At 64.3% G+C, this 52,978-nt stretch carries 60 protein-coding genes and 1 tRNA gene (2 of these 61 only partly in view); 34 read left to right on the top strand and 27 right to left on the bottom strand.

Going from position 1 to position 52,978, the window contains the following annotated elements:
• Positions 1-1,135, top strand: partial view of a chloride channel protein gene (locus FJ490_RS09080; RefSeq protein WP_140728692.1) — the 3' portion only. Its footprint begins 221 nt before the window's first position; the window shows 1,135 of its 1,356 coding nt (coding positions 222-1,356); its start codon lies beyond the left edge, outside the window; it ends in the stop codon at positions 1,133-1,135.
• A gap of 54 nt (positions 1,136-1,189) precedes the next feature.
• On the opposite strand, the gene FJ490_RS09075 is transcribed toward FJ490_RS09080, so the two are convergent.
• The 3 genes from FJ490_RS09075 to FJ490_RS09065 form a co-directional block, all read right to left on the bottom strand.
• On the bottom strand, positions 1,190-1,693 hold the full coding sequence (locus tag FJ490_RS09075; protein WP_140492199.1) for an invasion associated locus B family protein: 504 nt from the start codon (positions 1,691-1,693) through the stop codon (positions 1,190-1,192).
• Between the two features lie 275 nt (positions 1,694-1,968).
• Positions 1,969-2,331 carry a YkvA family protein gene (locus FJ490_RS09070; RefSeq protein WP_140554788.1) on the bottom strand — a complete coding sequence of 121 codons (363 nt, stop codon included), beginning with the start codon at positions 2,329-2,331 and terminating at the stop codon, positions 1,969-1,971.
• A 426-nt stretch (positions 2,332-2,757) separates the two neighbouring features.
• Positions 2,758-3,051: a 4a-hydroxytetrahydrobiopterin dehydratase gene (locus tag FJ490_RS09065; protein WP_140554789.1), complete on the bottom strand. Its 294-nt coding sequence runs from the start codon at positions 3,049-3,051 to the stop codon at positions 2,758-2,760.
• A 51-nt stretch (positions 3,052-3,102) separates the two neighbouring features.
• Here FJ490_RS09065 and FJ490_RS09060 point away from each other — a divergent pair, with 51 nt between their 5' ends.
• The gene (locus FJ490_RS09060) at positions 3,103-3,621 is read left to right on the top strand and encodes a low molecular weight protein-tyrosine-phosphatase (RefSeq protein WP_140492208.1); all 519 of its coding nucleotides are present in this window, start codon (positions 3,103-3,105) and stop codon (positions 3,619-3,621) included.
• Here the strand turns inward: FJ490_RS09060 and thpR are convergent.
• Together thpR and FJ490_RS09050 are read right to left on the bottom strand one after the other, a co-directional pair.
• Positions 3,525-4,121 (bottom strand): RNA 2',3'-cyclic phosphodiesterase, encoded by a 597-nt coding sequence (thpR, locus tag FJ490_RS09055; RefSeq protein WP_140559221.1) that lies wholly within the window; start codon positions 4,119-4,121, stop codon positions 3,525-3,527. The two genes, FJ490_RS09060 and thpR, sit on opposite strands and share 97 nt — an antisense overlap.
• Before the next feature lie 127 nt (positions 4,122-4,248).
• Positions 4,249-4,893, bottom strand: coding sequence for an arylesterase (locus tag FJ490_RS09050; RefSeq protein ID WP_140728691.1), 645 nt, complete (start codon positions 4,891-4,893; stop codon positions 4,249-4,251).
• 83 nt (positions 4,894-4,976) lie between these two features.
• Between FJ490_RS09050 and FJ490_RS09045 the strand changes: the two genes are divergently transcribed.
• The 4 genes from FJ490_RS09045 (at position 4,977) to FJ490_RS09030 (ending at position 9,928) form a co-directional block, all read left to right on the top strand.
• Positions 4,977-5,672, top strand: coding sequence for an ABC transporter ATP-binding protein (locus tag FJ490_RS09045; RefSeq protein WP_140655007.1), 696 nt, complete (start codon positions 4,977-4,979; stop codon positions 5,670-5,672).
• Positions 5,672-8,221 carry an ABC transporter permease gene (locus FJ490_RS09040; protein ID WP_140728690.1) on the top strand — a complete coding sequence of 850 codons (2,550 nt, stop codon included), beginning with the start codon at positions 5,672-5,674 and terminating at the stop codon, positions 8,219-8,221. Before FJ490_RS09045 ends, FJ490_RS09040 begins: the two co-directional genes overlap by 1 nt.
• 240 nt (positions 8,222-8,461) lie before the next feature.
• Entirely contained in the window at positions 8,462-9,235 is a 774-nt protein-coding gene (locus FJ490_RS09035; RefSeq protein WP_140492223.1) for a Bax inhibitor-1/YccA family protein, read from the top strand.
• Positions 9,236-9,358: 123 nt separating this feature from the next.
• Positions 9,359-9,928, top strand: a complete 570-nt coding sequence (locus FJ490_RS09030) for a GNAT family N-acetyltransferase (RefSeq protein WP_140728689.1) — start codon at positions 9,359-9,361, stop codon at positions 9,926-9,928.
• A 51-nt stretch (positions 9,929-9,979) separates the two neighbouring features.
• Here FJ490_RS09030 and FJ490_RS09025 read toward each other — a convergent pair whose 3' ends face one another.
• Positions 9,980-10,366, bottom strand: coding sequence for a DUF2794 domain-containing protein (locus tag FJ490_RS09025; protein ID WP_140514020.1), 387 nt, complete (start codon positions 10,364-10,366; stop codon positions 9,980-9,982).
• Positions 10,367-10,901: 535 nt separating this feature from the next.
• On the opposite strand from FJ490_RS09025, the gene FJ490_RS09020 reads away from it, so the two are divergent.
• The 6 genes from FJ490_RS09020 (at position 10,902) to FJ490_RS08995 (ending at position 16,971) form a co-directional block, all read left to right on the top strand.
• Positions 10,902-11,564, top strand: coding sequence for an XRE family transcriptional regulator (locus FJ490_RS09020; protein WP_140492232.1), 663 nt, complete (start codon positions 10,902-10,904; stop codon positions 11,562-11,564).
• A gap of 35 nt (positions 11,565-11,599) precedes the next feature.
• Entirely contained in the window at positions 11,600-12,670 is a 1,071-nt protein-coding gene (locus FJ490_RS09015; protein WP_181165196.1) for an extracellular solute-binding protein, read from the top strand.
• A gap of 23 nt (positions 12,671-12,693) precedes the next feature.
• Positions 12,694-13,557: an ABC transporter permease gene (locus FJ490_RS09010; protein ID WP_140728688.1), complete on the top strand. Its 864-nt coding sequence runs from the start codon at positions 12,694-12,696 to the stop codon at positions 13,555-13,557.
• Positions 13,557-14,354 (top strand): ABC transporter permease, encoded by a 798-nt coding sequence (locus tag FJ490_RS09005; protein WP_140728687.1) that lies wholly within the window; start codon positions 13,557-13,559, stop codon positions 14,352-14,354. Before FJ490_RS09010 ends, FJ490_RS09005 begins: the two co-directional genes overlap by 1 nt.
• Positions 14,351-15,460 carry an ABC transporter ATP-binding protein gene (locus FJ490_RS09000; protein ID WP_140728686.1) on the top strand — a complete coding sequence of 370 codons (1,110 nt, stop codon included), beginning with the start codon at positions 14,351-14,353 and terminating at the stop codon, positions 15,458-15,460. The genes FJ490_RS09005 and FJ490_RS09000 overlap by 4 nt, the downstream gene beginning before the upstream one ends.
• A 125-nt stretch (positions 15,461-15,585) precedes the next feature.
• The gene (locus FJ490_RS08995; protein ID WP_140514015.1) at positions 15,586-16,971 is read left to right on the top strand and encodes an FAD-binding oxidoreductase; all 1,386 of its coding nucleotides are present in this window, start codon (positions 15,586-15,588) and stop codon (positions 16,969-16,971) included.
• Between the two features lie 91 nt (positions 16,972-17,062).
• Here FJ490_RS08995 and FJ490_RS08990 read toward each other — a convergent pair whose 3' ends face one another.
• A complete protein-coding gene (locus tag FJ490_RS08990; RefSeq protein ID WP_140492249.1) occupies positions 17,063-17,878 on the bottom strand; it encodes a thioredoxin family protein in 816 nt (271 codons plus the stop codon).
• Positions 17,879-18,058: 180 nt separating this feature from the next.
• On the opposite strand from FJ490_RS08990, the gene FJ490_RS08985 reads away from it, so the two are divergent.
• Positions 18,059-18,736: a ceramidase domain-containing protein gene (locus FJ490_RS08985; RefSeq protein WP_140559230.1), complete on the top strand. Its 678-nt coding sequence runs from the start codon at positions 18,059-18,061 to the stop codon at positions 18,734-18,736.
• A 38-nt stretch (positions 18,737-18,774) separates the two neighbouring features.
• On the opposite strand, the gene acnA is transcribed toward FJ490_RS08985, so the two are convergent.
• On the bottom strand, positions 18,775-21,465 hold the full coding sequence (acnA, locus tag FJ490_RS08980) for an aconitate hydratase AcnA (protein ID WP_140628251.1): 2,691 nt from the start codon (positions 21,463-21,465) through the stop codon (positions 18,775-18,777).
• Between the two features lie 284 nt (positions 21,466-21,749).
• Here acnA and ccmA point away from each other — a divergent pair, with 284 nt between their 5' ends.
• The 5 genes from ccmA to FJ490_RS08960 all read left to right on the top strand — a co-directional run bounded on the left by ccmA (position 21,750) and on the right by FJ490_RS08960 (position 24,104).
• Positions 21,750-22,358, top strand: coding sequence for a heme ABC exporter ATP-binding protein CcmA (gene ccmA / locus FJ490_RS08975; protein WP_140728685.1), 609 nt, complete (start codon positions 21,750-21,752; stop codon positions 22,356-22,358).
• A gap of 196 nt (positions 22,359-22,554) precedes the next feature.
• On the top strand, positions 22,555-23,220 hold the full coding sequence (gene ccmB / locus FJ490_RS08970) for a heme exporter protein CcmB (RefSeq protein WP_140514012.1): 666 nt from the start codon (positions 22,555-22,557) through the stop codon (positions 23,218-23,220).
• Complete coding sequence (locus FJ490_RS32640) at positions 23,207-23,356, top strand: hypothetical protein (RefSeq protein ID WP_181165197.1); 150 nt, start codon at positions 23,207-23,209, stop codon at positions 23,354-23,356. Before ccmB ends, FJ490_RS32640 begins: the two co-directional genes overlap by 14 nt.
• Positions 23,353-23,526, top strand: a complete 174-nt coding sequence (ccmD, locus tag FJ490_RS08965; RefSeq protein WP_140492264.1) for a heme exporter protein CcmD — start codon at positions 23,353-23,355, stop codon at positions 23,524-23,526. Before FJ490_RS32640 ends, ccmD begins: the two co-directional genes overlap by 4 nt.
• Positions 23,523-24,104 carry a DsbE family thiol:disulfide interchange protein gene (locus tag FJ490_RS08960; RefSeq protein ID WP_140492460.1) on the top strand — a complete coding sequence of 194 codons (582 nt, stop codon included), beginning with the start codon at positions 23,523-23,525 and terminating at the stop codon, positions 24,102-24,104. The genes ccmD and FJ490_RS08960 overlap by 4 nt, the downstream gene beginning before the upstream one ends.
• Positions 24,105-24,118: 14 nt before the next feature.
• Here FJ490_RS08960 and ppa read toward each other — a convergent pair whose 3' ends face one another.
• The 5 genes from ppa to FJ490_RS08935 form a co-directional block, all read right to left on the bottom strand.
• Complete coding sequence (ppa, locus tag FJ490_RS08955; RefSeq protein ID WP_140728684.1) at positions 24,119-24,652, bottom strand: inorganic diphosphatase; 534 nt, start codon at positions 24,650-24,652, stop codon at positions 24,119-24,121.
• 190 nt (positions 24,653-24,842) lie between these two features.
• Positions 24,843-25,349: a GNAT family N-acetyltransferase gene (locus FJ490_RS08950; protein ID WP_140492466.1), complete on the bottom strand. Its 507-nt coding sequence runs from the start codon at positions 25,347-25,349 to the stop codon at positions 24,843-24,845.
• Positions 25,350-25,465: 116 nt separating this feature from the next.
• On the bottom strand, positions 25,466-26,104 hold the full coding sequence (locus FJ490_RS08945; protein ID WP_140514007.1) for a TPM domain-containing protein: 639 nt from the start codon (positions 26,102-26,104) through the stop codon (positions 25,466-25,468).
• 8 nt (positions 26,105-26,112) lie between these two features.
• Positions 26,113-26,922: a YgcG family protein gene (locus FJ490_RS08940; protein WP_181165206.1), complete on the bottom strand. Its 810-nt coding sequence runs from the start codon at positions 26,920-26,922 to the stop codon at positions 26,113-26,115.
• 51 nt (positions 26,923-26,973) lie between these two features.
• Positions 26,974-27,609: a LemA family protein gene (locus FJ490_RS08935; RefSeq protein ID WP_140728683.1), complete on the bottom strand. Its 636-nt coding sequence runs from the start codon at positions 27,607-27,609 to the stop codon at positions 26,974-26,976.
• 162 nt (positions 27,610-27,771) lie between these two features.
• Here FJ490_RS08935 and FJ490_RS08930 point away from each other — a divergent pair, with 162 nt between their 5' ends.
• The 6 genes from FJ490_RS08930 to FJ490_RS08905 all read left to right on the top strand — a co-directional run bounded on the left by FJ490_RS08930 (position 27,772) and on the right by FJ490_RS08905 (position 33,036).
• Positions 27,772-28,023, top strand: coding sequence for a hypothetical protein (locus FJ490_RS08930; protein ID WP_140492477.1), 252 nt, complete (start codon positions 27,772-27,774; stop codon positions 28,021-28,023).
• Between the two features lie 7 nt (positions 28,024-28,030).
• The gene (pdxY, locus tag FJ490_RS08925; protein ID WP_140524619.1) at positions 28,031-28,915 is read left to right on the top strand and encodes a pyridoxal kinase PdxY; all 885 of its coding nucleotides are present in this window, start codon (positions 28,031-28,033) and stop codon (positions 28,913-28,915) included.
• A complete protein-coding gene (locus FJ490_RS08920; protein ID WP_140524621.1) occupies positions 28,912-29,682 on the top strand; it encodes a DUF429 domain-containing protein in 771 nt (256 codons plus the stop codon). Before pdxY ends, FJ490_RS08920 begins: the two co-directional genes overlap by 4 nt.
• A 138-nt stretch (positions 29,683-29,820) precedes the next feature.
• Entirely contained in the window at positions 29,821-30,465 is a 645-nt protein-coding gene (locus FJ490_RS08915) for a carbonic anhydrase (RefSeq protein ID WP_140492485.1), read from the top strand.
• A 20-nt stretch (positions 30,466-30,485) separates the two neighbouring features.
• Positions 30,486-30,896, top strand: a complete 411-nt coding sequence (locus tag FJ490_RS08910) for a nuclear transport factor 2 family protein (RefSeq protein ID WP_181165207.1) — start codon at positions 30,486-30,488, stop codon at positions 30,894-30,896.
• Between the two features lie 85 nt (positions 30,897-30,981).
• The gene (locus FJ490_RS08905; protein ID WP_140728682.1) at positions 30,982-33,036 is read left to right on the top strand and encodes a M3 family metallopeptidase; all 2,055 of its coding nucleotides are present in this window, start codon (positions 30,982-30,984) and stop codon (positions 33,034-33,036) included.
• Here the strand turns inward: FJ490_RS08905 and FJ490_RS08900 are convergent, their stop codons facing one another.
• From FJ490_RS08900 to FJ490_RS08885, 4 genes are all read right to left on the bottom strand, one after another.
• Positions 33,037-34,542, bottom strand: a complete 1,506-nt coding sequence (locus FJ490_RS08900; protein WP_140728681.1) for a M81 family metallopeptidase — start codon at positions 34,540-34,542, stop codon at positions 33,037-33,039.
• 77 nt (positions 34,543-34,619) lie between these two features.
• Positions 34,620-35,444, bottom strand: coding sequence for a carbohydrate ABC transporter permease (locus FJ490_RS08895; RefSeq protein WP_140728680.1), 825 nt, complete (start codon positions 35,442-35,444; stop codon positions 34,620-34,622).
• Entirely contained in the window at positions 35,441-36,310 is an 870-nt protein-coding gene (locus FJ490_RS08890; protein WP_140492500.1) for a sugar ABC transporter permease, read from the bottom strand. Before FJ490_RS08890 ends, FJ490_RS08895 begins: the two co-directional genes overlap by 4 nt.
• A gap of 126 nt (positions 36,311-36,436) precedes the next feature.
• Entirely contained in the window at positions 36,437-37,669 is a 1,233-nt protein-coding gene (locus FJ490_RS08885) for a sugar ABC transporter substrate-binding protein (protein ID WP_140554802.1), read from the bottom strand.
• 280 nt (positions 37,670-37,949) lie between these two features.
• On the opposite strand from FJ490_RS08885, the gene FJ490_RS08880 reads away from it, so the two are divergent.
• The 3 genes from FJ490_RS08880 to FJ490_RS08870 are packed head-to-tail and all read left to right on the top strand — an operon-like array spanning position 37,950 to position 40,696.
• The gene (locus tag FJ490_RS08880) at positions 37,950-38,720 is read left to right on the top strand and encodes an SDR family oxidoreductase (RefSeq protein ID WP_140563922.1); all 771 of its coding nucleotides are present in this window, start codon (positions 37,950-37,952) and stop codon (positions 38,718-38,720) included.
• Positions 38,721-38,722: 2 nt separating this feature from the next.
• Positions 38,723-39,790, top strand: a complete 1,068-nt coding sequence (ugpC, locus tag FJ490_RS08875) for a sn-glycerol-3-phosphate ABC transporter ATP-binding protein UgpC (RefSeq protein ID WP_140728679.1) — start codon at positions 38,723-38,725, stop codon at positions 39,788-39,790.
• Positions 39,791-39,814: 24 nt separating this feature from the next.
• Positions 39,815-40,696, top strand: a complete 882-nt coding sequence (locus FJ490_RS08870; RefSeq protein ID WP_140492512.1) for a MurR/RpiR family transcriptional regulator — start codon at positions 39,815-39,817, stop codon at positions 40,694-40,696.
• 3 nt (positions 40,697-40,699) lie between these two features.
• On the opposite strand, the gene FJ490_RS08865 is transcribed toward FJ490_RS08870, so the two are convergent.
• The gene (locus FJ490_RS08865; protein ID WP_140513996.1) at positions 40,700-41,017 is read right to left on the bottom strand and encodes a DUF167 domain-containing protein; all 318 of its coding nucleotides are present in this window, start codon (positions 41,015-41,017) and stop codon (positions 40,700-40,702) included.
• A 13-nt stretch (positions 41,018-41,030) separates the two neighbouring features.
• Positions 41,031-41,321 carry a YggT family protein gene (locus FJ490_RS08860; protein WP_140492518.1) on the bottom strand — a complete coding sequence of 97 codons (291 nt, stop codon included), beginning with the start codon at positions 41,319-41,321 and terminating at the stop codon, positions 41,031-41,033.
• A gap of 136 nt (positions 41,322-41,457) precedes the next feature.
• On the opposite strand from FJ490_RS08860, the gene FJ490_RS08855 reads away from it, so the two are divergent.
• From FJ490_RS08855 to FJ490_RS08830, 5 genes are all read left to right on the top strand, one after another.
• Positions 41,458-41,533, top strand: a tRNA-Ala gene (locus FJ490_RS08855).
• A gap of 325 nt (positions 41,534-41,858) precedes the next feature.
• The gene (locus tag FJ490_RS08850; protein WP_140728678.1) at positions 41,859-42,605 is read left to right on the top strand and encodes a helix-turn-helix transcriptional regulator; all 747 of its coding nucleotides are present in this window, start codon (positions 41,859-41,861) and stop codon (positions 42,603-42,605) included.
• A gap of 400 nt (positions 42,606-43,005) precedes the next feature.
• Entirely contained in the window at positions 43,006-44,100 is a 1,095-nt protein-coding gene (locus FJ490_RS08840; protein ID WP_246672611.1) for a SagB/ThcOx family dehydrogenase, read from the top strand.
• Positions 44,101-44,169: 69 nt separating this feature from the next.
• The gene (locus tag FJ490_RS08835) at positions 44,170-44,421 is read left to right on the top strand and encodes a hypothetical protein (RefSeq protein ID WP_140492525.1); all 252 of its coding nucleotides are present in this window, start codon (positions 44,170-44,172) and stop codon (positions 44,419-44,421) included.
• Between the two features lie 240 nt (positions 44,422-44,661).
• Positions 44,662-44,985: a hypothetical protein gene (locus tag FJ490_RS08830; RefSeq protein ID WP_140654984.1), complete on the top strand. Its 324-nt coding sequence runs from the start codon at positions 44,662-44,664 to the stop codon at positions 44,983-44,985.
• A 74-nt stretch (positions 44,986-45,059) separates the two neighbouring features.
• On the opposite strand, the gene FJ490_RS08825 is transcribed toward FJ490_RS08830, so the two are convergent.
• Genes FJ490_RS08825 through FJ490_RS08810 form a run of 4 tightly spaced genes read right to left on the bottom strand, consistent with a single transcriptional unit; the run spans position 45,060 to position 48,251 of the window.
• The gene (locus tag FJ490_RS08825; protein WP_140654981.1) at positions 45,060-46,007 is read right to left on the bottom strand and encodes an energy transducer TonB; all 948 of its coding nucleotides are present in this window, start codon (positions 46,005-46,007) and stop codon (positions 45,060-45,062) included.
• Positions 46,004-46,471: a TonB system transport protein ExbD gene (gene exbD / locus FJ490_RS08820; RefSeq protein ID WP_140728676.1), complete on the bottom strand. Its 468-nt coding sequence runs from the start codon at positions 46,469-46,471 to the stop codon at positions 46,004-46,006. Before exbD ends, FJ490_RS08825 begins: the two co-directional genes overlap by 4 nt.
• 12 nt (positions 46,472-46,483) lie before the next feature.
• The gene (gene exbB, locus FJ490_RS08815; RefSeq protein ID WP_140654978.1) at positions 46,484-47,404 is read right to left on the bottom strand and encodes a tonB-system energizer ExbB; all 921 of its coding nucleotides are present in this window, start codon (positions 47,402-47,404) and stop codon (positions 46,484-46,486) included.
• Positions 47,405-47,459: 55 nt separating this feature from the next.
• The gene (locus FJ490_RS08810; protein ID WP_246672613.1) at positions 47,460-48,251 is read right to left on the bottom strand and encodes an ATP-binding cassette domain-containing protein; all 792 of its coding nucleotides are present in this window, start codon (positions 48,249-48,251) and stop codon (positions 47,460-47,462) included.
• A gap of 219 nt (positions 48,252-48,470) precedes the next feature.
• Here FJ490_RS08810 and FJ490_RS08805 point away from each other — a divergent pair, with 219 nt between their 5' ends.
• Positions 48,471-49,145: an isochorismatase family cysteine hydrolase gene (locus FJ490_RS08805; protein ID WP_140559240.1), complete on the top strand. Its 675-nt coding sequence runs from the start codon at positions 48,471-48,473 to the stop codon at positions 49,143-49,145.
• A gap of 99 nt (positions 49,146-49,244) precedes the next feature.
• Here FJ490_RS08805 and FJ490_RS08800 read toward each other — a convergent pair whose 3' ends face one another.
• Both FJ490_RS08800 and FJ490_RS08795 read right to left on the bottom strand, forming a co-directional pair.
• Positions 49,245-50,192, bottom strand: coding sequence for an LLM class flavin-dependent oxidoreductase (locus FJ490_RS08800; protein WP_140554811.1), 948 nt, complete (start codon positions 50,190-50,192; stop codon positions 49,245-49,247).
• Positions 50,193-50,329: 137 nt separating this feature from the next.
• Positions 50,330-50,485 (bottom strand): hypothetical protein, encoded by a 156-nt coding sequence (locus tag FJ490_RS08795; RefSeq protein ID WP_140492547.1) that lies wholly within the window; start codon positions 50,483-50,485, stop codon positions 50,330-50,332.
• Between the two features lie 292 nt (positions 50,486-50,777).
• Here FJ490_RS08795 and FJ490_RS08790 point away from each other — a divergent pair, with 292 nt between their 5' ends.
• Positions 50,778-51,545 carry an SDR family oxidoreductase gene (locus tag FJ490_RS08790; RefSeq protein ID WP_140728674.1) on the top strand — a complete coding sequence of 256 codons (768 nt, stop codon included), beginning with the start codon at positions 50,778-50,780 and terminating at the stop codon, positions 51,543-51,545.
• Between the two features lie 42 nt (positions 51,546-51,587).
• Here the strand turns inward: FJ490_RS08790 and FJ490_RS08785 are convergent, their stop codons facing one another.
• Positions 51,588-52,532, bottom strand: coding sequence for an ABC transporter permease (locus FJ490_RS08785; protein ID WP_140524643.1), 945 nt, complete (start codon positions 52,530-52,532; stop codon positions 51,588-51,590).
• Positions 52,529-52,978 carry the end of an ABC transporter permease gene (locus tag FJ490_RS08780; RefSeq protein ID WP_140728673.1) on the bottom strand. The gene runs 606 nt beyond the window's last position, so only the last 450 of its 1,056 coding nucleotides appear in the window; the start codon falls outside the window, past its right edge; the stop codon is at positions 52,529-52,531. Before FJ490_RS08780 ends, FJ490_RS08785 begins: the two co-directional genes overlap by 4 nt.

Raw genomic sequence — 52,978 nt, 5'->3', positions numbered from 1 at the left:
GCCGCTCGGCTTCGTGCTGTGTGCCTGGCTGGCGCAAGCCTTCTTCCCGGGCTCGCAAGGCAGCGGCATTCCGCAGGCGATCGCGGCGCGGCATCTGCGCGACGACGACGACCGTGGCCACATCCTGTCGCTGAAGCTGGTCGCGGGCAAGATCGCGCTCACCCTGGTCGGCCTGTTCTGCGGCGCTTCGATCGGCCGTGAGGGACCGACCGTGCAGGTCGGCGCGTCGTTGATGCTGCAGGCGGCACGCTGGGGCGGCATGGCGCAGGCGCGCGGCCTGATCCTGGCCGGCTCCGCCGCAGGCATCGCAGCCGCCTTCAACACGCCGCTGGCCGGCATCGTCTTCGCCATCGAGGAAATGGGCCGCACCTACGAAGCGCGGACCAATGGACTGGTGCTGACGGCGGTGATCCTGGCCGGCATCGCCTCGCTCGGCCTGCTTGGCAACTACACCTATTTCGGCGTCTCGAAGGAGACAATCTCGTTTGCCGCCGAGTGGCCGCTTGTCATTGCCTGCGGCGTTATCGGCGGCGGCTTCGGCGCGCTGTTCTCGCTCCTGGCGCTGAAGGCGACGCGCCGGATCCGGCGCTGGAACACGGGGCAGCCCTTGCGGCGCGTCCTGCTGGTCGCCGCCATCTGCGGGCTCGGCGTGGCGGCGATCGGCATCGCCTCGGGCGGCCTGACCTTCGGCACCGGCTACGCGCAGGCGCGCGGCGCCGTTGAAGGCACGCCGCTGCCCTGGTTCTTCTTCGCCGAGAAGTTCCTTGCCGGGCTGCTGTCAATGGTCTCAGGCATTCCGGGCGGCATCTTTGCGCCTTCGCTTTCGGTCGGCGCCGGCATCGGCAGCTCGCTCGGCCTCGTCTTCGGCGCCAGCACGGGTGCGGCCGCGTTGCTCGGCATGGCCGGTTATTTCGCCGGCGTCGTGCAGGCGCCGATGACGGCCTTCGTCATCATCCTGGAGATGACCGGCAATCACGACAATGTCATCGCGCTGATGCTGGCCTCGATGCTGGGCTACGGCACGGCGCGCATGATCTCGCGCGAGCCGCTCTATCACGCGCTGTCGCGCGTCTTCATCGCGGAAGCCATCCGCCGGCGCAGGGCGGAGGCGGCGCCGGAACCAGGCCCGGCGTGAAGAACAAAGGCCGGACCCAGGGGGCCGGCCTCTCTGTTCAAAGCGAAATTTCGACTATTTGCAGTTGGCGATCGACGACAGCGCCGCCGAGATGCCTTTCAGCGAGAAGACGTAGGAGGTGGTGTTGCCGCGGCCGGACTTGGCCTGCACCTTCATGTCGGTGCCGGATTTCATGGCGGCGATCAGCACCGGCTCCTCGGCGGCGTTCTCGACCCAGGCCGACTTGCCGCGCGTGAACATCGAAAACGTCTTCTTGTCGATGGTGACGGTGGCCTTGGAGTTTTCCTGGAAGGTGTAGCCGGCGATGAATTGCGGCTCGTAGGACACCTGCTGGCCGGGCCGCTGGCTGACGAAGAAGAACATGTCGCCATGGTCGAGCGTCGGCGGCTGCTTGTCGGTCGGCACGGTGAGGACATAGCAGACCTTGCCGCCCGATGCCTGGTAGCTGTAGGTGCCCCAGGCATTGTGCTGGCCGATCTTGGTCGCCTGCTGCGCCATCGCCGGCGCTGCGAAGGCCACCAGGACCAGGCTCGAAACTGTAGCAATCAATCCGCGCATCGTTTTTCCCGTATTCCAAATGGTGCGGAGGCGGGCCGCGTGGCGTCCTGCCGTCGCTTCATTTTGATTTAATCTGGGTTACCAAACGGTGAATTACCTCTGAGAAAAGGACGCTCACCCCAGGAAACCGCCGCCGTCTTCGCGCCGCCGCCTTTCAAGCGGCTGGCGCGATGTCCCTTCGGCGACTTGGAGGGCATGAAAGCGGCAAGAGTTTGACTTTTCCACAAGCCCTCTGAACGCTGGTGTCCAGCGCGCGCGAAGGCCGGTTCCAGGGCTCAGCCCTTGTCCGATATGGCGTCCTTGGCGGCCTGCCGGTGCGCCGGCGTGATATGGGCGCTGACGGCGGTGATCGCGGCGGTGAGCACGGCGATATCGTCGGTGAAGCCGAGGCCGAGGATGAAGTCGGGGACCATATCCACCGGCAGGACGAAATAACCGAGTGCCGCCACCAGGATGCCTTTTGCGCGCAGCGGCGTGTTCTTGTCCATGGCGCAGTAATAGGCCGCGACGACATCTTCCATGAACGGGATCTGCCGCGCGGCCCTCTTGGCCGTGCGCCAGAATTTCTCGCGCACCTCGCCCTCACCGCCCAGCCTGTCGCCAAAGCCGAAGAAATCAAAACCGGATTTTTGCGCCATCAATTTCTCCTTGCGGGCTCATGCGCTTGCCTGCGCATGGCCGCGGGGCAAAATGTGGTGAAACCCGACGCTTGCTGCAAGAGCTTGGGAGATCGCTGGCCTGAAAATCGGATCAGTCTTTACCGTGCTGTCCTGCGGATCAGGTGATGCCGGCCTAGCGGACACTCCGCTGGCAGTCGTCCTCCCTTGGAGTTCGGCGGCAAACGCCCCTCCCGTCGTCATTCTAGGGCGAAGCAAGGAGCGAAGCGACGCGGCGCAGACCCTAGAATCCATGCCGCGACTCAAGAGCGACGCAGCGGTGCTGAATTCTGCTCGACTGCACCCCTTGGTCAACGTCGCGGCATGGATCCTCGGGTCTGCGCGTCCGCTTCGCTCCCGCTCCGCCCGTGGCTGACGAAGCCGGGGTTGCCGCACCTATGAATTACCCTAGCCAGCAAAGCGGTCCATTTTCTTCGCCAACTCGATGTCAAGCGCCGTGACTCCGCCGGCATCGTGCGTGTTCAGCGTCACGTCGACGGTTTTGTAGACATTCGACCAGTCGGGATGATGGTCCATCTTCTCGGCCGCAAGCGCGACGCGGGTCATGAAGGCGAAGGCTTCGGAGAAATTCCTGAAGGTGAACGTCCGTTTGATGGAAGCGCCATCCGCAGCCAGCGACCAGCCTTCGAGGTCTGTCAGCGCCGCGACGATGGCTTCCTTGCCAAGTTTCTCTCTCGTCATGTCCGGTTCCTGTGCTATTTCGAAGATGACTTTCACCATAGCGCCGGATCGATGAGCACGAAGCCCATAAAATCCATTCTGTTCGTCTGCCTGGGCAACATCTGCCGCTCGCCGCTGGCGGAAGGCGTGCTTCGTTCCGTGCTGACGGAACGTGGACTGGGCCGGGACATAGTGCTCGATTCAGCCGCAACCAGCGACTGGGAGGCGGGCTCCGCCCCCGATCGGCGTTCGATCGCCATCGCGTCGCGCCACGGCATCGACATATCGGAACTGCGGGCACGCAAGATCGCGCCCGAGGATTTCTCGCGTTTCGACCTGATCTTCGGCATGGACAGGTCGAACGTCGCCGACCTGAAGACGCTGGCGCCCGCCGGCGTGCGCGACCGCATCCACCTGTTCCTGGAATTTGCGCAGGGAAAGGCGCGAGACGTGCCGGATCCCTATCACGACGGCGAGGAAGCCTTCGCCGAGGTCTACCGCATGATCCGCGAAGCGTCGGAGGCGCTGGCGACGCGGCTTGCCGCGCGCGTATCGGCGCCCGACAGCGGCCAGGCTTCCTCGACGATGTAGGGGCCGCCGCCGACCGAATCGCGCGACGACATCAAGACGAACCGGCTGATGCGGAACGGCAATGTCGAAAAATTGCCGCGCGCCGAAAGATATTGGGCGACGTCCAGCGGGCTCGAATTGCGCAGGCGGGCCAGTGTGACATGCGGCATGAACTTGCGCGGATCGGCCGGAATGCCGAGCCGCTGGCAGATGCGCTCGATTTCAGCCTGAAGCGCCGAGAGATCCGGCGAGGCAGAGACCCCGGCCCATACGGCATGGGGTTTCCTCTGGCCGAAAGCGCCGACGCCCGCCAGCGTCAGCGGGAAGGAGGGGCGGTGGACGCGGTCGAGCGCGTTGGCGATCTCGTCGGCGACATGGCCTTCGACATCGCCGATGAAGCGCAGCGTCAGATGATAGTTCTCGACGTCGATCCAGCGGGCCCCGGGCAGGCCGCCCCTGAGCAGGGACAGCGAAAGGGCGGCGTCACGCGGAATTTCGAGGGCGGTGAAAAGACGCGGCATGAAGAGCCTCCCTTCCTCGAATCGAACTGTGCCCCCAGCGAATCATCGATAATCAAGCGGGGCAAGAGGTTTGTTGGTCACAGGTCTCGTCAAAAAGATTTCCCCAACGGAAAGGGCCTATCCCGTCTTACGATCCTCCCGGCACCGCCGCGATGGCCTTCTCGACCGCAGGCAGGATGCGCTCGACCATCTGGGCGACCCCCTTGGCGTTCGGATGCAAGCCATCCTCAAGCTGCAGGGCGGACTGGCCGGCTACGCCGTCGAGAAAGAACGGGTACAAGGTAACGCCGTATTTTGCAGCCAGTTCCGGGAAGATGGCGTCGAAGGCGTTCTGATAGTCGGCGCCGAGATTGGGCGCTGCGCGCATGCCGGCCAGCAGAACGGCGACCTTGCGCTCTTTCAACTTGGCCAGCATCGTATCCAGGTTCTTGCGGGTGATGTCGGGCGAAACGCCGCGCAGCATGTCGTTGGCGCCGAGTTCGAGGATGACAAGCTGCGTGCCGTCCGGCACCGACCAGTCGAGCCGCGCCAGCCCGCCGCTGGAGGTGTCGCCGGAAACGCCGGCATTGGCGACGGTTACATCCCTGCCCCTGGCGCGCAGCGCCGCCTGCAGCCTGTCGGTAAAACCCTCGTCGGGTCCGAGGCCGTAGCCGGCCATCAGGCTGTCACCGAAACCGACGATCTTGAAAGGCTCGGCGCGTGCCGACGAAATGGCGCCGCAAATGGCGAGGAAAACGATCAGGCCTGCGGCAATTCTGCGTTGGAAAGACATGCGGCAGGTCCCATATGACAGAGAATTCTTCCGGCGACGGCCCGGCAGGCGAAGCCCTCATCTCCATATAGGACGCTTTCATTTTGACAGAAGCCGTCATCGAGCTGAAAGACGTATCGCTGACATTGGGCGAAGGCGCCTCGTCCGTCCATGTGCTGAAGGGCGTCAGCCTCGATGTGGCGCGCGGCGAGGCGACCGGCATCGTCGGGCCGTCGGGGTCGGGCAAGTCGACGCTGCTCATGGTTCTCGCCGGTCTGGAAAGGGTCGATTCGGGCACGGTACGAATCGCCGGCGAGCTGCTCAACGGCAAGAGCGAGGATCAGATCGCATCGTTTCGGGGGCGAAACATCGGCATCGTGTTCCAGTCCTTCCATCTCATCCCCAATATGACGGCGCTCGAAAATGTCGCCGTGCCGCTGGAGCTGGCCGGCCATGCCGATCCGTTCTCGGTGGCGGAACGCGAGCTGGCGGCCGTGGGTTTGAGCGACCGCGTCACGCACTATCCCGGCGAACTTTCGGGCGGCGAGCAGCAGCGCGTCGCGATGGCCCGGGCGCTGGCGCCGTCGCCGCGCATCCTCATCGCCGACGAGCCGACCGGCAATCTCGACCAGGCGACCGGCAAGCAGGTCGCCGACCTTTTGTTCGCCAAGGCGGCCGAGCGCGGCATGACGCTGGTGCTGGTCACGCATGATCAGGCGCTCGCGGCGCGCTGTTCGCGCCAGGTCTCCATGCGCTCCGGCAGGATCGAGGCACCGGCGCCGACCAAGGCCATCGCCTGATGTCACCGGCGCGGACGTTGAAGCTCGCCGTCCGCTTCTCCTTGCGCGAGATGCGCGGCGGCCTGTCCGGTTTTCTGATTTTTCTTGCCTGCATCGCGCTCGGCGTCGCGGCGATCGGCGGCGTGAATTCCGTGGCCCGCTCGATCAGTGGCGGCGTTGCCAACCAGGGCCAGACGCTGCTTGGCGGCGATCTGCGCTTCCAGCTTAACCAGCGCGACGCAAGCGAAGCCGAACGCGGCTTCCTCGATGGGCTGGGCACGGTGTCGAGAACCGCCAGCATGCGCTCGATGGCGCGGCTTGCCGACGGCTCCGATCAGGCGCTGGTCGAGGCCAAGGCCGTCGACGAGGCCTATCCGCTTTACGGTGCGCTGGAAACCGAGCCGGCGCTGACGAAGCAGGAACTGTTCGGCGAGCAGTTCGGTGTTTTCGGCGCGGCCGCGCCCGACTTGCTGTTCGAGCGGCTGCATGTGAAGCTCGGCGATCGGCTGAAGCTCGGAACCGCCACCTTCGAACTGCGCGCCAGGCTGGTCACCGAGCCCGATGCCGTGTCCGAAGGTTTCGGTTTCGCGCCGCGCCTGATGATCTCGACCGAGGGCCTGGTCGCGACAGGGCTGGTTCAGCCGGGCAGCCTCGTCGAGAATTCCTACAAGATCCGGCTGGCCCCCGACGCCGACGAGGCGCGGCTCAAGGCCATCCAGGACAAGGCTGCCAAGGATTTCCCGGAGTCCGGCTGGTCGATCCGCACGCGCAGCAATGCGGCCCCGGCGCTCTCTTCCAACATCGAACGCTTTTCGCAATTCCTGACTTTGGTCGGGCTGACGGCGCTGGTGGTCGGCGGCGTCGGCGTCGCCAACGCGGTGCGCGCCTATCTCGACGGCAAGCGCGGCGTCATCGCCACCTTCAAGAGCCTGGGCGCATCGGGCGGCTTCGTCTTTGCCGTTTACCTCGTGCAGATCCTGATGATCGCGGCCCTCGGCATCGCCGCCGGTCTGGTGCTCGGTGCGCTGATGCCCTTCGCCGCGAGCGCCGCGCTTCAGTCGGTCATTCCGGTGCCGGCGCAAGGCGGCTTTTATCCCGGCGCGCTCGGCATGGCGGCGCTGTTCGGATTGCTGGTGACGCTGGCCTTCGCGCTGCTGCCGCTCGGTCGCGCCCGCGATGTGCCGGCGACCGCGCTGTTCCGCGAGATGGGACTGGAAGGCCGCGGTTTTCCACGCGCTATCTATGTCGTTTCGGCGCTCGGCATCGCAGTGCTTCTTGCAGCGCTCGCCATCCTGTTTTCGGGCGACCAGCGCATCGCTTCGATCTTCGTCGGGGCCACCATCTTCGCCTTCCTGGTGCTGCGCCTGGTCGGTGCGCTGGTGCAATGGGCGGCAAGGAAGAGCCCGCGCGTGCGCTTCGTGGCGCTCAGGCTCGCCGTCGGCAACATCCATCGGCCAGGCGCGCTGACGCCGTCGGTGGTGCTGTCGCTGGGGCTTGGCCTGACGCTGCTGGTGACGCTGGCGCTGATCGACGGCAATCTGCGGCGGCAGATCTCCGGCAGCCTGCCTGAGCGGGCGCCGAACTTCTTCTTCGTCGATATCCAGAGCAGCGATGTCGACGGCTTCTCCAGTCTGATCAGCAAGGAGGCCCCGCAGGGGACGCTGGCCAAGGTGCCGATGCTGCGCGGCCGGGTGATGGCGCTCAACGGCGTCGCCGTCGACAAGGTCAAGGTGCCGGCGGAGGGCGCCTGGGTGCTGCGCGGCGACCGCGGCCTGACTTATGAGGCCAAGCAGCCGGACAACGCGACGCTGACCGAGGGGAACTGGTGGCCGGCCGATTATACCGGCGAGCCGCTCGTCTCGTTTTCCGACAAGGAAGGCAAGGAAATCGGGCTGAAGCTCGGCGATACCGTCACCGCCAACGTGCTCGGCCGCAATGTCACGGCCAGGATCGCCAATTTCCGCCAGGTCGAATGGGAGACGATGGGCATCAACTTCGTCATGGTGTTCTCGCCCAACACATTTGCCGGCGCGCCGCATGGCTGGGTGGCGACGCTGACCGAAAAGAGCGCCACCGCGGCTGATGACGCCCGCATCCTCAATGCCGTCACCCGCGCCTTCCCGGCAGTCACTACGGTCCGCGTCAAGGACGCGCTCGACATCGTCAACCGTCTGGTCGGACAGCTCGGCGCGGCGATCAGGGCGGCGGCCGGCGTGGCACTGATCGCGTCGGTGCTTGTGCTGGCCGGCGCACTCGCCGCCGGCAACCGGGCGCGCATCCATGACGCGGTGGTGCTGAAGACGCTCGGTGCGACGCGGCTGACGCTGATATCGGCCTTCTCGCTCGAATACATGCTGATCGGCCTCGCCACGGCGGTCTTCGCGCTCGCCGCCGGCAGTGCCGCCGCATGGTTCGTCGTCGCCCGCATCATGACATTGCCGTCGCATTTCATGCCGGAAGTGGCGGTGGCGACCATTCTCTTTGCGCTGGTCATCACCGTCGGCATCGGTCTCGCCGGCACCTGGCGGGTGCTCGGCCACAAGGCAGCGCCCGTGCTGCGAAACCTCTGAGTCCGCATCGGTTCCACCCCGCCGACGGCCGGCATTTGGTTAAATCGACGTAATGTTTCGCGGCCAAAGGGCTGGAAAACCGCGCCATGCGTGCCTCACGAAGCATTACACCCGGTTACGGTCTTGTTCTTGACGCGAATAACCATCATATTTCGCCGCAGGCATGCTGGAGTCCCGCCAGCGGCGCCTGGGTCCGGGTGGACCCGACACCGGACGGGGCAGAAGCAATAGAGGACCACAATGGCTGAACCCATTCGCAACTATCAGACGCGCGCCGTGCCCGGCGCCGCCGTCGACATCGATCAGGGCCTGCGCGCCTATATGATCAAGGTCTACAATTTGATGGGGCTTGGTCTCCTCATCACTGGTCTTGCCGCCGTCGGCACGATCATGCTGGCCACAACCACCGATCCGGCCTCGGCTGTCGCGACGCTGCCGAGCGGTGAGATGCTGACCTCGTTCGGCTACGCGATCTTCGGCTCGCCGCTGCGCTGGCTGGTGATGCTGGCCCCGCTGGCCGCCGTTCTGTTCCTGTCGTTCCGCGTCCAGTCGATGAGCGTGTCGGCGGCGCAGACGACGTTCTGGGTCTATGCGGGCCTGGTCGGCCTGTCGCTGTCGTCGATCTTCCTGGTCTACACCACCGCCAGCATCTCGCAGACCTTCTTCGCCACCGCCGCGGCCTTCGGCGCGCTGTCGCTGTTCGGTTACACGACCAAGCGCGACCTGACGGCGATGGGCTCGTTCCTGATCATGGGCGTGTTCGGCATCATCATCGCGATGGTGATCAACATCTTCCTGCAGTCGTCGGCGCTATCCTTCGCCGTCTCGGCGATCGGCGTGCTGGTCTTCGCCGGCCTCACCGCCTACGACACGCAGAAGATCAAGGAGATGTATTTCGAGGGCGACGCCTCCGACGTTGCCGGCCGCAAGGCCATCATGGGCGCGCTGACGCTCTATCTCGACTTCATCAACCTGTTCATGTTCCTGCTCCAGTTCATGGGCGACCGCCGCTAAGGGCTGGTCCGCGTCATGGTCTGACTGGACCATCGGGTTTGGAGGGGCGGCCCAACGGCCGCCCTTTTCTTTTGCGCCGACCTTTGCTGTTATTGCAGGCAGACAAAGAGGCCTGCATAAAGAATGAGCACTATCGTTATACGGGCCGCGCGCGCGGCCGACCTCGACACCATTACGCAAATCTATGCCGACGCTGTGACCCGCGGCACGGCGAGCTACGAGCTGGAGCCGCCAGGTCGCGCCGAAATGGGCACGCGATTCGACACGCTCCAGGCCGGCGGCTTCCCTTACCTTGTGGCGGAAAAGGATGGCGCCGTGCTCGGCTATGCCTATGCCGGTCCCTTCCGGCCGCGCCCGGCCTATCGCTTTGTCGTCGAGGACTCCGTCTATGTCGCGCCTGATGCCAAGGGCCAGGGTGTCGGCCTCAAACTGATGCAAAGCCTGATCGCGGCCGCCGAGGCTGCGGGCTTTCGCCAGATCGTCGCGGTGATCGGCGATGGCCATCCCGACAGCGCTTCCGTCAAGCTGCACGAAAAGCTCGGCTTTCGTCATTCCGGCCGCCTCGAAGGCTCCGGCTACAAGCACGGCCGCTGGCTGGACACGGTGTTCATGCAACTGGCGCTGAACGGCGGGGCATCCGCCCCGCCAGATCCGGAATCATTGCCGGAACGGAAATTCCACCAAGAAAAATAAGGGCTTAGATGAGCGCCAAGACTGAGGTCAACCGAGCAATTGCGCCGCGGTTCAGGCCTCGACCAGCTTCAGCTTGCTGTCGAAGACGCCGAGCACACGGCCAAGCTCCTGCCCGCGCTTGAGGATGCGGCCGCCCGCGGCGATGACGGCGAAGGCGCCTTGTTTGCGTGCCAGCTTCGGGTCCTTGACGATCTGGAACAGCGGCACCTCGCTGGCCCGGCGGAACACCGAAAACACGGCCCTGTCGGTGAGATGATCGATAGCGTAGTCGCGCCATTCATTGGCGGCGACCATGCGCCCGTAGAGTTTCAGGATCTGGTCCAGTTCGCGCCGCTCGAAGCGCACCGGCTGGTCGAGGCGCGCACGGCGTGCCTCGTGGAGCGGGATCAGTATTGCGGATGCGTCGCCATCCTCCGTCCCGCCGCCGTGATCGGTCATGCCTCGATCCTTCAAAAATGAATCTTTGCCAACCAAAGTTGACGCTTTCGCTATCGAATTGCAAGTGCCGGCGAAGCGGTGCGGACCCGCGCCATTTCCGTCGCGTCCAGTCACGTTTGCAAACGACATGTTGGAATTGGTGATGCTCCGCCACATTCTCGCCATTTTTTATCCGCGCTCATGCCCCAATGTCCGACGAATTTACCGGCGTTGCCTGAGACGGTTCGGTCCGGCACCGGCTCGTAAACCCCAAGCCCCCCGCCCACGGGTCTGCGTCGGATCGAACCAACCTCGGTTTTTCCTCGGAAAGACCGGGTGCGACGATCCCAAAACCTAAATGACCGACGTCAGAAGCAAGCTGACGTCGGTTTTTTCATGCCTGGATCGCCGCTAAGGTGGATTTCCCGCCATATGGACGGTTTCAGCCCGATCCGGTGCGACCGGCAGGATCGATGCGGCCGAAATCTTGGCATGCCGTCCGCGCTTGCCAACGCCATCGCCACTTAATAAGGTGTTAAGTGAAACGGGAGCGGCAATGCCACGCGTATCGGACTCCACGGCGAAAGAGGTGAATGGCACGGTCGCGGCCACCCCTGAGGCCGGCGGCGTCGGTCCCCGCATCAAGGCGCTGCGCATGGCAAGGCGCGTCTCGCTGCGCCGGTTGGCCGATATGACCGGCACGACGGCGAGCTTCATCAGCCAGCTCGAGCGCAATCTGTGCGGCGCCAACACAGGCACGCTGCTCAGGATCGCCGCCGCTCTCGATCTCGGCATCAACGACCTGTTCGAGGGCAGCAGCCGTCCGTTGCACAAGGTGCTGAGGCGCGAGGAACGGCCTGTCGTTCCCGTCGGCGTGCGAGGCCGCAAGATGCTTTTGTCGCGGCGGCCGATCCATCAGTTCGAGGTTTATGCGGGGCATTTCGAGGTCGGCGGCTCGACCGGCGACGACGCCTATGTGCATGGCGGCGAGCATGAGATGTTCATGGTGCTCAAGGGAACCGTCGAACTGACGCTTGCCGACGAGCGCCATCTGATGCGCGAAGGCGACAGTGTTGAATACGCGACTTCGGTGCCGCACCGCACGGTCAATGTCGGCGACACGCCGGCGGAGGTGCTCTGGATCATCGCGCCGCCGACCGCCGGCGCGCTGGAACTCGATCAGTACAGGCCCGGAAACCGCTCGCATCCGGGTGAATGAGAACAAATGCGAGCTCTGGAATGGGAGAGTTGAACATGAGAGTGAAATTTGCACATGCGGCGTGCCTGGGCGTGCTTCTGGCGGCGACGGCCGCGCTCGCGCAATCGAAGCCGGTTGCCGGAGAGGTGGCCGAAGGCTCGCTGAAGGGCAAGACGCTAACCTTCGTGTCCTATGGCGGCATCTACCAGGACGGCCAGGCGGCGGCGCTCAAGGAGTTCGTGGACAAGTCGGGCGTCAAGCTGCTCAATGACGGCCCGACCGAGATCGCCAAGCTGCAGGCGCAGGTCGAGTCCGGCAATGTGACATGGGACGTTGTCGATACCGACGATCTGCCGCCTTATGTCTATTGCGGCAAACTGTTCCAGAAGCTGGACTTCACCAAACTCGACGTCTCGAAAATTCCCGAGGGCCAGGTCGGCGAGTGCTCGGTGCCGGCGATGAACTACGGCGTCGTGCTGATGTACAACACCGAAAAGTACAAGGACAATCCGCCCAAGAGCTGGGCCGACTTCTTCGACACGCAGAAATTCCCCGGCGTGCGCGGAATCGACGGCTCCGGCAGCCCGACCGGTGGCTTGCTGGAACAGGCGTTCAAGGTTGCCGGCGGGGACCCCAAGGCGATGACGGTGGCCGATATCGACAAGGCCATCGATGTGGTTCGCAAGCTCGGCCCGGATACCATCTTCTGGAAGACGGGTGCAGAATCGCAGCAACTCGCCGAATCCGGCGAGGCCGACATGCTGATGATGTGGACAGGCCGCGCCATGACCGCCGTCAAGAACGGCGCCAAATACGCACCGGCCTGGCAGGACTGGCTGGTGGTGATGGATCAGATGACGATCCCCGTCGGCGCCAAGGACACGGAGGCATCCTACGCGCTGCTCAACGCCTATCTTGGCAAGCACGCGCAGGAGGTGTTGACGGAGCAAACGTCTTACACGCCGATCAACAGTGAAGCGCAGCCCAAGGTCGACGCTTCCGTCTCCGCTTTCCTGACCAACACCCCCGAACGCCAGAAGCAGGGCTATAAGCAGAACTTCAAGTTCTGGGTCCCGAATTTCGCGGTGGCGCAGGAGAAGTGGTCCGCGCTGATGTCCGGCAACTGACCGGCTGTGGGAGACCAAAAGCCGTGAGCGCGTCCCAACCAACCATTCCGGCCGCCGAAAGGCGCCGGGCATGGCGGCCGTTCGCGCTCGCGCTGCCGGCGCTGGTCCTGCTCTTCGCGGTGATTGGCTATCCGCTGCTCACCATCGTCGTGCGCAGCCTGTCGGAGCCGCAGTGGGGCCTACAGAACTATATCTGGTTCTTCGGCGCGCCCATCAACCTAGCCGTGCTCCGGCGGACCTTCCTCATTTCAGCATGGGTCACGCTGGTCTGCGTGGTTTGCGCCTATCCCTATGCCTATCTGATGACCGCGGTCCGACCACGCGTGCGCTTGGTGCTGCTGCTATGTGTGCTGATCCCGTTTTGGGTGAGCGGCGTGGTACGCACTTTGTCCTGGGTGATACTGCTGCAGGATTCGGGGGTCATCAACTCGATCCTGCGGGCGCTCGGGTTCGGCGGCATCAGGCTGATCCGCACCCAGACGGGCGTGGTCATTGGCATGGCGCAGGTGCTTTTGCCTTTCATGATCCTGCCGCTCTATTCGGTCATGAAAGGCATCGACCTCAGGCTGGTGCAAGCCGCGCGGAGCCTCGGGGCAAGACCCTCGCGCGCGTTCCTCACGGTGTATCTGCCGCTGTCGCTGCCTGGCGTCTATGCCGGCGCGATCATCGTCTTCATCCTGGCGCTCGGCTTCTACATCACGCCGGCCCTGCTCGGCGGACCGCGCTCGACGATGCTGTCCACGCTGGTTCAGACACAGGTGCTCAGCCTCCTGCAATGGGGCAGGGGCGGCGCCATGGGCGTGGTTCTGCTGGTCACGACCTTCGTGCTGCTGGCGCTTGCCGCGCCCGTGATGCGGTCCAGCCATCGGCAAGCGGGGCGGCCCTGATGGAGATGAAGCCGCTTACCCGCGTCGTGCTGGGCCTTGTCTGCCTGCTGGTAGCCATATGGTTGGTGGCACCGACGCTCGTCGTGGTGCCGATGTCATTCAACGAGAACAAATCGCTGGCATTTCCACCCCAGGGCTTCTCCTGGCAATGGTACGAAAATTTCGTCACCAATCCGGATTGGTCGACCAGCTTCCTCAACTCACTGAAGGTCGCATCGATCGTTGCGGTTCTGGCAACGGTGCTCGGCACCCTTGCCGCCTTCGGCCTCGACCGCATGCAGGCGCGGCCGGCAAACCTCCTGCGCATGCTGATGCTGACGCCGATGGTGGTGCCGGGCGTGGTCCTGGCCATCGGCATCTACGCCGTCTATCTCGACACGCGGCTTGTCGGCACACTGCTCGGCTTCGTTCTGGCCCACACCATCCTTGCGCTGCCTTTCGTGTTGATCGCCGTTTCGGCCAATCTCGAAGTGTTCGACAAGCGGCTGGAGACAGCCGCGGCGAGCCTGGGCGCAGGTTCGCTCACCACGTTCCGCACGGTGACGCTGCCGCTGATTGCCCCCGGGGTACTGTCAGGCCTGCTGTTCGCCTTCGCCACCTCCTTCGACGAGATCGTCGTGTCGCTGTTCATCACCAATCCCTATCTCAAGACGTTGCCGGTGCAGATCTTCGCTTCCATCACGCGCGACGCCGACCCGACGGTCGCGGCCGTCGGCACGATCCTCTTGTGCGCAACGACACTGCTGATCGGCGGCGGCATGCTGCTTCTTGGCCGTGAGCGGAAGGGAGACTTATGAATCGGAAGGCGGAAAATCATGGTGCGGCGATCGACCTGGAGTCGGTAAGCAAGGCCTATGGTTCCTTCAAGGCGCTCGACGGCGTGTCGCTGCGAATCGAGCCGGGTGAATTCATGACGCTGCTCGGCCCGAGCGGCTCAGGCAAGACGACGACGCTGAACGTGATCGCCGGCTTTACCGACCTGACCAGCGGCAAGCTGCTGGTCGGGGAAAAGAGCGTGGTCGGCGTGCCGGCGCACAAGCGCAACATCGGCGTGGTCTTCCAGCATTATGCACTGTTCCCGCACATGACGGTCGGCCGCAATGTCGCTTATCCGCTGAAGCTGCGCGGCGTCACCGGGGCAGAACGCGAACGCCGCGTCCGCCACGCGCTCGACATGGTCAAGATGGCCGATTTCGGCCACCGCTTTCCGAGCGAGCTTTCGGGCGGCCAGCAGCAGCGCGTGGCGCTGGCCCGCGCCATCGTCTTCGATCCGCCGCTGCTGCTGATGGACGAGCCGCTCGGCGCGCTGGACAAGAAACTGCGCGAATGGCTGCAGCTCGAGATCAAGCGCATCCACCGCGAACTCGGCACCACCTTCGTCTATGTGACGCACGACCAGGAGGAGGCGTTGGTGCTCTCCGACCGCATCGCCGTGTTCAACCGCGGCGGCATCGAGCAGATCGGCACCGGCCGCGAACTCTACGACGAGCCGGCGACGCTTTTCGTCGGCAAGTTCATTGGCGATTCTACCGTGCTGCGCGGCCCCGCCGCCACTTCCGGCAACGAGACGGCGATCGAGATATCAGGCCAGAGAGTGGCGACCGCCAAGCGTCTCGCCAATGGCGGCAAGCCGGTGATGCTGCTGCGTCCCGAAAAGCTGGCGCTTGCGCGTCGCGGCGGCGGGGATGGCCGCAACCGGCTCGCCGGGCGTATCGGCGAGGCCATCTATCTCGGCTCCGGCTCCAAATACGAGGTGGAGCTCGCCGACGGCTCGAAAGCCATCGTGCGCTCGACGCTCGAGGCGGACACTTTTGCCATTGGAGACGAGGTCGACGTGCTCTTCGCCGGCGGCGACGTGAAGCTGCTCGCCGATGACGACAAGGCCGACCTGACCCTTACCTGAAACAGAGCGGCCTCGCCTTTCCATGGAAAACGACGAGGCCGCCTCCTCTCTTGGTTTTTAACGCAGTTCCGGACGGGAAACCGCTCCACACTTTTCCTGGAATCGCACGGAGAACGGATCACAAGATGCAAGCCCAGCGCAATGGCGACGTGTCGTTCTGGTATGCCGACATAGGTGGCCCGCCGGCCAGCCGCCCACCCTTGCCCGGCGACATCGAGGCCGATGTCTGCATCGTCGGCGCCGGCTATACCGGACTGTGGACGGCCTACTATCTGAAGAAGGCGGAGCCCGCGCTGCGCATCGCCATCGTCGAAAAGGAGTTCGCCGGCTTCGGCGCCTCGGGCCGCAATGGCGGATGGCTGTCCGGCGGCTTCAGCTGGTCGCGCGAGAAATATGCAAAAACCTCCTCGCGCGGGGCGGTGATCGACATGCAGCGCGCCATGTCCGGCACGGTCGACGAGGTGATCGCGATTGCCGCTGCCGAAGGGATCGACGCCGATATCCGCCGCGTCGACAACATCACCGTCGCCACAAACGCCGCGCAGCTTGAGCGCGCCAAAGCCGAGTACGAAGAGGCCCGGCACTGGGAAATGCCGCCGGAGCGGTTGGCCTTCCTCGGTGCGCAGGAAGCGCGCGAGCGCATCGCCATCGACAATGTACTGGGCGCCTTCGTCGTGCGCGACGTCGCGCGCGTGCAGCCGGCCAAGCTGGTGCAGGGTCTGGCGGCGGCGGTCGTTCGGCTCGGTGTTCCGATCTACGAGCAGACGCAGGTGCTGGCGCTCGAGAAGGGCAAGGTCACCACCGACCGCGGCGTCGTGCGCGCCGAAAAGATCGTGCGCGCCACCGAGGGCTTCACCGCCGGCATTGCCGGCTACGAGCGTCTCTGGCTGCCGCTGAACAGCGCCATCGTGGTGACCGAGAAGCTGCCGCAGAAGCTCTGGGACGAAATCGGCTGGAGCGGCTACGAGGTGCTGGGCGATGCCGCGCATACCTACTGCTATGCGCAGCGCACGCGGGAAGGCCGGATCGCCATGGGCGGCCGGGGCGTGCCCTACCGCTTCGGATCGCGCACCGACACGCGCGGCAAGACACAACAGGCGACCATCGACCAGCTGCACGAGATCCTGACCAGGCTGCTGCCGCAGACCAAAGGCGTGCGGCTCGACCATGCCTGGTGCGGCACGCTCGGCGTGCCGCGCGACTGGTGCACGACGTGCGGCTTCGATCGCGAAAGCGGCATCGGCTGGGCCGGCGGCTATGTCGGGCTCGGCGTTTCCAGTTCGAACCTGTCCGGCCGCACCTTGCGCGACCTGGTGCTCGGACACGACACGGAGCTGACCCGGTTGCCTTGGGTCAACCGCACGGTGAAGAAATGGGAGCCGGAGCCGCTGCGCTGGCTCGGCGTCCACGCCATGTACCAGCTCTACCGCATCGCCGACCGGCGGGAGGCAAATGGCCTGGGGCGGACGTCGCGCCTCGCCGCTTTCGCTGATCGCCTGACCGGCCATTGAGGCAGGTCACTCAAACGCGATTCCGTTTGGTCGACAGGCATGAATGGAGACCGACAGCGCGTCGCATCATTTCCGTTTTCGGCGGCGCGCTTCAGAGCCTTCGATCGAACGGCGCATCGGAACCGGGGCGGTGAATGAAGGCGGCGCCCAGGATGGGCCCTGGCAGGCCGTCCTTGCCGACGGACTGCAAAAGCACGGCGCAGCCGCCCTTCTTGGAAATCTCACTCATCGGCAATTCGTAGCGCTGCGCCTTGCCGTGCCAGATGCCCGCTGTCTGGATGCCGGTCACCGCGTTCCAATAGGTCATCTTGCGGCCCGTGTTCTCGCCCTGGCCGATCGTGACCGTCTGCGGCGGCTCGAAATAGACGATGACGACATGGGCATCGCTGGGACCGGTCCCGCCATCGCCGGTATCGATCATGACGCGGTCGCTGGTCCGGCTGACCTTGATGGCGACCCGCATGTCTTCGCCGATCCTTGCCATGCGGGCGAGTTGGCCATCGACCTCGCCGCGATTGGCGCCGTTGACATGGACCCGGCCGTTGATGACCGCCTGCGGCGTATAGACTGAGCGGTTGCCGAAGGCCCGCATATACTCATATTGCCGCTCGGTGTTTTCCTTGCTGCTCAGCGTGTCCCGCCAGCCGAGATAATCCCAGTAGCCGACGTGATAGGAGAGCGCGACAAGATCCTGCCTGGCGGCAAGTTCGGAGAAGAAGGCGTCGGCAGGCGGGCAGGAACTGCAGCCTTGGCTGGTGAACAGCTCGACCACGCCCACGGGCCTGTCGCCCTGGGGCTTGTCGGCCGGGAGCCCGCCGGACTCGCCGGCGTGCCCGGCACCGGCAAACGCCGAGAAGGCCAGCGCGAACGCTGCCAGCCACAATGATCTACGCGAGGCCATGACCATTCCAATTCCCGCCGGTGATGCCGGCTTTGTTTTGATTGGCTGAAATATGTGGCAGAACCGGAAGTCAACGGGAAGTCACGTTGCGGTGAAATTTTGCCATTGCAAGCCTGGGTAGGGCGGCAATAGGAGAAGCCCACTGCATTTCAACCGGCGGTTCGATTCGGGGGCGGGATCATCATCATGTGGCAAAGTTTCCTGGCTCCAGTCGATCTCTATTGCGAGCGAACCGGTCCTGAACTTTGGGCCGAGCCGGTGAATGCTTTGACCAACCTGGCTTTCATTGCCGCGGGACTATGGGGCGTCCGCGAAGTGCGGCGATGCAGGACCGGCATTTTCGCCGAGGTCCTGGCCTGGTGGGTGGTGGCGATCGGCGTCGGCTCGACGATCTTTCACATCTTCGCCACCAAGGGAACGGTCTGGGCCGACGTGGTGCCGATCGCCGGCTTCACGCTGGCCTACACGCTGTTCAACCTGCGCCGCTTCCTGCGCCTGGAATGGGGCAAGGCGATCGCGATCTTCGTCGTTTTCTATGCCGTTGTCGGAGCGATAACTCTGGCCGTGCCGGATTGGCTGCGCCAGGCGTCGAACGGCACCACAGGCTACCTGCCGCCGTTCCTGGCGCTCGCCTTCTTCGGTGTCTGGGTGACGGCCAGCGGCAATCGCGCCGGCTGGTATAATCTGGCCGGATCGGCGATCTTCGTGCTGTCGGTCATCTGCCGCATGGTCGATCCGCTGGTCTGCACCAGCTTCCCGCTCGGCACGCACTTCCTCTGGCACCTGCTCAACGGGCTGATGCTGGGCGTGCTGCTGGCCGCCGCGGCGCGCTACGGCGCGCCACAGCGAGGCAGTAGGCAGTAGGTTCTATTCCCTACTGCCCAAGCCCTACTCCCTTGCCGCTACGCGGCAAGATCGCGCAACACGTACTGCAAAATGCCGCCGTTCTTGAAGTAGTCGAGTTCGTCAAGCGTATCGATGCGGCAGATGATCGGCACCTTCTTCACCGTGCCGTCGCTATAGGTGATCCTGGCTTCCATCTTCTGGCGCGGCTTGAGGGCGTCCAGGCCGTCGATCTCGACCAGCTCATCCCCTTTCAGGTTGAGCGAAGCCCATGAGGTGCCTTCCTCGAAGACGAAGGGGATCACTCCCATGCCGACCAGGTTGGAGCGGTGGATGCGCTCGAAGGATTGGGCGATGACCGCGCGGACACCAAGGAGATTCGTTCCCTTGGCCGCCCAGTCGCGCGACGACCCGTTGCCGTATTCGACGCCGGCGAAGATGACCAGCGGCACGCCTTCCTTCTTGTATTGCATCGCCGCGTCGTAGATCGATTCCTCTTCCTTCGAGGGATAGTGGATGGTGTAGCCGCCTTCCCTGCCGTTCTCGCCCAGCATGTGGTTGCGGATGCGGATGTTGGCGAAGGTGCCGCGCATCATCACCTCATGGTTGCCGCGGCGCGTGCCGTACTGGTTGAAGTCGGCAACGCCGACGCCATGCTCGGTGAGGTATTTGCCGGCCGGCGAGGCGGCCTTGATCGAGCCCGCTGGCGAGATGTGGTCGGTGGTGATCTTGTCGCCGAACAGGCCCAGCACGCGGGCGCCCTTGATGTCGCCGATCTTGCCGAACCCCGTGGTCATGCCGGCGAAATAGGGCGGATTCTGCACATAGGTGGAATTGTCGTCCCAGGCATAGGTCTGGCCTTCCGGCGCCTTGACGTTCTGCCAGTTCTCATCGCCCTTGAATACATCGGCATATTTGCGGGCGAACAGCTCGCGCGTCACGTTCTTCTCGATGAATTCCTGGATTTCCGCCGAGCTCGGCCAGATATCCTTGAGGTAGACCGGCTTGCCGTTCCTGTCCTCGCCGAGCGGCTCGGTGGTCAGGTCCTTCGTCACCGTGCCGGCCAGCGCGTGCGCCACGACCAGCGGCGGCGAGGCGAGATAGTTGGCCTGCACGTCGGGCGAGACACGGCCCTCGAAGTTGCGGTTGCCGGAAAGCACCGCGGCGGCAATCAGACCCTTATCGTTGATGGTCTTGGAGATCGGCGCCGGCAGCGGGCCGGAATTGCCGATGCAGGTGGTGCAGCCGAAGCCGACCAGGTTGAAGCCGATCTGGTCGAGCTCCTTCTGCAGGCCGGATTTCTCGAGGTATTCGGCGACCACCTGGCTGCCTGGCGCCAGCGAGGTCTTCACCCAGGGCTTCTGCTTGAGGCCGAGGCGATTGGCGTTGCGGGCGAGCAGGCCGGCGCCGATCAGCACGCTCGGGTTCGAGGTGTTGGTGCAGGAGGTGATGGCGGCGATGACGACATCGCCATGGCCGAGATCATGGCCGGTGCCTTCGACGGCGTAGCGCTTCGAGATTTCAGCCGCCTTCTTGTATTCGGTGTCCATAGCCTTGACGAAGCCGGCCGGGATGCCTTCCAGCGCGACGCGGCCCTCTGGGCGCTTCGGGCCGGCCATCGACGGCACGACGTCGCCGAGATCGAGCTCCAGCAAGTCGGTGAAGACCGGGTCGGCGGAGCCTGCGTCACGCCACATGCCTTGCGCCTTGGAGTAGGCTTCGACCAGCGCGATGCGGCTTTCCTCGCGGCCCGACATTGTGAGGTAGCGGATGGTCTCGCTATCGACCGGGAAGAAGCCGCAGGTGGCGCCATATTCAGGCGCCATATTGCCTATGGTGGCGCGGTCGGCCAGCGTCATATTGGAGAGACCGGGGCCGAAGAATTCGACGAACTTGCCGACGACGCCCTTCTTGCGCAGCATCTGGGTGACGGTGAGCACGAGGTCGGTGGCGGTGACGCCCTCCTTCAGCTTGCCGGTGAGACGGAAGCCGATGACCTCGGGCAAAAGCATGGAGACGGGCTGGCCGAGCATGGCCGCCTCGGCTTCGATGCCGCCGACGCCCCAGCCGAGCACGCCGAGGCCGTTGATCATTGTGGTGTGCGAATCGGTACCGACGCAGGTGTCGGGATAAGCGGTCGTTTCGCCGTCCTCGGTGTTGGTCCACACCACCTGGCCGAGATATTCGAGGTTGACCTGATGGCAGATGCCGGTACCGGGTGGCACGACGCGGAAATTGCGGAACGCCTGCTGGCCCCATTTCAGGAACTTGTAGCGTTCCTCGTTGCGCTCATATTCGAGCTCGACATTGCGCGCGAAGGCCATCGGCGAGCCGAACTCGTCGACAATGACGGAATGGTCGATGACGAGGTCGACCGGCACCAGCGGGTTGATCTTTTGCGGGTCGCCGCCGAGCGAGGCCATGGCGTCGCGCATCGCCGCCAGGTCGACCACCGCCGGAACGCCGGTGAAATCCTGCATCAGGACGCGGGCAGGGCGATAGGCAATCTCGACGCCGGCCGTCCCCTTGTCGGTCAGCCAGCCGGCGACGGCCTTGATCGAGTCCTTGGTGACGGAGCGGCCGTCCTCGTTGCGCAGAAGGTTCTCCAGCAGAACCTTCATCGAATAAGGCAATTGGGCGATGCCGGTGAGCCCGTTCTTCTCGGCCTCGACGAGGTCGAAATAGGTATATTCGGCGTCGCCCGCTTTCAGCGTGCGGCGGCAATTGAAACTGTCGAGGGATTTTGACACGTGCGATCCGTCCTTGTCTGTTCAGCCTGAAAGGGAACGGACGCCGATGGCATGCAATCACGCGCAAAGGTGCGGGTACGGCCATTTCCGCTGTCCGCTCCCAAGCAACCCGAGCCGTTCAAGGCGGCGCGTGCGCTGGTTCGGCGCTAGTTCTGTTCCCGCGCCGACCGCTGGCACGGATGCACCGCATATAGAGAATTTTCTGGAATAGTTCTAGACAGTTAAAAAGCAAATTTGTGCGATGCGGCAGGGGCCGAGGCGGATTGTTTCAGGGCGGGCGAGGGATGCGGCTTATCGCCGAAAATCTGGGCGGCGAACGCGGCGGCGAGACGGTGTTTTCGGGCATTGGCTTTGAGCTCGATCAAGGCCAGGCGCTTGTCGTCACCGGGCCGAACGGATCAGGCAAATCGACCTTGCTCAGGATCGTCGCCGGACTGCTGCCGAAGGCTGAAGGCAATTTGCTGATCGAGGGCGGCGGCGATGAATTTCCGTCGATCGCTTCGGCCTGCCACTATCTCGGCCATCAGAACGCAATGAAAACGGCGCTCAGCGTGACGGAAAACCTGCGCTTCTGGCGCGACTTCAACGGCGGTGGATCCTTCGGCGTCGAGGAGGCGCTGGAGACGGTCGGACTGGGCGGCATCGGCCATCTGCCGTTCGGCTATCTCTCGACCGGGCAAAGACGACGCGCGGCGATCGCGAAACTGCTGGTCAGCCACCGGCCGATCTGGCTGCTCGACGAGCCGACCGCCGGGCTGGACAGGGATTCGGAGGCGCGATTCGCGGGATTGATGAGGGGGCATTGTGCGGATGGTGGGATTGTCGTCGCGGCAACGCATCTGCCGCTCGGGATCGAGGGGGCGCAGGCGTTGAGGATGGGGCAGGCCTTTTGATGACGGCACTCTACGGCGCCCCCCTCTGTCCTGCCGGACATCTCCCCCTCGAGGGGGGAGATCGGCTGCCAGCTTGGCTTTCGCCAATTACAACGGTTGAAAGATTGGCGCGCCACCGAAGCTGCCAATCTCCCCCCTCGAGGGGGAGATGTCCGGCAGGACAGAGGGGGGCGCTCAAGCGCGAGTATCTCATATCATGCTAGCCCTCCTCCTCCGCGATATCCGCCTTTCGATTCGGGCCGGCGGCGGGGCGCTGACGGGCGTGATCTTCTTCCTCGCCGTGATCGCCACCATTCCCTTCGGCGTCGGGCCGGACCTGAGACTGCTTGCCCGCATCGGCCCGGCGATCCTGTGGATCGGAGCACTGCTCTCTTGCCTGCTCGGCCTCGACCGGTTGTTCCAGGCCGACCGCGAGGACGGCTCGCTCGATCTCCTGGTGCTTGGCAACGACCGCCACATGCTGGCGCTGACGGTGCTCACCAAATGCCTGGCGCATTGGGCGGGCAGCGTGCTGCCGCTGGTGGTCGCCGCGCCGCTGCTCGGCCTGTTCATGAACATGGAGCCGATCGCCATCGGCGCCACGGCGCTTACGCTGCTGGTCGGCACGCCGGCGATCACCTTCATCGGCGCCGTCGGCGCGGCGGTGGCGGTGGCGCTGCCGCGCGGCGGGCTCCTGATTTCGGTGCTGGTGCTGCCGCTGACCATCCCGGTGCTGATCTTCGGGGTTTCGGCGAGTTATGGCGCGACGGCCAATCCCGATCCGTTCCTGCAACCTTTCCTCATTCTTGCCGCGCTGACGTTGTTTCTTGCCGTGCTCGGACCGCTGGCGGCGGCGCTGGCGCTGCGCCATGGCACGGATTGAGGCGGCCATGACCGGCAAGGGCTGCGGCGCGGCGGCCAATTGCGCGGTCACCGGCGCGGGGCTAAGGGAAGGCATGATCGAGCACGGCGGAAGGATCGAATTGGCGGGCGGCATGCCGACGAGGCAGCCGGCATGAGCCCGCATGCGCTCTACGTCACCGCCGCCTATGCCGTCACGGCGATTGCGCTGGCCGGGCTGATCGGCTGGATCCTGCTCGATCAACGGGCCCGCAAGCGCGAACTGGCCGAACTCGAGGCGGCGGGCGTGCGCCGACGCTCCGACAAGGGCGGGGAGCGCGTGTCATGAGCACGGATATGCCAACGCCGGCGCCGGCCCGGCGCCGCCTGTTCGTGCTGTTGCCGCTGCTGGTCTTCCTCGGGCTGGCGGGGCTGTTCCTGGCGCAGCTCCTGTCGGGGCGCGACACTTCGGAGGTGCCGTCGGCGCTGATCGGCCTGCCGGCGCCGCCGACCAACCTGCCCCCGCTGGACGGCACGAACCTGCCGGGACTCGATTCGAAATCGTTTGCCGGCAAGGTGACGCTGGTCAACGTCTTCGCCTCATGGTGCGCGCCTTGCCGCGAAGAGCACCCGGTGCTTTTGGGGCTGGCGCAGGACAGGCGCTTCACCATGGCGGCGCTGAACTACAAGGACCGGCCGGAAAACGCCCGCCGATTCCTCGGCGATCTCGGCAATCCGTTCCAGGCGATCGGCGTCGACGAGGCCGGCCGCACGGCGATCGACTGGGGCGTCTATGGCGTGCCGGAAACCTTCGTCATCGGCAAGGACGGCAAAATAGCCTACAAGCATGTCGGCCCGCTGACGGCCGAGACGGCTCGGACGCTGCTGTTGCCGCAGATCGAGAAGGCGCTGGCCGCGCCGAACTGAGGCGACTGGCCGGCCTACTTGCTTGCCTTGGCCCGCTCGATCGCGTCGACGATCATCTTCTTGGCGTATTTGGAATCGTACCAGCCCTCGATCTTGACCCATTTGCCGGGTTCGAGATCCTTGTAGTGCTCGAAGAAGTGCTGCACCTGATCGCGGGTGATCTCGGGCAGCTGCGTGTATTCGGTGACGTTCTCGTAACGCAACGTCAGCTTCGGCGACGGCACGGCGATGACCTTCTCGTCCTGGCCGGCATTGTCTTCCATGATCAGCACGCCGATCGGCCGCACATTGATGACGCAGCCGGGCACCAGCGCGCGCGTGTTGCAGACCAGCACGTCGATCGGATCGCCGTCGCCAGACAGCGTGTGCGGAACGAAGCCGTAATTGCCGGGATAGCGCATCGAGGTGTGCAGGAAACGGTCGACGAACAGCGTGCCGGCCTCCTTGTCCATCTCGTATTTGATCGGCTCGCCGCCGATCGGCACCTCGATGATGACGTTGACGTCCTCGGGCGGATTCTTTCCGGTGGCGATGGCTTCAATACGCATGACTTATCCCTCTCTCGATTGGCAGACCGATAGCGGGCGGCGCAAAATGGTGCAATGCGGCGAATGGTGCTCAAGAACGCCCAGCAAGACGCAATGGCATTCAATGCGTTCAATCATTAGCAGAAGATGTTTCAGTGTCGTGATTGCGTAGGTTGCGCTTCGCGCCGCTTACGCGATCGTTCCTCGCCGGTCATTCCCAGACGAAAGCAACCTTCTTCAGCGCCTTCTGCTCGAATATCTCGACGCCTTCGGCGATATCGCGGCCGCCGGCGCCGGAATAGAAGGCGAGCGCGTTCTGATTGTCTTCCAGCGCCCACACCACCGTGCCCTTCAATCCGTGGTCGGCAAGCCGCGCCCGTGCCGCCTTGAAAAGCCGGCTGCCGAGCCCGATGCCCTGATATTCCGGCCGCAGGTACAATTCATAGATCTCGCCCTGCTGCTTGAGTTCGCGGGCCCGGTTCTTGCCGATCGTGGCGTAGCCGGCAACCGTGCCGCCAATCTCGATCACCAGGACGGTGGCGGCGCGGCGGATGGCATTGGCCCACCAGTCGGCGCCGCGACGGTTGATCATCGATGTCAGGGTGCGGTGCGGGATGATGCCGCTATAGGCGCCGCGCCAAGCCTGCAAATGCACGTCGGCGATCGCCGCGGCGTCGCGCGATTCGGCTTTGCGGATATCGATGCTCAGCGTATTCATGATTTGTTAACCATAAACCCGCATCGCTCGAATGCAAGAGTCCGGGCAGTCCGGAGGACGCTTTCTCACAGGCCGTCATCGCCTGCGCGATGCGCGTTCGAGGCTGTCGGTGGAGCTCAAATCTCGACCAGATGATCGTCGAGCTCGTTGGTGTCGCCCGACGTGACCGGGAAGTGCTCGGCGAGCACCGCTCCAACCGATCGGATCGCCTTGACGAAGCCGTCGGCAAGCCGGTCGTCGCCGGCATGTGCGGTAAGCTCGCGCACCACATCGTCCCAGACATGCTGGCCGACCTTGGCGTCGATGCCTGAATCGGCGACCACCTCGGCGTAGCGCTCGGTGACCGAGACGAAGACCAGCACGCCGGTGCGCGCGGTCGTGCGGTGGACGTTGCGGGCCAGGAACTGCTTCAGTGCGTTGTCATGCGCGGTCTGATAGCGCAGCCGTCTCGGCACCATATGGATGCGCAGCCCCGGAAAGGCCCATAACAGCAAAAGAAAGCAGGCCAGCGCCAGAAGCTGGGCAATGACGAAGTGCGGCAGACGGATGGTGAGCCACCAGGCCTCGAGCCCATAGGCGACGGCGAGGCTGACCAGCAGCGTGGCGAGAGCCGCCACGAAGGCAGCCGGAAAGAAGTAGTTGCCGCTGGCATGCGCCACCACGCAGTAGATTTCGCCGTCGGTCCTTGATTCGGCGGCGCGGATCGCCCCGGCGATGCGCTCATGGTCCTGCGGGCTGATCGGTCGTATCGCCATGATCCCTCTCACCAGCTTCCCGAAGAGCCGCCGCCGCCGGAAGAGCCCCCACCGCCGGAGAAACCACCGCCGCTACCGCCCGAGGACCAGCCGCCGCCGCCCGACCAGCCGCCGCCACCTGACGACCAGCCGCCACCCGACGATCGCCGGCTCGGCTCGAACGTCATGCCGAGCCAGCGGTAACGGCCGGGACCGATCTTCTGGCCGAAGATCGGCGGCAACACCGAGGCCGCTATGCTGCCGAAGAAGATGAGCGCCCAGATGCCGATGAAGATGGCGAAGAACAAATCGTCGGAATTGAACGGCGCCTGCTGGTTGCGCTTGCCGCGTGCTTCCAGCTCCTCGGGATTGCCGTTGAGCACCATGATCATGTCGTCGACGGCCTTGGTGATGCCGCCGGAGAAATCGCCGGCACGGAAGGCCGGCACCATGTCGTTTTCGATGATCAGCTTGGTGTGCAGGTCGGTCAGCGTGCCTTCCAGCCCGTAGCCGACCTCGATGCGCATCTTGCGGTCGTTCGGCGCGACCAGAAGCAGCACGCCGTTGTTCTCCTTCGCCTGGCCGAGTTTCCAGAACCGGTACAGCCGGTTGGCATAGGGCTCGATCTCCTCGCCGCCGAGACTGGGAATGGTGGCGACGACGATCTGATCGGAGCCCTTCGTCTCGAAATCGGCAAGCTTCTGCGTCAGTGCCGCCCTGGTCGCCGCATCGATGATGCCTGCATTGTCGACGACACGGCCGGTCAGCGCCGGGAGCTCGGCGGCGAGGGCCGCAAATGGCACCACGAGAACGAGGAGCAGGACAGCGACGCGATACATGGCGCGTCGTCCCTCATTGGCGAGCAGGATCACCACGTCGGAATCCGGCAATCATCCGCCCTGTTTCGTGCCGAAATCGACCTTCGGCGTCTGCAATTTGTCCTCCTCGACCGTGAAATTGGCGAAGGGCTCGTTGCCGCGGAACCAGAACGTCGCCCACAGCACCGAGGGGAAGGTCCGCAGCGTCAGATTGTAGTCCCTGACCGCCTGGATGTAGTCACGCCGCGCCACCGCGATGCGGTTCTCGGTACCTTCGAGCTGCGCCTGCAGCGCCAGGAAGTTCTGGTTGGCCTTCAGGTCCGGGTATGCCTCCGACACAGCAAGCAGCCGCGACAGCGCGCTGGTCAGCCCTGCCTGGGCATCCTGGAACCTCTTGAGGGCTTCGGGATCCTTCAACGTTTCTGGCGTTACCGTGACCTGCGTCGCCTTGGCGCGCGCCTCGACCACCGCGTCAAGCGTGTCCTTTTCGTGCGAGGCGTAGCCCTTGACCGTCTCGACCAGGTTGGGGATGAGGTCGGCGCGGCGTTGATACTGGTTCAGCACCTCACTCCACGCCGCCGTGGCGTTCTCCTCCGCCGTCGGGATGGTGTTGTAGCCGCAGCCGGCAAGCAGCGGCAGCATGACGGCCATCACCAGCAAGGCGGGCAGCGTGCGGAATGTCGGGAAAGCAAGGCGCTGGGCAAACATGATCGGTCCCCTCGGTAGAAGTTGCATGCGAAGCATTACCACAATCGGCGCGCAAGAAAACGACCTCGGCGCAGACGGTTACCGATGGGGTTACGGTCGGTCGCAAGGCGCTGTAATTGACGGAGCGAACGCGGTAAGGTCGCCACGAAACAGGACAGCATCATGGTGCAGCGCCAGGACAGCGACACCGAATCGCGCCGCATCCTCGAGCGCGTCGCGCGCGAAACCGATCCGGCCGCCACTTCGCTCGCGGCGCGGACCGCGAAGGCCGTTCGCGACCACGTCGCGGCGGCCGATGCCGACCGCGCGGATCCGATCGAAGTCTGGGGCACGCGCATTGGCCGGATAATTGGGCTGCTGCTGGCGCTGGGCCTGATGGTCTGGCTCGTGCTTTTCCTCACCCGGGGCAGTTAGGATTCCAATGAGCACCGAGCAAGCCGACGCGCCGCGCGCGGTCATCGTCATTTCCAGCCATGTCGCACGCGGCTCGGTCGGCAATCGCGCCGCCGTCTTTGCGCTGGAATCGCTGGGTTTCCCGGTATGGGCGGTGCCGACAATCATCCTGCCCTGGCATCCCGGCCATGGGCGCGCGACCCGCATCGTGCCGCCGCTCGATCAGTTCAAGGCATTGATGGCCGATCTGGAGCGCGCGCCGTGGCTGGGCGAGGTCGGGGCGGTGCTGTCGGGCTATCTCGGCGAGGCCGGCCAGGCCGAAGCCGTCGCCTCGCTGGTCGCTGCGGTCAAGGCGAGGACGCCCGACGCCGTCTATATCTGCGATCCGGTAATGGGCGATTCGGGCGGGCTCTATGTGCCGGAGCCGACGGCGATCGCCATGCGCGACCGGCTGATGCCGATCGCCGACATTGCTACCCCTAACCGCTATGAGCTGGAATGGATGGCCGGCGTGCCGTTGCCCGACCTGAAGTCGGTGATGGCCGCGGCGCTCCATGCGGGGCCTTCAACCATGCTGGTCACCTCGGCGCCGTCGATGATTTCAGGCGGCACCGGGAATCTTCTGCTCGACGGCAGCCAGGCGCTGCTCGCCGAGCACCGCGTCATCGACAAGCCGCCGAACGGTTTGGGCGACCTGACAGCGGCGGTCTACCTGGCGCGCATCCTCTCCGGCCAGCCGGCGATCAAGGCGCTGCAATCGACGACGGCGGCGGTCTACGAGATCCTGGCGCGCACGGCCAAACGCGGCGGCGACGAATTGCAGCTCGAAACCGATGCGCAGAGCCTGTCGCACCCGATGGCGATGGTGCAGCTTCGCCGTCTCACGCATCCGGGGCGGGACCGCCGCGCGTGACATCGGCCGAAGTCGTTGTTGCCGGCGTCGACGGCTGCAAGGCCGGCTGGATCGTCGTTCGACGTGCACCCGGCTCATTGCCCTCCGTCGAAATTTTCGCCAGCTTCGCCATGCTGCTCGCTGCGGTTCCCGACGACGCGATCGTCGCCGTCGACATGCCGATCGGCCTGCCTGAATTTTCGAGCAAGGGCGGGCGCGGACCGGAGGCGCAGGTCAGGTCGCTGCTCGGGCCACGCCAATCCAGCGTCTTCTCGATCCCCTCTCGTGCGGCACTCTACGCCGATACCGCCGAGTTCACTTCGATCGAAGCCTGGTACGCCGCGCACCGCCGGGCGAGCGACGTGGCCAGGACGACATCCGATCCGCCGCGCGGCGTTTCGATCCAGGCATTCGGCATCTTTGGCAAAATACGCGAGATCGATACGTTGCTGATCTCGCGGCCCGAACTGCGTGGCCGCGTCTTCGAATCGCATCCGGAAGTGGCTTTCTGTCGGCTCAACGGCGGGCAGGCCATGCTGCTGCCGAAGAAGGTCAAGGGCAGCATCAATCCGGCCGGCATGGCGGAACGCAAGGCGCTGCTTAGCCGGCACGGCTATGCCATAGACTTCCTCGATCAGGCGCCGCCGCGCGGTGCGGCCGCTGACGATTTCCTCGATGCGGCGGCGATGATGCTGATCGCCGGCCGCATCGCCGCCTGCACGGCACGGCCGTTTCCCGACCCGCCACTTACCGACGGCTTTGGCATACCGGTCGCCATCTGGGCGTGACAACATTGCCCAGCTTTGCGCCTGACGCAGGGCATTTCTCACCAACCCCACAATTCTGCATTGCTCGCGACGGGCTTTTACCGCTAGAGCGTTTTCTCGACCGCAACGAGCTGCCGCCTCCAACCCGGAAAGCCGCCCATGCCTCACCTTCCCGACCACCTTCTTGCCGGCTACCGCAATTTCATGAACGGTCGCTATCTCACCGAGAGCGGCCGCTATCGCGAGCTCGCCCGGGAGGGGCAAGCGCCGGAAACCATGATCGTCGCGTGCTGCGATTCCCGCTCGGCTCCCGAGGCGATCTTCGACGCAGGGCCCGGCGAACTCTTCGTGCTGCGCAATGTCGGCAATCTGGTGCCGCCTTACGAGCCGGACGGCGAGTTCCACTCGACCTCGGCCGCGCTCGAATTCGCGGTGCAGAGCCTCAAGGTCAAGAACATCGTTGTCATGGGCCATGGCCGCTGCGGCGGTATCCGTGCCGCGCTCGACGCCAATTCCGCGCCACTGTCGCCGGGCGATTTCATCGGCAAATGGATGAGCCTGATCGCGCCGGCCGCCGAGACCGTGTCGGCCAGCACCTTCATGACTGCGACGGAGCGCCAGACGGCGCTGGAGCGCATCTCGATCCGCTATTCCCTCGCCAATCTCAGGACCTTTCCCTGCGTCTCGATCCTTGAGGGCAAGGGGCGGCTGTCGCTGCACGGTGCCTGGTTCGACATTTCGACCGGCGAGCTCTGGGTGATGAACAAGGAAACCGGCGATTTCGAGCGCCCGGTGCTGGAGTGACCGAAACGGCACGCCAGGCAATGAACATCCGGCCGGTCATGTTCACCGTCGCCGCACTGCTGATGGCGATCATGGCCGCCCGCGCCGATGACGGCGCCATCATCAGCCGCTGGTATTCGGCCCTGCTGGTCGCCGACCGTACCGAACTTTCCGACCTGCTCGCCGACAATGTGCGCATCGAACTCGACGACCTCGGCATCGTGCAGGGAAAGCAGGAGTTCATCGCCTCGCTCGACGAATGGAAAGGTGCGGTTGCGGGTGCCGCGATCCGACACCGGATCGAGAAGAACGAAGGCGGCGTCACCACGGTGATCGCCTGCTACGACTTCCCCGACAATGACATGCTGATGCATGAGACCTTCGCCATAGCGGGCGACCGCATCACGGCCAGCACGCAGAAAGCGCTTGCGGAAAGCTGCGAAGCCTACTGACCGGCGGCGCTGTTGCGCGCGCCTGACGAGCGCCCTACATCGGTGATTTCAGCCCCTCCCGACCTGCCAGCCCGAAAGACAATCCATGCCCGCCACGAAAGCCGTCGACCTCGCCGCCCATCCGCTGACCACGTGGCAAGGGCCACTCGGCCTGCCCGATTTCGCCCGATTTGGCGACGATGAGTTCGCACCCGTCTTCGACGCGGCGCTGAAGGCGCATGAGGCCGAGATCGAGGCCATCGCCGCGAACGAGGATACGCCGACCATCGAGAACACGCTTCAAGCCCTGGAGCTCGCCGGCGAAGCGCTCGACCATGTCTCGTCGATCTTCTGGTGCCGTGCCGGGGCCCACACCAACGAGGACATCCAGGCGCTGGAGCGCGACATCTCGCCAAGGATGTCGAGGCATTTCTCGGCGATCTCGATGAATGAAAGGCTCTTTGCCCGCATCGACGATCTTTACCAGCGCCGCGAGACGCTCAAGCTCGATGCCGAGACGCTGCGGGTTCTGGAAAAGACCTGGAAGGCTTTTGTCCGCTCGGGCGCGAAACTCGACGCCGAGGGCAAGAAGCGGCTGGCAGGGATCAACGAGGAGCTGTCGTCGCTCGGCACCAGCTTCGGCCAGAACGTGCTTGCCGACGAACGCGACTGGGCGCTGTTCCTCGACGAGGCCGACCTGGCCGGCCTGCCGGATTTCGTGAAGAGCTCGATGGCCGAAGCCGCCGAGATGCGCGGCCAGAAAGGCCGCTACGCCGTCACCTTGTCGCGCTCGATCTACGAGCCGTTCTCGACCTTCTCGGAGCGCCGCGACTTGCGCGAGATCGCCTTTCGCGCCTTCACCATGCGCGGCCAGAATGGCGGCGCGACGGACAATACAGCCGTCGTGCGCGACATGCTGAAGCTGCGCGCCGAGAAGGCGAAGCTGCTCGGCTACGGCTCCTTCGCGGCGCTGAAGCTCGACGACACCATGGCCAAGACGCCCAAGGCGGTGCACGACCTGCTCGATCCCGTATGGGAAAAGGCGCTGGAAAAGGCCGCCGACGACCAAAAGGAGCTGGAACGGCTGGCGGCGGAAGCCGGCAGCAACGAAAAATTCGCCGCCTGGGATTGGCGTTTCTACCAGGAGAAGCTGCGCGCGGAGAAATTCGCCTTCGACGAGGCGGAATTGAAGCCCTATCTCCAGCTCGACCGGATCATCGATGCCTGTTTCGACGTCGCGACAAGACTGTTCGGCATCACCTTCGAAGAGAGGAAAGGCATTGCCGCCTGGCATCCGGACGCGCGTGTGTTCGTGGTGAAGAATGCCGATGGCAGCGAGCGCGGCCTGTTCCTGGCCGACTATTTCGCGCGGCCGTCGAAACGCTCCGGGGCCTGGATGAGCGCACTGAAATCAGGCTACCGCCTGGGCCCCGGCGCGAGCCCGATCATCTACAACATCATGAATTTCGCCAAGCCGCCCGTGGGCGAGCCGGCGCTGCTGTCGGTGGACGAGGCGAAGACCTTGTTCCATGAATTCGGCCATGCCCTGCACGGCATGCTGACCGATGTCACCTGGCCTTCGGTGTCGGGCACTTCCGTCAGCCGCGATTTCGTCGAACTGCCCTCGCAGCTCTACGAACACTGGCTGACCGTGCCGGCGGTGCTGGAAAAGCACGCTTTGCATGTCAAGACCGGCAAGCCGATGCCGAAGGCTCTGCTCGACAAGATGCTGGCGGCGCGCACTTTCGGGGCTGGCTTTGCCACGGTGGAATTCACCGCCTCGGCGCTGATCGACATGGCCTTCCATGCAAGGCCCGACGCGCCTGAGCAGCCACTTCGTTTCGAGGCCGAAACGCTCGAAAAACTCGACATGCCCGACACCATCGCGATGCGCCACCGCACGCCGCATTTCGGCCATGTCTTTGCCGGCGAGGGCTATTCGGCCGGCTACTATTCCTACATGTGGTCGGAAGTACTCGACGCCGACGCCTTCGCCGCTTTCGAGGAGACGGGCGACCCCTTCAATCCCGCGCTGGCCGAGCGGCTGAGAAAGAACATCTATGCCGCCGGCGGCTCGAAGGATCCGGAAGAACTCTACACCGCGTTTCGCGGCAAGATGCCGTCGCCGGAAGCCATGATGGTGAAGCGGGGGCTGGTGTGATCAGCCAATTTCCCCCCTTGTAGGGGAGATCGGCTGCTTCCAGGGATCCGCCACCCTTGGCCAGATCGCCCGCTTCAGTTTCCTGTAATCCGTCACCGCCGGATTGCTGGGATACGCGCTCGGCGCCGAGAGATAGATGATCTCGGCGGCGATCGGTTCGAAGCCGGCGTAGAAATGGTTGGTCGATTTGATCAGCAGCATGTCCTTGGCCAGCGGATCGACGCCGATGTTGGAAAAAATGTCCGGCTCGAAGGTCTGCGTACGGTTGGTGTTGAGGATGATGTCGACCTCGGTGCCCTCGATGCGGATCAACGCGGCGGGCCCGAGCGTCACCCGGCTCGGCCCGAAGCTCTGCCAACCTTCGGCGAGAACTTTCAGCACTGTGACACGGGCGTCGATCGGCTCGCCGGCCTGGGGCCCGGACTTGCCGCCGAAACGCAGGTCGATGACGGCGCCCTCGCCCGCGGCCCGGCAGAAGGTCACGGCGACCGGATCCCAGATCGTCGCCACGCCGACATTGTCGATGCCGCGGGCCAAAAGCTCCCGCAGCACGATGGTGCCGTCACCCGGCACGCCGCCGCCCGGATTGTCCCAGATGTCGGCGATGACCACCGGCCTGCCGCGCTTTTCAGCGTGCACCGCCAGCGCCCGATCGATGCCATCGCCGGCGCTCAGCATCGTCATCGCCGTCTTTTCGCGCATCGCGTAGAGCTCGCGGCCCAGCGTTTCGGCCAGCGCGTCGCCCTTGGCCTTGTCATTGTCGGTGACGACGAGGATGCGCGTGCCCATTTCGGGCACATCCGCCGCCATGAAGCCATGGATGACCGAGACCGACAGCACGCCGTCCCTGCCGTGCAGCGCCTTGATGCGGTCGACGAAGGAGCGCATCGGTTCGCGGCTGGTCGGCAGCACCTGGATCATGCGGCAGTCGAAGGTCGAGATGACGGGCTTGATCTCCCCGCGCGCCGCGGCGAGGCCAAGCTCGACGACATGTTCGCCGCGCTCATAGAAGTCGGTGTGCGGGAATTCGAGGAAGTAGGCCATGACATTACAGGCCGCCACGCGTTTGGGCGTGAGATGGCTGTGCGGATCGAACTCGCAAGCGATCACCACGCCAGGCCCGACGACCTCGCGCACCCGTTCGAGCAGGTCGCCCTCGCAATCGTCGTAGCCTTGCGCCACCATGGCGCCATGCAGGCCGAGAATGACGGCCTCGACCGGCAGCGCCGCCCTGAGCTGGCCCAGAATCTCGTCGCGCAGCGCCTCGTAGGTCTGCCGCTGCACCAGCCCGCCGGGCTCGGCCCAGGTGGCGGTGCCCTCGATGACGGTCAATCCCTCTGCGGCCGGGCGCCGGCGCAGCGCGACGATCGGCGAGGAGCACAGCGTCGGCGTCTCCGGATGCTTGCCCGGCCCGGCATAGAAGGCCATCTCGAACGATGCCCTGTCGGTCGGCACCGGCGAGAAGGTGTTGGTTTCCGTCGCCAGCGAGGCGGTGAAGATGCGCATGAAAGCTCCGTGGACAGGTTACTCTTCGCTCTCGCAATTCCGGACGGAAAACCGCCATATACTTTCTCATGGAATTGCTATTTGACGGCTCCGAGCGCCAGCCCCCGCACGAGGTAGCGCTGCAGCCAGATGAACAGGATCGCCACCGGCAGCGTCGCCAGCAGCGTGGCGGCCATGACGTGGTGCCATTCGATGGTGTAGCGCCCGGCGACCAGCGAGAACACCTGGATCGGCAGCGTGTAGCTCTCCTGGCTGCGCAGCATGGTGAGCGCCACGACGAATTCGTTCCAGGCGTTGATGAAGGTGAAGATGGCGGTGACGGCAATGGCCGGCAGGCAGAGCGGCAGAAACACTTTGCGCAGCGTCAGCCAGCGGCCGGCGCCTTCCATCCAGGCCGCCTCCTCGAGATCGCGCGGGATGGTGTCGAAATAACTCTGCAGCATCCACACGGTGAAGGCGACGTTGAAGGCCATGTAGATGAAGCCGAGCGCGGTTGTCGATTCGACCAGCCCCCAGGCGGCCATCAACCGGAACAGGCCCAGCACCAGCACGATCGGCGAGATCATCTGCGAGATCAGCAGGAACTGGCGGAAGGCGCCATAGCCGGCAAAACGAAAGCGCGACATGGCATAGGCCGCCGGCACGGAGATCAGGATGGCGCCGACGGTGGCGATCACCGAGACATAGAGCGAATTGGCGAGCGCCCGGCCGAAGCCGGTCGCCACCCACATGTCGGAAAAATTCGACCAGCGGAATTCGCTCGGCCACCATGTCGGCGACAGCACCTCCTGCCGCGGCTTGACCGCGGTCAGGAACATCACCGCGAAGGGAAAGATCGTCACCACGATCAAAGGCGCCAGCAGCAGCCAGGCGATGACGGTACGCTTCAGCTTGCTCCTCATGCGCGCTGCTCCCGCATGGCGAGGCGCACATAGATCATGGTGAAGACCAGCAATATGGCGAACATCACCAGCGACACGGCGGAAGCCTCCCCCAGTTTGCCGATGCGGAAGGCGAGCTTGTAGAGGTGGGTGACCAGGATGTCGGTCGAATTGGCCGGCCCGCCCTGCGTCATTACCCAGATGATCGGAAAGGAATTGAAGACGTAGATGGTGTTGAGCACGATGGCGATGTTGATGAACGGCTTCAGGAGCGGAAAGGTGATTTCGCGGAACTGCTGTGCCGGCGTCGCTCCTTCGAGCGCGGCGGCCTCGTAGAGATCGTCCGGAATCGAAGACAGGCCGCCGAGGAAGATCGTCGTGGTGAACGGCACCGTCACCAATATGCCGATCAGCACCTGCATCGGGAACGCCGTCTCGGCGCTGGCCAGCCATTGGACATTGTGATCGATCAGGCCGAGGCCGAGCAGCGCCGAATTCAGCATGCCGCTTTCGCCGCTCAGCGCCCAGCGCCAGACCACCGCCGTCATGGTCAGCGACACCGCCCAGGGCAGCATGATGATGACGCGGGCAAGGCCGCGGCCGTAAAAATCGGTGTTGAGGATGATCGCGACCGGGATCGACAGAAGCAGCGCGCCGCCAACCACCAGCACGGTCCATATCCCCGTGCGCCACAGTGCCGCGACGAAATCGGGATCGGTGGTGAGGGCGGCGAAATTGGCAAGGCCGCTGAATTCGCGCAGCTGGCCGAAGCGGTTGACGTCATGCGTGGCGATCTGGATCAGGTCCCAGACCGGCCAGAAGATCACGATTGCCGCCAGGAACAGGCTGGGCAAGGTCAGCAGATAAGGCAGGAAACGATTTTGCATCGGCTGGCCTGTAACCTCGGCGCACGGGATCGGAAGGTTCTGCTTATGCGGATTTCGGATCGGGAGACCAAAGATGTGGCGCGCCCCGCCTGAGTGGGGCGCGCCACGGGCGCAGGGAGATACGCCCTATTTCTTCAGCACGGCGTTGGCCTTCGCCGCCGCATCCTTCAAACCCGCCTCCGGGTCGCCGCCGAGGTATATCTTCTGGATCGCATCCGACGTGATCTGGGCGATCTCCTCCCAGCCCGGAATGACCGGCGCGAAGCGCGCATCGGGCAACAGCGCGGTGAAGGCGGCGAGGTCGGCATTGTTGACGTAATAGTCCATCTTGGCCTCTTCCTTGTTCACCGGCAGGAAGCCTTCGCCTTGCGTGAACTTGGCGCGCTGCTCCGTGGTGAACAGGAAGTCGAGCAGCTTCCAGGCCTCGTCCTTGTTCTTGGAGTTCTTGAACATGATGATGGAATCGGTGACGCCGTAGGTGCCGCGCGCGCCCGTCGGGCCGGCGGGTATAGCCGCCACGCCGTATTTGAGGCTCGGCGCCTCGTCCTTGATCTGGTTGGACAGGAAGGGTGCGGTGATCATCATGCCGACCTTGCCCTGCTTGAACAGGTTCTGAACGTCCTCACGGTTGTTGGAGGTGACGCCGGGCTCCGTCAGGCCCTCGTCGATCATCGACTTGTAGAGCTTGGCGGCTTCGAGCGCGCCAGGCGTGCTCAAGCCCGATGTGCCGTCCTTGTTGAGGATCTCGGTGCCGTATGACCACATCGCATAATAATAATAAACGTCGGTCTCGATCTCCTTGCCCTGCAGGCCGAAGCCGAATGTGCCGGACCCCAGCGCCTTGATCTTGCGGGCGTCCTCCTGCAGCTCGGTCCAATTGGCCGGCGGCTTGGCGATGCCTGCTTTCTCGAACAGCTCCTTGTTGTAATACATGGCGCGCGCCGAAGCTGCGATCGGCAGGCCGTAGGTCTTGCCGTCCATGATCGAAGGCGACAGGAACGTGTCGATGAAACGGCCCTTGAAGTCTGGCGTGATGTAGCTGTCGAGCGGCTCGGCGACGTCCTGCTGCACGAAGTCGATCAGCCAGCGCGTGCCGATGATCGAGAGATCCGCATTGGTGCCGGCGGTGATGTCGGTGGTCAGCTTCTGCAAGAGCACATCCCACGGCACCACTTCGAACTTGACCGTGATGCCGGGGTTCTTTGCCTCGAACTCCTTCTTGACCTCCTCGAAGTAGGGGCCGGTCTTGGCGCTGTATTCGGCGACCGTGACGCGCACCTCGCCGGCTTGCGCCTGTGCCGCGAAGGCCAGCATGCTCATTCCGGCCATCAAGCCGACAGTCCATTTCGCAATGCTCATCCGATCTCTCCCATTTTGTTCCGCGCTTTTGCGCTCCTCACGCCGATGTTGGCGCAGGATTATGTGACTTTCCTACATTATCGAGGATCTGGCCGCACGCAAGCAGATTATCGTGTTGCTTAATTACATTCCATTCACTAGCCTGCCGACATCTGCCTAGAGCAGTTCACCGTTTCATGGAAACGGAGAACCACTCTAACTCTTTGTTTTGACGCAATTCCGGACCGAAAACCGTATACACTTTCCTGGAATTGCTCGAACTGCCGGAGGAGCAAGCGCCGTGGTTTCGAAAGCCGAGTTCGAAGGCCGCACTGTCGTTGTCACGGGCGCCGGCGGTGGCCTCGGCTCGGCGATCGTCGCGTTGCTGGCCGGAAGAGGCGCGCGGGTGGTCGGTTGCGATCAATCGGAGGAGGCGTTGGCAAGCCCGCACCTCGCCTCGCGCCATGTCTTCAACCTTCTCGACCGGGTTTCGGTCGAGGCAGCCGTCGCGGCCGTGCTCGACAAGGACGGCGTGCCCGACATCCTGATCAACAATGCCGGCTGGACGCGCGCGGAGACGCTCGGCGCATTGACGGCCGACAGGATAGAGCAGGAACTCGACCTCAACCTGACCGGCGTGATGACTTTTGCCGACCCGCTGGTGAAGGCGATGGCGGCGCGCGGTTCGGGCAGCGTCGTCTTCATTTCTTCCGTCAACGCCATCGCCCATTTCGGCAATCCTGCCTATGCCGCCGCCAAGGCCGGCATCAACGCCTATGCCAAGGCGATCGCCGTCGAGCTCGGCCGCAGCGGCGTTCGCGCCAATGTCGTCTGTCCGGGATCGATCCGTACCGCCGCCTGGGATCATCGCCTGGCCAAGAACCCCGACATTCTCGGCAAGCTCCAACGGCTCTATCCGCTCGGCCGCATCGTCAATGCCTCGGAGGTGGCGGAAGCCGTGGCGTTTCTTGCCTCCGACCGGGCGTCCGGCGTAACGGGCGTGGTGATGCCGGTGGATGCCGGCCTGACCGCCGGCTGCCTGCCGTTCATCGACGACATATTGGGAGCGTGACCATGACCGACGTCCAGTTCCGCGATCTTTCGAAATCCTTCGGCCAGCACAGCATCCTCGAGAACATCGACCTCGACATCGAGAGCGGCGAATTCGTCGTGCTGGTCGGCCCGTCCGGGTGCGGCAAGTCGACCTTGCTGCGCATGCTGGCTGGACTGGAAACGATAAGCTCGGGCGATCTCGTCATTGGCGGCGTGCGCGCCAACGACCTGCCGCCACAGCAGCGCAACATCGCCATGGTCTTCCAGTCGTATGCGCTGTTTCCGCATCTCAAGGCCTCCGACAATATCGGCTTCGGACCGAAAATCCGCGGCGAGAGCCGCGCCGCGGTCGAGGACAAGGTCAAGAAGGCATCCGGCGTCCTCAACCTGTTCTCCTATCTCGACCGTTACCCCCGGCAATTGTCGGGCGGTCAGCGCCAGCGCGTCGCCATGGGCCGCGCCATCGTGCGCGAACCCTCGGTCTTCCTGTTCGACGAACCTCTGTCCAACCTCGACGCGCAGTTGCGGGTGCAGATGCGCACCGAGATCAAGGCGCTGCACCAGAGACTGAAATCGACGGTCGTCTACGTCACTCACGATCAGATCGAGGCCATGACCATGGCCGACCGCATCGTGGTGATGGATCGCGGCCGGATCCAGCAGGTCGGGTCGCCGCTGGAGCTCTATGACCGGCCGGCCAACAAGTTCGTCGCCGGCTTTCTCGGCTCGCCCTCGATGAGTTTCGTTTCCGGGTCCCTCAAGACGACGGCCACGAACAGCTGGTTCGAATCGACCGGCGGCGGAAGGCTTGCGCTTGGCGGCAAAGAGGTGCCGACAGGCGGTGCGGTGGAGGCCGGCATCCGGCCCGAACATTTTGTCATCGGCGAAGCTGCCGACGCGATGACCATCAAAGTGGACGTCGTCGAGCCGACGGGCTCCGAAACCCATGTCTACGGCGCTATCGGCAACGATACGGTGCGCGTCGTCTTCCGAGACCGGATGCAGGTGAAGCCCGGCGACCGCCTGCCGGTCTCGGTCGAGCCGCGCAACATCCATCTTTTCGAGAAGGCGACGGGCCTGCCTCTATGAAAGCACAAGCGTGAAGACACCGGCATGAAGACACCGGCCGACATCATCACCCGGTTGCAGCTGATGTCGCAGGACGGCACCAAGTCGGATCGCCGGTTGGCGGGCCTGGTCCTGTCCGATCTCGATTTCGCCTCCAAGGCGGCGATCTCGGAGATCGCCGCGCGCGTCGGTGTCAGCGAGCCGACGGTGACCCGCTTCTGCCGCAATCTCGGCTGCGAAGGCCTGCGCGACTTCAAGTTCTACTTGGCGCAGGCGATCGCCATCGGCGGCCAGTATCTGTCGCCCGAGCCGCTGAGCCGCGACGCCCGCGAGCAGCGCATCGCATCGGCCATCACCGAGGCGGCGATATCGGCCATCCAGCGCGCCAGCGAAAACCTCGACATGACGACGCTGGTCGATGTCGCCGCGCGCATTGCCACGTCAGGCAACGTGCTGTGCGTCGGCTCCGGCGGCATTTCCTCGATGATGGCGACCGAAATGCAGAACCGGCTGTTCAGGCTGGGCCTGCCGGTGCTGGCGCAGATCGACGGGCAATTGCAGCGCATGTACGCCGCCGTGGCCACGCCCGACACCACGCTGGTCGCCTTCTCGGTTTCCGGCTATGCACGGTCGGTCATCGAGGCGGTGCAGGTCGCGCAGCAATATGGCGCCACAACGGTCGCCGTCACCGCGCCGGACTCGGCATTGGCCAGGGCCGCCGACACCGTCATCCATTTGCAGCCGCTCGAGGACGGCAACATCTACAAGCCGACATCGTCGCGCTATGCGCTGCTGGCGATCGTCGACATGATCGTCACGTCGGTGGCCGAGACGCGCGGCCCGAAGGTGCTGGAGAATTTGCGCCGCATCAAGCAGAGCGTGAACACGCTGAAGGTCGACGATCCGCGTTTGCCGCTGGGCGATTGAACTTCAGGCCGAAGCACTGAGCGCCTCGATGCGCTGCATCAGCACCTGGGGTTCACCCGTCACGCGCAGCGTCTTGAGCCGTGCCGTGCCGCCGGCGACAACCGAAACGGCTGAGGCCGGCACTCCAAGAGTCTTGGCGGCCAGCTTCTCCAGCGCTTGATTGGCGGCGCCGTTTTCGGGTACGGCGCGGACCCGTGCCTTCAAATGGCTTCGCCCATCAGCCGATGTCTCGATGCCTTCGAACCTGTCCATGGAAGACTTCGGTGTCAGCCGGACGAACAATTCGATGCCGTTCTCGCGGATGCGGAACGGGGCACTCATGCGAGCATCGGGTTCACAGCACCAGCGGTGCCACGGTGGTGAGCAGGAACTGCCTGAGGAAGAACAGGATCAGCAGCAGGATGATCGGCGAGATGTCGATACCGCCAAGGTCCGGCATGAAACGTCGGATCGGCCTGAGCGCCGGTTCGGTCAGCCGGTAGAGCATATTGCCGATGCTGCCGACAAACTGGTTGCGCGAGTTGACGACGTTGAAGGCATAGAGCCAGGAAAAGATCGCCGAGATGATGATGACCCACCAATAGAGGTCGAGCGCCATGACGATTGTTTGAATGAGGGCGAGCATGCCGGTCTCCAATTGTTGCCGACATGTAGCCATTGCGCGCGAAACCGGCAAGGGCAGGCTTCGGCCGCCAGGATTTCGGCAAAACGTCGCCTTGACAGAAAACTGCCGTGCCCGATAAATGCGCCATCCGCTGGACGGGGCTGTAGCTCAGCTGGGAGAGCGCGTCGTTCGCAATGACGAGGTCAGGGGTTCGATCCCCCTCAGCTCCACCAGCGGGATAGTCGTTTTCTTCTCTTCGCTGCATTGCAACAGCCGAAGCCACGTCGGTGGCTACGGTGCGAAATGTCACGACACTGACGCCCTTTTCCGTCCATCATGAAGGATTGCGAGAGCCTTCCGGGGCAAACGCCTGTCAATTGGACTTATGGCGGTGATCGCTATGGAATCGCGCTATTTTTTTTGGAATCCACCCCATTAGAGTGACATTACCAAATCAGTTTTTTCTGTGTGTTGTAGCAAGGCGTTTCGGTGGGGGCGGCTGAAGGCGCTATACGGATTTGGAAGTCGATATGAAGAACCCGCCCGCGGAAGCAAAACGTGTCAATTCGCGAGTATCTCGCTGCAAATCTCAGACGGCTCTGTAAGGAGCATGCCTCGGTAAGCGCGGTATGCCGGGAACTGGGCATCAATCGCACGCAGTTCGAACGCTACCTTCAGGGACAGACTGTTCCGAACAAAGCGACAGCCAAGCTGATCTGCGACTATTTCCGCATCGACGAAGCCGAATTGTACCGGGAACCGGGCGCGCCGAAGCCTCCGGTTCGCGGCCTGCCACCGATTTCCGAAAGCCTGTTCAACCAAATGATCCGGCCGCCCGCCCCGTCGATCGCGGGCGGCACCTACTTCACCTATTTTTCGATCCCGGCCCGCCCCGACCTGTTGATGCGGTCGGTGACCTTCGTGCGGCGCGACGCGGAGCTGGTGACGTTCCGAAGGGTTACCGGATGGTCGGAGCGCCGGGGAACGACATGGGCGCGGGCGCGCGGCAATCATTACGGCGTGGCGATCTCGCGCCTGAACTGGATCTACTTCAGCGGCGTCAATCGCCGCCAGACCGGTGAACCATCGCTGATCTCGGTGCAGTGGGCTCCCATCTCGGAACCGGTACTGATTGGCAAGGCCATGCTTCTAACGGAAGCCGGGCCGGCCTTCGTGTCGGTCATCATGCGGCAGGACGTATCCATCGGCCCGCGGCAGGCGATCCGCATGGCGCACGTCGTCAAGCTCGATGACCCGAGCCTCGACCACCTCGTGGTCAGCCTCGCTCGGGACGGGCTGGACTGATCGCGTCAGAATCTTCCCTTGTTACGCTAAATAAGAATAACTCTATCCGGAAATAGCGTATGCCGGCAGTCATCTACTCCGTATATGAGTAAAATCGATTTTTTGTATTTTAAGGCTAAGAAAGATAATTTAGATTAACGCAGCTTTACTACCATTTTAACAAACCATTAACTCTTTCGATCTTACCTTCCGCCCGTGGATCCCGTTTTGGGGATTTTTTCAACAGATCCCATTTGGGGTCAGGAAGGGATGAAAATGCCGAAGAAAGTGAACACTGCTCCGAAGTTGACGATTGCCGCAGGCACCCAGACCGTCTTCTTTTCGCAGGGCATGCACTACAACAAGCGCTGAGCTGCCCGAGGCGCCGGCGGCGGTTGTTCGTCGGCGCCTCGCCTTCGCAATGACATTTCTGCATTCGGCTTTCGGCATCATGAAAATGCGCTCCGCAAAAACGCTTGTCTTCTACCCCGGCGCCAACAAGGTCACGGCGTGCAATTTCCTGACCAGAAGCGTCTTCGAATGCAGTTCCGAGGTGATCGGTCTTCTCGCATCCTGGGACAAATGGGCATCCGCCGCGGAGATCGCGCGGGACCACGGATGGTCGCGATCAGAGCTGGATGCCGTCATCCCCCAATTGCTCGATTTTTCCGCACTGGTGACCGCCGGGTCGCAACTGGCCGAACAGGAGAGCCAATTCTCGGGACAATGGAACTGGGGCATTCCGACCGCGCTGATGCATTTCTGCGTCCAGGACAGCGAGTTCATGACCATCGAACAGGCGGAGGCACGGCAGATCGAACGCGCCGGTCACACCGTGCAGCCCGACCTCGTGCTCAGGAATTCCGCGGCGGCCATCCGGCTGCCGGACGCGCTGGACGACAATGAACTCATTGCCCTGATGGCCCAGCGTCGCACGAACCGAACAGCGGCGGCGCCCACCGTCACCGCGAAACAGCTTTCCGACTGCCTGTTCGCGGGCATGGGCATCACCGGCGAGACCAGCAACTGCGTTGGCGCCCTGCCGCTGGGCATGACCCCTTCCGGCGGCGCGAGAAATCCCTACGAAGCCTATGTGGTCGCGCCGGCGGTGGAAGGGCTGGAACCCGGCGTCTATCACTACTCGGCTGTCGGACACGATCTTGAAAGGATTTCGGCGAACCACCTGCCGAAAATCTCCGAGCTGGTCGGCGGACAGGAATGGGCCGACCCCATGCCCTGCCTGGTCCTGCTCTGCGCAAGGCTCGACCGCACCATGTGGAAGTATGAGGACGCCAACGCCTATCGTGTCGTGCTGATCGAAGCTGGCCATATCGGCCAGAACATGATGCTTGCAGCGACCAGGCACGGCCTGTCGGCCTGCCCGACCGCGGCGCTCAGCCACTCGGCGATCAAGCGCTTGCTCGGCCTCGACCGGCTCACCGACGCGCCCATCTACGCCTTGACCCTGTCTATCCCGGAAACCAATCCGCGCCTGGCAGCGCGGTCAATCAATTAGCCGATTGATTATGTTCAGAGTGCCCGGTGAGGGGGTCCCCTGAATTCCACCACATCACAGGAGCAGCACGTGGCCAACCAATCCCTACGCCAGTCCGAGATCGATAGTCTCCAATATATCGCGTCGATGGCCAATGAGCTGGTGCAGATGGCCGAAGCAAGCCGTTTCCCCATGATCTCCTATCTGCTGGGCATGGCTTATGCCGAGGCCTTCGACGTCCTTCGCGGCGCCCGGCCGGCCAGGCATCCGCAGCTCAGCGGCAATTCGATGCACCCCAGGACGCAGGCGAAAGACAATCGCGTCCAGCCGAGGAGGGCATAGCCAGATGCAGCCATCATCTCTGTGGCGTGCCCCGGGACGTGCGCGGCAAGGCCTGCTGCCGTCCTTGAGGAAGGCCGCCGTCGGCTTGACCGCATCGAGATGGCCGATTGGTTGGAACACGCGGGCGCAGAGGCAACATCATCCAACGCCGGCCGGCCGATGCCGCCGCGATCCCTGCAATGATCGCCCGCAGCCCGCCGAACCGGCCTTTATGCACGACGACCTGAGGGGAACCCACAAATGAACATGATCGCAGCCATCAAAAGCGCCGATGTCGGTGAAAATGTCTTCAGCCGCCTCCATGCCCTGATCGCCAGCCGGCCGGCATCGCCGGATGCAGCGCGCCTGCAAGCGCGCCAACTGGTTTCCACGGCGATAGCCGAGACCTGGCAGGCCGACAGTCTCTGGGGCGCGGTGGATGCCTTCCATGCCCATTTCGACTTCATGATGCAGACCATCGAGATCAACGGCGCCGACGATCCGAACCTCAGGATCCTGCGCATGAGATGCCGCTTCTACCTCGAGCAGGTCGAGGCCCTGTGTCTGTCGATGAGCTATCGGTAGGCCGACCGTTCGACCTTGCTTTGATCCGTGTATGTCGTTTCTCCTGAACCGGGTTCAGTCTTGGGCGACATGCATCAGTTCCGAAGGCTGAATACGAATGGCGCCGTGCGGCTGACGCGCGAACCCAGCTCCGGCGGCGGCGGCGGCACGGTGGCGCCCTGCAGCACGGCGAGCGCGGCGCGGTCGAGGTCGGGATCGCCCGAGGAGCGGACGACGCGCGCCGACGTCACCCGGCCTGAGGCGTCCACCGTGAAGGTGACGTTCGCATTGCCTTGCGAGCGTCGCGATTTCGCGGCGCTCGGATAGCGCGTATGCCGCTTGATCCATGACAGCAGCCGCGATTCCCAATTGGCCGGGCTGACGCCGGACGCCCCGGACGCCGATTTCGGCGCCGCTGTCCTGGCGGCGGGCTTTGCTTCCGCGCTCGCGGCGGTTACCGTCTTCGGCGGCGGCGCCTTATCCTTCTTCGGCTTGGGCTTCTCGACGGGCTTTTTCACCTTGGCCTGGACGGATTTCTTTTCCCTGGGCGTCTCGACCGGCTTCGGCTGCGGCAGCGGCACGACGACGTCAGGCGCGACCGTCTCGACCATGTCAGGGACGATCTCTTCAAGCGGGGGTTGGTCGGCCGGCTCAGCCCGCGTCGTTTCAGTCGGTTCGGTCGTGTCAGGCGGCGTTGCATCCGGCTCGGCAACGGGCTCCGCTTGCTCGACCATTTTCTCGGGCTCGGCTTCGGCGGCCTTTTCGGTGTCCTCGACCGGCTCGGCCTGGTCGGGCACAGCGGCGTCCAACATCGCGGCTTGTTCGGGCACGGCCGGCGTCGCGACCATCGGCGCCATCTCGATGGCCAGCGCCGGCGGCGCCCCGCCATCCGCCGGGTCGACCGGGCTGAAGCTCTGCACCGCATAGGCGACGGCAACATGCGCCCCAAGCACCAGCGCGGCCGCAACCGCCCACAGGCCGAGGTCGCGCCAGCCGAGGCGCGACAGCTCCACCGTGGGCGAGGCGGCCGCTTGCCCGGTCATGGACCAGCGGCTCCGCCTGGATCCGCTGCGGGAGCACCGCCGGCGGGCGCAGCCTCCAGGCCGACCAGGGCGATCTTCAGATAGCCGGCGCCGCGCAGCAGGTTCATCGCCTCCATAAGGTCGCCATAGGCAACCGCCTTGTCGGCGCGAAGGAAGATGCGCGTCTGCTTGTCGCCTTTGGTCCTGCCGTCCAGCGTGGCGGCGAAAACCTGGCGCGGCACGGTGTCATTGCCGATCGCTAGCGAGAGGTCATCCTTCAACGTCAGGAACAGCGGCGTCTCCGGCCGCGGCGCCGGCGTCGCGGTCGAGCCCGGCAGGTCGACATTGATATCAACCGTCGCCAGGGGTGCTGCGACCATGAAGATGATCAGCAGCACCAGGATGACGTCGATGAAGGGCGTGACATTGATCTCGTGGCTTTCCTCGAGATCGTCGTCCATGGCCTGACGGATGCGGCTGCCCATGGTCTTGCCCCGCTACTGCGCCGCCAGCGCCGTTGCCGGCGCCACCGTGCGGAAATCGAGGTCGCGGCTGACCAGCCGCTCGACGCCAGCCGAGGCGTCGGCGAGGATCTGCCGGTAGCCGGCTATCGAGCGCGCAAAGACGTTGTAGATGACGACGGCCGGTATCGCGGCGACGAGCCCCATTGCGGTGGCGAGAAGGGCTTCGGCAATGCCCGGCGCCACCACCGCCAGATTGGTGGTCTGCGCCTGCGAAATGCCGATGAAGGCGTTCATGATGCCCCATACGGTGCCGAACAGACCGACGAAAGGCGCGGTCGAGCCGATCGTCGCCAGCAGGCCGGTGCCGCGCGACATGCGTCGCGCCGCCGCCGCCTCGATGCGTGTCAGGCGCGAGGCGACCCGCTCCTTCAGCCCGTCGCCGCCGGCATGGTCGAGCGCGCCGGCCGAAAGCGCCGATTCTTCCTCCGCCGCCCGCACCAGCAGGGCGCCGGTGCCGCCGTTGCGGCCGAGCGCGCGGCTCGCCTGCTTCAGCGTCGCGGCATTGCCGATGGCCCGCGCGGCGCGACGAGCGCCAAGCTTGCCGGCAAGCACTTCCAGCGACTTGGCCAGCCATATCGTCCAGGTGACGAGCGAGGCGAAGGCCAGCCCGATCATCACCGCCTTGACGATGATGTCGGCAGCCATGAACATGCCCCATGGCGACAGATCGTGCGGCAAGCTCAGCGCCGGCGAGGGCTCGGCCGCCGTACCGGCCCCGGCTTGCGGCTGTGCAGGCGCTAGGGCTCCCACGGGAGCGGCGGGCGCGGCCGGCGATGGTGCTGGCGCCGTAATGGTGGCGGGCGTGCCGCTTGCCGGCTGCTCCTGCGCCGGCGCGCTGGCGGCCGCCAGCATGGCGGATGCAAACAGCGCTGCGACCAAACCGGTTCTCGACATCGTCTTCTTCCTCGTTCTCACAGCCGCCGGTCTCCCCCGCCGTGGCGCTGAAGCGTCACTGGACGTAGCCGACGGGCTGGCCTGTGACGGGGTGCGCGAACACGCCCATCTCGACCCCGAAAATGCCCTTGAGCACATCGCCTTGCATGATTTCGCCGGGCGTGCCGCGCGTCAGCAGCCTGCCGTCCTTCAGGGCAATCAGCTCGTCGCAATAGCGCGCCGCCATGTTGGGATCGTGCAGCACCACGACGACGCAAAGGTCGCGCTTGCGGCTGAGATCCCTGACCGACCCAAGCACCTCGACCTGATGGGCGATATCGAGCGCCGAGATAGGCTCATCGAGCAGCATGACGCCGGCATCCTGCGCCACCAGCATGGCGAGCCAGGCGCGCTGGCGCTCGCCGCCCGACAGCTCGTCGACCAGCCGGTCGGCAAAGCCGGCCATGTCGGTCAGGGCCAGCGCCTCCTCGACATGCCGTCTGTCGTCCTGGCCGAAGCGGCCGAGCGCGCCATGCCAGGGATAACGTCCGAGCGCCGCCAGCTCGCGCACGGTCAAGCCGGTCGCCGCCGGCGTCGTCTGCGGCAGATAGGCAAGCGCCCGCGCCAGTTCGCGCGCACCCCACTGGGCCAAAGGCCGCCTGGCGAAGGTGATGGCGCCAGAGCTTGCCGGCTGCTGGCGCGCCAAAAGCTTGACCAGCGTCGACTTGCCGGACCCGTTGTGGCCGATCAGCCCGTAGACGCGCGCGCACTGCAATTCGAGCGAAACCGGACCGAGCAGCGTCCGCTCGCCCACGGCAAAGCGCACCGCGTCTATGTGGAAAGCAGTCTGGGTGTCAGTTCCGGTCAAGGTCCGTCTCCAGTACGGCTGCGGGCATGTCATCAATCCGGTTTTCGGCAACCGTGCCCGGTTGACTATGAAACATGACTTTACTAGTCAACAATTAAGTTGAGTTTTTGCATCAACAAAACACCGTGACGCCTGATGCCGCTTCGAATTTCAGGCAACGAAGCGTTTCCGTGAAGCGATGAACCGCTCTAAGGTCTTCGCTGAAACAGGAAACCGCGCATGATCAAGGCGACACCCTTCGACTTTCCCTATGACGGCAGGCTGGTGGCCGAGAACACAGCGCTGGTCGTGATCGACCTGCAGCAGGATTTCCTGTCGACGACGGGTTACTTCGCCAGGAAGGGATATGATCCGTCGCCGTTGAGAGCGATCCTGCCCGCGGTGAGCCGGCTGATCGCCGCTGCCCGCGAGGCGGGCGTCAGCATCGTCCATACAAGGCAGGGCTACCGGGCCGACATGGCCGACATGACGCCTTACGAGAAATGGCGCCGCAGGCGGGCCGGCCTCGACGGCACCGAAATCCTGCTTCGTTCGGGTCCGGGTTTTCAGATCGTTCCGGAGATCGACGTCGCGCCGCGGGACATCATCGTCGACAAGACCTGCAACGGCGCCTTCACCTATACGGATTTCGAGCTCGTGCTGCGCGCGCGAGGCATCACGCATCTTCTGTTTTGCGGATGCACTACGGATGTCTGCGTGCACACGACGCTGCGCGAAGCCTGCGATCGCAACTTCCAGTGCTTGACGATCTCTGACGCCTGCGCCAGCGGCGACAGACGGGCGCATGAGGCGGCCCTTCACATGGTGACGGTCGAAGACGGCGTCTTCGGCGTGCTGGCGGATTCTGGTGCAGTCATTGAAGGCCTGTCACGGCTGGGTAACAAGGCGCGTTAAAGGATTAGGTACCGCAGAGCAGCCTCGCACGTCATAGACACGGCAGGATAGCACCCTCCGGCAGGCCAGAGCGGTTGGAAAGGAAAATTTCTCCGCAGTTCAGCCCGTTGCCCGTGTTTCCAGTCCCGTGCGCTGCGCGAAAGCCCCATGCTGGAACTCGCCGCTTTCACGCCGCGCCAGCGAATTGCGCAGCAGCGCGATCGTCTCGCGGCCGACTGTCGCGATCTCGCGCGGCGTGTCGACACCGACGATCATGAATTCATCGATGCCGAGAGCCGCGTAAGCAAGCAGCGACAGGGCGGCCTGGGCCGGCGGACCGGAGACATCGACCGCCTTGTGCCCTGCCGAGGAAATTCCCCGGTGGATGCGGACCGGAAGGGCGAAGCGTAGTCTGGCGGCCCGGCCATGTTCGGCGGCGGCGCCGCGCACACGCTCCATCAACTGCCTGACATCGTCGATCGAACCGGGCGCCAGTTCGAAGACGTCGGCATGCCGGCCGGCCACTTTCAGTGCCGTGCCGGACTGCCCGCCCATGCGGATGACGAGGTCGGCACCATGAGGCCCCTTGCGCGGAACATAGCCGCCCTTGATGCTGTAGAACGCGCCTTCGTGGTCGAAAGGCCGCTCGTTCGACCATAGCCGCTTCAACAGAACCAGATACTCGTCGATGCGCTGCCAGAGGACACCGTGTCCGACCGGACGCGCTTCGGCATCGTCGTCGCTTAACGGCTCGCTGATCATCCTGAGCGCCAGGCGGCCGCCGCTGCGGGCGTCGATCGAGGCAAGCTGCCGCGCCGCCACGGTCGGTTCGACCACGCCGGCCCAATGGGTGAGGACCACTTCCAGCGACGAGCTGCGGTCCAGCACCTGGGCGGCAAGATCCATATTGGTCAGCAGGCCGGCCGGATCGTCGACGACGAGGTTGCGGAAACCGCCATCCTCGATCAGCGCCAGCCTGGTCGCCGTCTCGGCAAAGTCGTAGAAAAAGGAAACTGCGCTATCGGCAGGATAGGTCTTGCCGGGCACATGCGTGAATTCGATCGGCATTGCCATCTCCTCCATCTCTGGAATCACGGATGCGGTCAGATACGAATCAATGGCGCACGCGAAAGCGCACCGGGATCCGGTTCATTCAACTCCGATTGCCTGAAGGCGGTGGGTCGTCAGCCTGGCCGGACCACGGCTCAGGGAATGAGGCCCAGAACAACAGCCCCGGTGAACACGAACGCAAGGGCAAAGACGACATAGGCGAAAGCACCGGCATAGGCCGGGCGGAAGCTCTGGGCATTGGCCAGCCTCTGGCCGCTGCTGCGGGTCTCGGTGTTCTGCATATAGGACATGTCGACCTCCGTCTCGCCGATTAATCTATAAAAGTTGTAGACTTTGTCGATTGCTATTTTTCGGCCATGCGCAGAATTTTTTTCTAACAGCGCCGTGAGAACTGGCGCTGAGTTGCTGCAGAGCGGCATCGGCGTGATCGACGGACATGGCAGCGTCGGTTTCACTTCCGGCGCTCGACGGCACTTCACTTGCCGATCCATTCGTGCATTGGCCGCCCCGCGCGGGCAGGATAGCATCGCGGCAGAGCGACAATGCGAGATCGTCCAAAGGACATTTGGGAGGAGCAAGGAAATGGGAGCAAGACTGGCCGGCAAGGTCGCCATCGTTTCGGGCGGCGCGACGGGAATGGGCGGGGCGGCCTCGGAACTGTTCGCGGCGGAAGGCGCAAAGGTGGCGATCATCGACCGCAATGGCGAAGCGGCGGCAGCCACCGCCGCGGCGATCCGGGCGCGCGGCCAAATCGCGGAGCATTTTGTCGCCGACGTTTCCGACGAGGCGCAGGTCGAGGCGGCCGTGAAGGGCGCGGCCGAGAAGTTCGGCGCGGTTACCGTCCTGTTCAATCATGCCGGCACCATCGTGATAAAGCCGTTCCTGGAGACCAGCGTGCAGGAATGGGACGGGCTGCATGCCGTCAACGTGCGCTCGATGTTCCTGATGACCCGCGCCGTGCTGCCCGGCATGATCGCGGCCGGCGGCGGCTCGATCGTCTGCACCTCGTCGATCTCGGCGGTGGCGGCGACGCCGAACGAAGTGCTCTATGACACCACCAAGGGCGCCTGTCACATGTTCGCGCGCGCCATCGCCGTGGAATTCCGCGACCGCAACATCCGCTGCAACGCCGTCTGCCCCGGCTTCATCCGCACACCGCATGGGCTGCGCGAGGTCGCCGATCTGGGTAAGCTCGGCGTCGATGTCTCCGACGCGGCGTTGGCCGCACAGCAGGGGCGGATCGGCGAACCGGAAGAGGTGGCGAAGGCGGCGCTGTACCTCGCCAGCGACGAATCGAGCTTCGTCAACGGGGCCCATCTGTTCGTCGACAATGGTTTTACCGCGATGTGAGGTGTCCCAAGGTCCAGGGTCTTCGTCCCAAGCCCTACTCGTCTATCGTTCTTCCCGTCGAAACGGCTTCAGCAGCGCCGACGGCGCCACCGCGTTGCGCGACATCACCGCCATGGCGACGATGGTGAAGATGAAAGGCAGCATCAGGAACGCCTCGTAGGGAATATGCCCGAGACCGCTCGCCTGCATGCGCAACTGCAAGGCATCGACAAAGGCGAACAGCAACGCCGCTCCCGCCGAGCGCCACGGATCCCAGCGGCCGAACACGACCAGGGCGATCGCCACCCAGCCGCGCCCCGAGACGACCCCGAAGGTGAAGGCGTTGAACTGCGCCATCGACAGAAAGGCGCCGGCCAGCCCCATCAGCGCCCCGCCGAGAATGACCGCCTGGAAGCGGGTGACAATGACGCTGACGCCGGCGGAGTCGGCGGCGCGCGGGTTTTCGCCGACCATGCGCACCGACAGCCCCCATGGCGTGCGGTAGAGCACGAAGGCGGCGATCGGGATGGCCAGGATCGCCATGTAGACCAGCGCGAACTGGTTGAACACCGCCGGCCCAAGCACGGGAATCTCGGAGAGGACCGGGATCGGCAGCGTCTGAAAACCCTTGATGCTCGGCGGCACCGATTGCTGGCCGAAGATCAGCCGGTAGAGGAAATAGGCCAGACCCGACGCAAGCAGCGTCACGCCGATGCCGCAGACATGCTGGCTTAAGCCCAGCGCCACCGTGAACAGCGCATGCAGCGCCCCCATCAGCATGCCGGTCAGCACCGCCGCCAGGACGCCCAGCCATAGGTTACCGCTGAGGCTGGCGGCGGTGAAGCCGGCCATTGCCGACAACAGCATGATGCCTTCGATGCCGAGATTGAGCACGCCGGCGCGCTCGGAGAACATTTCGCCAAGCGTGGCGAAAGCCAAGGGCGTGGCGATGCGGATGATGGCGGCCAAGAAGCCGACCTGGAAGATCTGTTCGAACACCGCGCTCATTGGGCGGCTCCGACGCGGCGGATGCGATAGGCGGTGAACAGCAGCGCCACCAGCATGGCAAGCAGTGCCGTGCCCTGGATGACATCGCTGAGGAAGGCCGGCACGCCGGTCGCGCGCGACATCGCCTCGGCGCCGGTCATCACGGCAGCCAGGAAGATTGCCGCCGGCACCACGCCGAGCGGGTTGAGCCGCGCCAGCATTGCAACGACGATGCCGGAATAACCGTAGCCCGGCGAGATGTCGCTCATCACCTGAAAATGCACGCCGCCAACCTCGCCGACGCCGGCGAGCCCGGCTAGCGCCCCGGACAGCAACGCCGTCGAGAGCAGCACCCGCTGGACATTGATGCCGCCATATCTGGCCGCTTCCGGATTTTCGCCGGTGACCCGGATCTGGAAGCCGAGCGTGGTGCGCACGATCAGGAACCAGATCAGCGGTGCCGCGAT

The organism is Mesorhizobium sp. B2-5-11, from assembly GCF_006440835.1.
Lineage (GTDB): Bacteria > Pseudomonadota > Alphaproteobacteria > Rhizobiales > Rhizobiaceae > Mesorhizobium.
The sequence above is the reverse complement of the archived record's forward strand: the minus strand, read 5'-3'. Positions and strand labels throughout refer to the sequence as shown.

What these genes read in the sequence shown, in the direction of transcription:
- FJ490_RS08885 (WP_140554802.1), bottom strand. Translation starts at nt 37,669, where the DNA reads ATGAGCATTGCGAAATGGACTGTCGGCTTGATGGCCGGAATGAGCATG.
- FJ490_RS09030 (WP_140728689.1), top strand. Translation starts at nt 9,359, where the DNA reads ATGAGCACTATCGTTATACGGGCCGCGCGCGCGGCCGACCTCGACACC.
- exbB (WP_140654978.1), bottom strand. Translation starts at nt 47,404, where the DNA reads ATGTCGAGAACCGGTTTGGTCGCAGCGCTGTTTGCATCCGCCATGCTG.
- ccmD (WP_140492264.1), top strand. Translation starts at nt 23,353, where the DNA reads ATGAGCCCGCATGCGCTCTACGTCACCGCCGCCTATGCCGTCACGGCG.
- FJ490_RS09015 (WP_181165196.1), top strand. Translation starts at nt 11,600, where the DNA reads ATGAGAGTGAAATTTGCACATGCGGCGTGCCTGGGCGTGCTTCTGGCG.
- FJ490_RS08785 (WP_140524643.1), bottom strand. Translation starts at nt 52,532, where the DNA reads ATGAGCGCGGTGTTCGAACAGATCTTCCAGGTCGGCTTCTTGGCCGCC.
- pdxY (WP_140524619.1), top strand. Translation starts at nt 28,031, where the DNA reads ATGAGCACCGAGCAAGCCGACGCGCCGCGCGCGGTCATCGTCATTTCC.
- FJ490_RS09075 (WP_140492199.1), bottom strand. Translation starts at nt 1,693, where the DNA reads ATGCGCGGATTGATTGCTACAGTTTCGAGCCTGGTCCTGGTGGCCTTC.
- FJ490_RS09005 (WP_140728687.1), top strand. Translation starts at nt 13,557, where the DNA reads ATGGAGATGAAGCCGCTTACCCGCGTCGTGCTGGGCCTTGTCTGCCTG.
- FJ490_RS08915 (WP_140492485.1), top strand. Translation starts at nt 29,821, where the DNA reads ATGCCTCACCTTCCCGACCACCTTCTTGCCGGCTACCGCAATTTCATG.
- FJ490_RS08790 (WP_140728674.1), top strand. Translation starts at nt 50,778, where the DNA reads ATGGGAGCAAGACTGGCCGGCAAGGTCGCCATCGTTTCGGGCGGCGCG.
- FJ490_RS08950 (WP_140492466.1), bottom strand. Translation starts at nt 25,349, where the DNA reads ATGAATACGCTGAGCATCGATATCCGCAAAGCCGAATCGCGCGACGCC.
- exbD (WP_140728676.1), bottom strand. Translation starts at nt 46,471, where the DNA reads ATGGGCAGCCGCATCCGTCAGGCCATGGACGACGATCTCGAGGAAAGC.
- ppa (WP_140728684.1), bottom strand. Translation starts at nt 24,652, where the DNA reads ATGCGTATTGAAGCCATCGCCACCGGAAAGAATCCGCCCGAGGACGTC.
- FJ490_RS09000 (WP_140728686.1), top strand. Translation starts at nt 14,351, where the DNA reads ATGAATCGGAAGGCGGAAAATCATGGTGCGGCGATCGACCTGGAGTCG.
- FJ490_RS08895 (WP_140728680.1), bottom strand. Translation starts at nt 35,444, where the DNA reads ATGAGGAGCAAGCTGAAGCGTACCGTCATCGCCTGGCTGCTGCTGGCG.
- thpR (WP_140559221.1), bottom strand. Translation starts at nt 4,121, where the DNA reads ATGCCGCGTCTTTTCACCGCCCTCGAAATTCCGCGTGACGCCGCCCTT.
- ccmA (WP_140728685.1), top strand. Translation starts at nt 21,750, where the DNA reads ATGCGGCTTATCGCCGAAAATCTGGGCGGCGAACGCGGCGGCGAGACG.
- FJ490_RS09040 (WP_140728690.1), top strand. Translation starts at nt 5,672, where the DNA reads ATGTCACCGGCGCGGACGTTGAAGCTCGCCGTCCGCTTCTCCTTGCGC.
- FJ490_RS09060 (WP_140492208.1), top strand. Translation starts at nt 3,103, where the DNA reads ATGAGCACGAAGCCCATAAAATCCATTCTGTTCGTCTGCCTGGGCAAC.
- FJ490_RS08940 (WP_181165206.1), bottom strand. Translation starts at nt 26,922, where the DNA reads ATGTATCGCGTCGCTGTCCTGCTCCTCGTTCTCGTGGTGCCATTTGCG.
- FJ490_RS08860 (WP_140492518.1), bottom strand. Translation starts at nt 41,321, where the DNA reads ATGCTCGCCCTCATTCAAACAATCGTCATGGCGCTCGACCTCTATTGG.
- FJ490_RS08995 (WP_140514015.1), top strand. Translation starts at nt 15,586, where the DNA reads ATGCAAGCCCAGCGCAATGGCGACGTGTCGTTCTGGTATGCCGACATA.
- FJ490_RS08865 (WP_140513996.1), bottom strand. Translation starts at nt 41,017, where the DNA reads ATGAGTGCCCCGTTCCGCATCCGCGAGAACGGCATCGAATTGTTCGTC.
- FJ490_RS09070 (WP_140554788.1), bottom strand. Translation starts at nt 2,331, where the DNA reads ATGGCGCAAAAATCCGGTTTTGATTTCTTCGGCTTTGGCGACAGGCTG.
- FJ490_RS09020 (WP_140492232.1), top strand. Translation starts at nt 10,902, where the DNA reads ATGCCACGCGTATCGGACTCCACGGCGAAAGAGGTGAATGGCACGGTC.
- FJ490_RS08930 (WP_140492477.1), top strand. Translation starts at nt 27,772, where the DNA reads ATGGTGCAGCGCCAGGACAGCGACACCGAATCGCGCCGCATCCTCGAG.
- FJ490_RS08890 (WP_140492500.1), bottom strand. Translation starts at nt 36,310, where the DNA reads ATGCAAAATCGTTTCCTGCCTTATCTGCTGACCTTGCCCAGCCTGTTC.
- FJ490_RS08825 (WP_140654981.1), bottom strand. Translation starts at nt 46,007, where the DNA reads ATGACCGGGCAAGCGGCCGCCTCGCCCACGGTGGAGCTGTCGCGCCTC.
- FJ490_RS08960 (WP_140492460.1), top strand. Translation starts at nt 23,523, where the DNA reads ATGAGCACGGATATGCCAACGCCGGCGCCGGCCCGGCGCCGCCTGTTC.
- FJ490_RS08870 (WP_140492512.1), top strand. Translation starts at nt 39,815, where the DNA reads ATGAAGACACCGGCCGACATCATCACCCGGTTGCAGCTGATGTCGCAG.
- FJ490_RS08990 (WP_140492249.1), bottom strand. Translation starts at nt 17,878, where the DNA reads ATGGTCATGGCCTCGCGTAGATCATTGTGGCTGGCAGCGTTCGCGCTG.
- FJ490_RS08805 (WP_140559240.1), top strand. Translation starts at nt 48,471, where the DNA reads ATGATCAAGGCGACACCCTTCGACTTTCCCTATGACGGCAGGCTGGTG.
- FJ490_RS08830 (WP_140654984.1), top strand. Translation starts at nt 44,662, where the DNA reads ATGAACATGATCGCAGCCATCAAAAGCGCCGATGTCGGTGAAAATGTC.
- FJ490_RS08985 (WP_140559230.1), top strand. Translation starts at nt 18,059, where the DNA reads ATGTGGCAAAGTTTCCTGGCTCCAGTCGATCTCTATTGCGAGCGAACC.
- FJ490_RS08900 (WP_140728681.1), bottom strand. Translation starts at nt 34,542, where the DNA reads ATGCGCATCTTCACCGCCTCGCTGGCGACGGAAACCAACACCTTCTCG.
- FJ490_RS08910 (WP_181165207.1), top strand. Translation starts at nt 30,486, where the DNA reads ATGAACATCCGGCCGGTCATGTTCACCGTCGCCGCACTGCTGATGGCG.
- FJ490_RS09065 (WP_140554789.1), bottom strand. Translation starts at nt 3,051, where the DNA reads ATGACGAGAGAGAAACTTGGCAAGGAAGCCATCGTCGCGGCGCTGACA.
- FJ490_RS08945 (WP_140514007.1), bottom strand. Translation starts at nt 26,104, where the DNA reads ATGGCGATACGACCGATCAGCCCGCAGGACCATGAGCGCATCGCCGGG.
- ccmB (WP_140514012.1), top strand. Translation starts at nt 22,555, where the DNA reads ATGCTAGCCCTCCTCCTCCGCGATATCCGCCTTTCGATTCGGGCCGGC.
- FJ490_RS09035 (WP_140492223.1), top strand. Translation starts at nt 8,462, where the DNA reads ATGGCTGAACCCATTCGCAACTATCAGACGCGCGCCGTGCCCGGCGCC.
- FJ490_RS08795 (WP_140492547.1), bottom strand. Translation starts at nt 50,485, where the DNA reads ATGTCCTATATGCAGAACACCGAGACCCGCAGCAGCGGCCAGAGGCTG.
- FJ490_RS32640 (WP_181165197.1), top strand. Translation starts at nt 23,207, where the DNA reads ATGGCACGGATTGAGGCGGCCATGACCGGCAAGGGCTGCGGCGCGGCG.
- FJ490_RS08840 (WP_246672611.1), top strand. Translation starts at nt 43,006, where the DNA reads ATGACATTTCTGCATTCGGCTTTCGGCATCATGAAAATGCGCTCCGCA.
- FJ490_RS09025 (WP_140514020.1), bottom strand. Translation starts at nt 10,366, where the DNA reads ATGACCGATCACGGCGGCGGGACGGAGGATGGCGACGCATCCGCAATA.
- FJ490_RS08935 (WP_140728683.1), bottom strand. Translation starts at nt 27,609, where the DNA reads ATGTTTGCCCAGCGCCTTGCTTTCCCGACATTCCGCACGCTGCCCGCC.
- FJ490_RS09050 (WP_140728691.1), bottom strand. Translation starts at nt 4,893, where the DNA reads ATGTCTTTCCAACGCAGAATTGCCGCAGGCCTGATCGTTTTCCTCGCC.
- ugpC (WP_140728679.1), top strand. Translation starts at nt 38,723, where the DNA reads ATGACCGACGTCCAGTTCCGCGATCTTTCGAAATCCTTCGGCCAGCAC.
- FJ490_RS08905 (WP_140728682.1), top strand. Translation starts at nt 30,982, where the DNA reads ATGCCCGCCACGAAAGCCGTCGACCTCGCCGCCCATCCGCTGACCACG.
- FJ490_RS08800 (WP_140554811.1), bottom strand. Translation starts at nt 50,192, where the DNA reads ATGCCGATCGAATTCACGCATGTGCCCGGCAAGACCTATCCTGCCGAT.